This is a genomic window from Psychrobacter sp. CAL346-MNA-CIBAN-0220 (assembly GCF_040309805.1).
Classification (GTDB): Bacteria; Pseudomonadota; Gammaproteobacteria; order Pseudomonadales; family Moraxellaceae; genus Psychrobacter.
This window is the reverse complement of record NZ_JBEOPF010000007.1, coordinates 1-57671: the sequence shown is the minus strand read 5'-3', so window position 1 is coordinate 57671 and position 57671 is coordinate 1. Positions and strand designations below refer to the sequence as shown.

The window sequence follows — 57671 nt, the reverse complement described above, 5'->3', positions numbered from 1 at the left end:
CGGGTACTGGATGTCGGCGGCGGCTCAGGCTATCATGGCTGGCGTATGGCAGGGGCGGGCGCAGACACGGTGATAATTGTCGATCCCTCGTGTTTGTTTTATCATCAGTTTATGGCGATTCGGCACTTTGTAGGCAGCGCTGACGATTATCGTACTCATTATATTCCGGTAGGGCTAGAAGCGTTACCGGAGCACAGTCAGCTGTTCGACACGGTATTTAGTATGGGCGTGCTTTATCACCGGCAATCACCATTTGAGCATTTACAGCAGCTCAAAGGTCAGCTAGTAAAAGGTGGGGAATTGGTGCTGGAAACCTTAGTGGTTGATGGGGATAGCAACACGGTATTGGTACCTCATGATCGCTATGCACAGATGAATAACGTTTATTTTTTACCGTCGGTTGCTGCGCTCGTTGGCTGGCTTGAGAAGGTAGGGTTTTCTGAGGTGCGCTGTGTCGATGTGGCAGTAACCTCACGCGATGAACAGCGCCGTACAGAGTGGATGGCTTATCATTCGTTACAAGATTTCTTAGATCCAAACGATCCCAGAAAAACTTGTGAAGGGTATCCAGCGCCAAAGCGCGCGACTCTAATTGCTAAAAAGTAGCCCTATCTAACCAGTTACAGTTTTTTTAATTTAAGAGTTTCTTGATTTAAGAGCTACAGCTTAGTCAATATAAAATATGCTAAGCATTAGCAATAAGGTTTTTTAAATAAGCCATTTCTTAAAGGCAACTTCTAATAGAAGCTTGAGCAAAAAGCCCACGAAGCCCGCACCTAGAGCTAAAAATATCCAAAACGTACCTGCACGTCCGGCTTCTGATTTTTTGGAGATATCCCAAACGATAAAGAACAAAAATGTGATAAATATCGGTAATAAGACGTACAAACCCCAGCTAGTAACAGTACTAGCAGCAATGGCGAACATAGCATAATTCCATATAATATAAATCGTTATTATACCGTGGAAAAAGCGCGGTATAAACTTATACTAACCGCTAGGCAACAGGAACGCTACAATCAGTCTGACTGCCAAGTCGCTCTAGGTTTATAATAAGAAAGTTAGCAACTAAAAGAGAGCAGAAAAATAAGTATTACTATCGGTAACATGCTAACAATACGAACTAACAATATCAATTACTAATCAGACACAATTGGTTAAAGACAAAAACAATAACAACGATTTTAAGGCTATTTTTAGAGCAAATAGTGCAATGTAGCTCAAAGGTTGTTATATTTACAGGTTACTTATCTTTTCGCATTCTTGTATTCCTCTATAATGTCGGTCGTTATTATAATCGGCAGTTATCCGCTGCTCGCATTGACCGGATTTTTTGCATCATTTTTATTACCTATTTATCCGAGTTCATATCCCTATGTCACAAGCTCAAATTGATACATTATCGACCTTATTTGATCAGTCTATTCAGACTTTACAAGCTGAAGGTATACTGCCTGCTGATTGGCAAAATAACAGTCAAATTACCCGTACTAAAGATAGAAGCCATGGTGATTTCGCTAGTAATATCGCACTGACTGCTGCCAAAGCTGCCAAGACCAACCCACGGGCTTTAGCAGAAAAAATTGTCAAGGCGCTGCCGGATAATAAGGATATTCGCCAAGTAGATATTGCTGGTCCTGGTTTTATCAATGTCTTCTTAAATGCAGAAGCTAAGTTCGCTGTTTTAGATGATATTTTTGATTTGCAGGATAGTTTTGGTTTGAGTAAGCAATTCGATGGACAAAAAGTCCAAGTTGAATTTGTATCCGCCAACCCAACATCCAGTTTACATGTGGGTCATGGGCGCGGAGCTGCGTTTGGTATGAGCGTATCAAACTTGTTAGAGGCGGTTGGTTATGACGTCACGCGTGAGTACTATGTCAATGATGCGGGTCGGCAGATGGATATCTTAGCCACCAGTACTTATTTACGCTATCTTGAAGCTCATGGCGAGCCTGTTCAGTTTCCGGTTAATGGCTACCAAGGTGACTATGTTTGCGATATCGCAGAGACGCTCAAAGTGCAACATGGCGACAGTTATGTGCATGGCTTTTCCCAAGTGGCAAAAGACGTTGCAGAAGATGCACAATATGAAATAAATGCTGCTGGTGAAAAATCTCTACTATCTGGTGAAAAAGAGGCGCACATCGATGGGCTGATTGCCAATAGTAAAAAGCTACTTGGTGATGGCTATGAGCTATTTTTAAATGCCGCGCTTAGCAGTATTTTGGCTGATATTAAAGATGACTTGAACGAGTTTGGCGTGCGTTATGAATGCTGGTTCAGTGAAAAGTCTATTGATGCTGAGATTGAGCCAGTACTACAGATTTTAGATGATAAAGGCTATCTATACGAAAAAGATGGTAATATTTGGTTTAAATCGACAGAATTTGGTGACGAAAAAGACAGAGTAGTACGCCGTGCCAATGGCCAGAGTACTTATTTTGCCTCTGATATTGCTTATCATAAGAACAAGTTTGATCGCGGTTTTGATAAAGTTGTTAATGTCTGGGGCGCTGATCACCATGGTTATGTGCCGCGTGTCAGAGCTGCACTATTGGCACTTGGTATTGATGCCGAACGCTTAGATGTGGTGTTGGTACAGTTTGTGGCATTGTGGCGTGGTGACGAAAAAGTACAGATGTCATCACGTTCGGGTAAATTTGTGACCTTACGTGAACTCCGTCACGAAGTGGGCAATGATGCGGCACGTTTTTATTACGTTGCACGCAAGCCTGAAGTTCATGTTGACTTTGATTTAGAGCTTGCCAAGTCACAAAGTAAAGACAACTTAGTTTACTATATTCAATATGCGCATGCTCGAGTCTGCCGTGTATTAGAAAAATTAGCTGCTAGTGGTCTAAGTGTAGATGATGCTATTGGTGCGCAGCAGCAACACCTGCTCACTGCGCCTGCTGAAGAGGAGCTGATCAAAACGTTGGCTGCTTATCCGGCTACCTTACTGCGTTCAGCGACCGGTTATGAGCCGCATATATTGACCAATTATCTTAAAGACTTAGCCGCGCTGTTTCATGGCTGGTACGACAGCAATCGTATTTTGCCAGTGAGTCTAACTTCAGGCGAGACACCGAGTCAGGAAGAGCTTGAGTTGATGCAAGCGCGTCTGCGCTTATCAAAAGCAGTGCGGCAAGCACTAGCTAACGGGCTGGGCCTATTAGGGCTGTCAGCACCGTCTAGTATGTAGCATTAAGAATGTAAAAGTATAGTCACATAAAGGCGCAATGCGTCACGCGCTTGTTAATATAACCCTTGTTATTATAAGCATTGTTATTATAAGCATTGTTATAAAGACGGCTCATCATTATAGATAGATTCAGTAAGGAGAGCGAGATCCATGTTAGCCAAAAAACCTAAAGGCGCCACTGAAAAACGCAAATCAAGTAGCGTATCAGGTTTACTATGGATGTTTGTCGGCGCAGTATTGACCCTGATGATTGGGGTGTTTTTATACTTGTCACCACTGTTTGACTTTAGCCCCGCCAGCTCAACGGCATCTGACCCGAATCGGCAAGTACAGCCGCGCGTTGATACCGATACCGATAATAGCGATTATGAGTTTTACGATATCTTACCCAATCAAGAGATGGCGACCATTCCTGATGAAGATATTGGGGAATTGGGTAATAGTCAAAGCGGTAATATCAGTGACTTCGAACCTGATGTGGTCGTCACTCAGCCTGAAAATAATGTAAGCAATCGTGATGATGATACTGGTAATTTCGGTATCTCTGAGAGTACGACAATTGAGCCTAATCGTGGCACGCCAAATAGTAATACTGGCGATGATAATGATATTGTTATTATTGAAGAAAACACCACTTATGATGGGGCGCCTGTTACTAGTAATAGCAGTACCCCCAATAGGAAAAATAATACTGGGGCAGATAATGCCAGCGTACAAAAAGCGGCACCGGCTACCACCTATATTTTGCAGATTAACAGCTTTGGTAATGCTGATGAAGCCGATCGTCGCCGGGCACAAGTATTGATGGCTGGTATTGATGCTAAAGTGGTTAAAAACACCACTGGTAATGGTTTGCCTATTTATCAGGTCATCTCACGTCCGATGAATAACCGTCAAGCAGTTGCTAATGCACAGCAGCGTTTACAGAATAATGGCATTGATTCTATCATTGTCGAGCAACGTCGCTAGAGCCATATTTATAATACGTTATCTATCAGAAAAGGCGTCGACAGGACGCTTTTTTTATACCATTTTTTTAGTCAGTTTATGCCATTAAGATTTTTGAAGTTCGCCCCTCTATTAACCCTTATAATAAGAGTATAACGATGACGGTATCTGACTCAGCAATGACACCTGCCAGCCCTATCAAAGCATTTTTTCAAAAGTACTTTATTGATGCTTTTACAGGTATGGCGTTAGGACTATTCGTCACTCTGATTGCTGGCCTTATTATCTCGCAAATTGGGGGTTGGTTACAGCTGCCAGTATTAGTAGATATTGGTAAGTTAGCTTCGGTACTGATGGGTGCAGGGATCGGCGTGGGTATTGCGTATTATCTCAAAGCACCCACTTTGGTAATGCTCAGTTGCTTAGTCGCTGGTATGTTGGGTGCGCATTCTGAAGCACTGATGGCAAGCACACTATTTACGCCACAAGCAACTGGCCCGGCGACCTTTATTGCATTACCGGGTAATCCCATTGGTGCATATTTAACCTCAGTATTTGCTTATCGTGCAGGAACATGGGTTTCTGGCAAGACCAAACTTGATATTTTATTGGTTCCATTATTAGTCTGCGCGGTTGCTTGGGCAGTTTGTGCGCTACTTAATCCACCAGTGGTTGCTGCCGTAAACGCGATCGGTTACGGTATTCAAGCGGCAACAGCACTACAGCCTTTATTAATGGGCATTGTCATTGCGGTAGTCGTTGGTATCCTACTGACCTTACCGACGTCTAGTGCCGCTATTTGTATCTCTATTGGTCTTGGCGGTGTTGCAGGCGGGGCAGCGGTAGTTGGCTGTGCCGCACATATGATTGGCTTTGCAGTAGCAAGCTTTAAGGACAATGGCGTCAGTGGCGTGATATCGCAAGGCTTGGGCACCAGCATGCTACAGATACCCAATGTACTCAAAAAGCCATTGATTTTATTACCAGCAGTAATAGCGAGTGCTATCGTTGGGCCTATTGCGACTGCTGGGTTTGGGCTGGCATGTACGGCAACGGGCGCAGGGATGGGAACGGCAGGTTTAGTCGGCGTGTTTGGGGTCATTGAAGCTTCACAAGCAATGATGAGTAGCACCCAGTTATGGACAGCGATTATATTATTGATGTTCGTTCTTCCGGCTATGATTGCTTGGTTGGTTGCACATGTCATGCGGCGTCTTGGTTGGCTGGTCGATGGCGATATGAAATTGCCTTAGGTTTGGTTTTAAAGCTATTTTGGTTATCTCAATCAGCATCTATAAAAAAGCCCAGCTACTTTACATAGCTGGGCTTTTTTATACTATAGCGTTCTAATTATTTAGGTTTAATGCTAAATGCTATTAGCGACGTACATCTTTAGGGGCATCGCCGTTTGGCCAGTCTTTATCTTTATTGGCTTTCACAGGACGCGGCAAATGGGTAAAGTAGCTGGCAATATCAACCGCTTCTTGATCGGTCAGCGAGTTCCCTTGACCAAAGGGCATTTTACCTTTTATGAAATTGGCGGCGGTATAAGTACGCGCCATGCCCGCGCCATCATTAAATGATTTATCCCCAGCAACCGCAGGATAAACATAAGTACCGTCATCGTTATACTGGCCTTCGCCTTCAGCACCATGACAAACCGTACATTTCTCAGCAAATAGTTTTTTACCATTGTCAGAATTTGGCTCTAAGGTCTTGTCAACTTTGACAAATCCGCGACCTTCAGGTATGACACCGACAGGCATGTCTTGTGATAGCCAGGTCATATAAGTCATGATATCGTTCATCTCATCTGAACCTAAATCAAGTGCTTTACCATTCATTGAGCGCTCAAAGCAACCATTGACCCTTTCTTGTAACGAATTAACTCGTGCACCACGTGAGCGGTAAATGGGAAAAATACCAGGTAGACCATTCCAAGGTGCCGCATAAGCTTCTGAGCCGTTAGACAAATGACAGCTGGTACAGTTAAGCTGATTGCCAACGTTATCCGGTAGCTCTTTATAGGTATGATTGACAAGTTGTAAACCACGGCGTATTGCTGCACCACGTTCGTCATCTGGAATAGTCGATTCATCAGGCATTTTAATAGCAGGTTTGGCACCAGCATCACTGGAACCAACTACTGCCGCACTCATTTCAGGAACATTTTGTAAGTTACTTTTGAGCTCGTTTTCGCGTGCTTCAAGTCCTTGTACCCGAGCGATAGCTGCCGCTTCTTCAACACGATCGACCGCTTTAATGTCCTTGTCGCTGCTACAGCTTGTGAGCCCAGCAGCGCTAATGGCAACAATGGCTGCCATAAGGGCAGAAGATTTGGCTGATGAAAATTGTTTCATTGGCATATCCTTATTATAAAAAATAATATGTGAAATTATATTTATGTGCTACTTTAGAAGCCATAATGGTCACCCTATAAAAATTAATTAGGTAAACATCTAAATATAGTAAATTGGTTAAAAAAATTTGGTAGTTTTAAAACTATAAAAAGTAAAACTGGTTTTAAAGTTAATAAACAAAGCTATTCAAACGGACCTCAAAATTTTTATAATAGCGGTCTTAAATCTATATTTTATATAGAGTTGTGTGATAACTACTTTGGTTGTCAAATATGAGTATCTAAATGATAAGATTCACTATTGCTTACGGTAGCGACAGCACCAGCAACGCCGATTTATTTCTAGTAAATATCTATCTACTTAAACAATAAATCGCTACCAATTCTAAGATAAATAAACATTCTGTGACTTCTCAGTAACATGATTATACCAAATACTGGCAGAGAAGGTATTTTAAAAGTCAGGTGAAAGATTCATTCGCGCAAATAGGTATACAAAGTAGACAAAAAATAGCGCTGTTTTTGTTATTTTAAAAAAACGCTTAAGCATCCTATCTGTTTAAGCGTTTTTTTATGCTTATCTAAATATCGATATATAAATATTTAAGCTTCTTGTTTAGAAGTATTGGATTGCGGATTGCGACGTGGTTTTAACTGGTGTGATAGCTTATGAACGCGGTAAAGAACGCTACTATAATGTGCCGGAAAAATACGTTGTACCGCGTCCATAATCTTAGCATCATTGCCAATGAGGCAACGGCGTTGATCCGCTGCCGCTGCTTGCAAAATAATCCACGCTGCCTCTTTAGCATCAAATTGCAAAAACTTATTAAAGGTCTGAATGGCTTTGCTGCCCGTTCGCATACCCAGCTTGCTTAAGCTGTCATTGCCGCGCGCATTATTAGCAATATTGGTTTTAATACCGCCAGGATGTATACAAGTGGCAGAGACTCCGCAGCGCTGAATATCAAGCTCTTGACGCAGGCTTTCAGTAAACCCGCGCACCGCAAATTTGCTGGCATTATAAGCGGATTGTGACGGTTGAGCGGTGAGACCAAAGAGGCTTGAGATATTAATAATATGACCGTTCTCTCTGTATTTAGCCGACTTGCTGTCTTTCTCTAACTTGTCATTGTTAATAGCGTCAGTATTTTCAGTATCGAGCACGCTTTGTTTAACACTGTTTTTGATCAGTGGCAAAAATGCTTTGGTGCCATAGACCACACCCCAAAAGTTGATATCCATTACCCATTCAAGTTCGGCGATGCTGCTGCCTTCGACGGTAGAATACATCGCCACACCAGCATTATTAAAGATAAAGTTAACCTTACCATAGGTCGTCATTACGCTATCTGCCCACGCATCAACGGCGTCTTTGTCGGAGACATCCAGTTCAGTGGTGGTTATTTTAATAGTGTCGCCAACGAGTAATTCTTGTGTTTTTGCCAGCTGCTCCGCATTAATATCTGATAGTGCCAAATGACAGCCTAGTTTAGCTAAATGACAAGCAAGCTCTCGTCCCATACCTGAGCCGGCACCGGTAATGGCCGCAACATGGTTATGATAGTAGGGTGTGATATCGTTATCTTGAGTAGCGCTTGTAGAAAAGGGAAGGTGCTGACGAAGCGCAGCAGTCATGGCAGGTATCATGATAAACAGTCCTTTGTATGATTAGAAATGAGCAAGTAATTTGAACGACTACGATTCAATCTGTTTCTATAAAGGATCAGCGCTAATCTCATATTAAGTATGACGCTCAATCGTTATTTTAGTCGCGCTCTTAATAGGACTTTAGCATAATTTGATAGCAGCGCTGATAACCTTTGATAGACGCGGTTGTCATTTTAAAACGGTCACTTCATAGCCAATTGAACATCAGACATAAAAATGGCGTCTTAGCATAATTAATGCCAGACGCCGTTTTTATAGGACAAGTCAATTGGTGATAATCAACTTGTCTCAATAATAGTTTCTAATAGTAGCTTTCAAATAGTAGCTTTCAAATAGTAGCTTTCAAAAATAAGCTTACGATATACTAAGCAATTTTAGGGGTTTTGCCCTCATTGATGACTTGCTCATCAACGACAACCGTTTTAGCATCCTTCATAGAAGGTAGCTCATACATGGTCTCTAACAGCGCGTTTTCAACGATAGAACGCAGTCCGCGAGCACCCGTTTTACGCGCCATGGCACGTTTGGCAATGGCCTCGAGCGCCTCTTTAGTAAAGGTAATGTCAGCGCCTTCCATATCGAATAGGTACTTATACTGTTTTACTAAGGCGTTTTTAGGCTCAGTCAATATCTGAACTAACGCCTCTTCATCGAGCTCTCTTAGAGCAGCAAGCACCGGCAGACGACCGATGAGCTCGGGAATAAGACCAAACTTAATCAAATCTTCCGGCTCAACTTGTTGGAGTAAGTCTGAGCTCCGAGCATTATCATCCTTTGAGCTAACGTCAGCGTTGAAGCCAATACCTGTTTTTTCAGTACGTTGTTGGATAACCTTATCAAGTCCGCCAAAAGCACCGCCAACAATGATTAAGATATTGCTGGTATCAACTTGGATTAGTTCTTGCTGAGGATGCTTACGGCCACCATGCGGTGGAATAGCAGCAACTGTCCCTTCGATGAGTTTTAACAGTGCTTGCTGAACGCCTTCACCGGATACATCACGCGTAATAGACGGGTTATCGCCTTTTTTGCTGATTTTATCAATCTCATCAATATAGATGATACCTTGCTCAGCTTTGCTCACATCATAATCAGATGCTTGCAATAGCTTTTGGACAATGTTCTCAACGTCTTCACCAACGTAACCGGCTTCGGTCAAGGTAGTGGCATCAGCCATTGCAAACGGTACATCTAGCAAGCGCGCTAAAGTTTGTGCCAATAGCGTTTTACCAGAACCTGTGGGACCAATCAGCAAGATATTACTCTTCGCTAATTCAACCATGGCCTCATCAGCACCAATCTTAGATTTTTTGCTGTCATGGGCTAAAGTTTGGCTGACTTTTAGACGCTTGTAATGATTATAGACAGCAACGGATAAAGCTTTTTTAGCCCCGTCCTGTCCGATAACATATTCATCTAATTGAGCCCGCAGTTGCTTGGGCGTTGGCAATTTTTTATGAACCCAAGAGGTATCAAGCTCGCTATCGTCATCATCGTCACTGGTGGCGCTATCAGCAATCAGGTCAGTACACAACTCGATGCATTCATTACAGATATTGGCATCGTCAGCGGCGATCAGTTGTTTTACTTCGCTTTTGGCTTTACCACAAAACGAGCATTGTGGGGTTTTATCTTCTGCCATTATAAAGGCACTCCTAAAATTTAAAGCTTATATAATCTGCCCATAACAAAACGACTGTATAGTCAGCTCTGCTAGCCATACCGGTTTTGATAAACTAGGTATAGCTTACACGCAGCTTCTTTTTAGTCGCATTATTATGGATATGACTATAAGTGGTCTGGTAGTTACGGTCAATATTGAGCTGCATAGTGCTTATAAAGACGCAGGACGGCGCTCTAATACTTCATCAACCAAGCCATAGTCTTTAGCGGCAGCGGCACTCATAAAGTTATCGCGATCGGTATCTTTGTCTAAGCGTTCAATAGGCTGTCCAGTATGCTCAGCAAGCAGACGATTAAGCTTGGCTTTTAGCTCAATAATTTCACGTGCATGAATTTCGATATCGGACGCTTGACCACGGAAACCGCCTAGTGGTTGGTGAATCATTACCCGCGAATTGGCTAGGGCGTAGCGTTTGCCTTTGGCGCCGGCAGATAGCAAGAATGAACCCATAGAGGCCGCTTGACCGAGGCAAATAGTTGAAACGTCAGGCTTGATGAAATTCATAGTGTCATAAATAGCCATTCCCGCCGTGACCACGCCGCCTGGAGAATTGATATAGAGATGAATATCTTTATCAGGGTTTTCAGCTTCTAAGAATAGCAACTGCGCAACGATTAGATTGGCCATGTTGTCTTCAACTTCGCCAGTCAAAAAGATAACACGCTCACGCAATAGGCGCGAGAAAATATCGAACGAGCGTTCACCGCGTGATGATTGCTCAACGACCATCGGTACCAATGCATTTTGGGCATTTTGCGCACCCATCAACGTATCAAAATGGGGGTTAGCAGTGATGCGATCATAATCTGTCATAGAGATGTCCTATAAATGAATGCTTAAAATAAAGTGGTTACAATCAGCCAGCGTTTTAATGCTTATCATCGTTAATAGCGGTGCTTTTTAATAATACTAACTGAATTTGGCTAAAAATAAATGAGGTTATGATAGTTTCTTAAAATAATAACTTTTTAAGGGAGTAGATATTGAATTTATTCCCTATTTATAAGGCGTCTGCAGTCATTTATCAAGGGGCAAGCTCATAAACCAACAATAAAAATGCCCCAACAGGGTTTGTTAGGGCATTTGTCAAGCGGATTCAATAAGTGGCGCTAAAACGCTAACTTACATTGCTTGCTGCTGCTGTTGTTGCTGAGTAGCCAATAGATCTTGATAGCTGACTTCTTTATCCGTTACTTTACCTTGCTCAATTAGGTAGTCAACCACTTGGTCTTCTAAAACGACCGACTCAATGTTCGCGCGTTGTTGTTTATCATTGGTGTAATATTCGATAACTTCAGCTGGATCTTCGTAGTTTTCTGAAGATTCTTTGATGAAGGCCTCAACACGTGCTTGGTCAACTTCTAGACCTTTGGTGTCGATAACGCGAGCAACGATGATACCAAGACGAGCAGCACGCAAAGCTTGTTCTTCAAACAGCTCATTTGGCAGCATGTCTTTATCAAAGCTATCAGCGTTTGAACCAAACTGTTGCGCAAAACGTTGCATCATCATATTGCGTTGACGCTCAATTTCTTGCTCTAACATGGCGTTTGGCACGTCAAACTCGTTCTTTTCTAGCAAGGCATCAAAAGTCGCTTGTTTCACTTGGCTACGTGCTGCATTCTTGATTTCGCGTTCCATATTCTTACGAACGTCGTCTTTTAGCTTCTCAATACCGCCTTCTTTTACGCCGAACAGCTCAAGGAATGCTTCGTTGATTTCAGGAAGTTTTGATTTTTCAACTTTTTTGACATTGATTTTGAATTGCGCTTCTTTACCAGCAAGGTCTTCTGCTTGATAGTCTTCTGGGAAAGTAACGTCGATGGTTTTTTCTTCGCCAGCTTTCATGCCTTTGATACCATCTTCAAAACCTGGAATCATCTGGTTGCTACCGATAACCAATTTAAAGTCTTCAGATGAGCCGCCTTCAAATTTTTCGCCGTCGATTGAGCCTTCAAAGTCAAAAATAACCTGATTGCCCTTATCAGCTTTACCTTTTTTCTCGACAAATTCTTCACGCTGCTTTTGTAAGTTTTCGATCATAGTGTCAACGTCTTCTTCGTTAACAGTAGCAGTATGACGCTCAACTTCGATATCATTAATACCTTGCACGTCAACTTCTGGGAAAATCTCAACAGTCGCTTGATAAACCAAGAAATCATCTTCAAGTTTGACATCATCAATATTAGGCATGCCAACGGCGCGGATGTCTTCAGCTTTAATAGCTTCAAATACAGTATCACGAATCACGTCATTGATAACTTCTTGTTGAATACCAGCACCGTATTGGGCGCGGATATGCGACATAGGAACGTTCCCTTTACGGAAACCATCGATTTTAGCCGTTTTTGCCACTTGACGAATACGACCTTCAACTTTGTTTTGAATTTTTTCGACAGGTACTTTAACGGTCAGCTGGGTTTCTTTGTCAGACAGCTTGTTAGTTATGATCTGTAAATCTGTAGCCATGTTGATTACACCTTTAGGATTAAAATAGCTGGCAATCATGCGCTCAAATAGTTATGCGCGTTACAGTTGATTGCCATGGAATGAATAGGGTCTTTCAATAAAATTTTAAAAGTAGGCCAGTATAATCTATCTGTTAATTAAAGTAAAAATTATCTGTTTTAAGCGTGACAGTTACCATTAAGACCTTGGCTTTATAGCTGCGCTAATAACTGCTGGATAGCCTGCCCACGATGACTGACGCGATTTTTATCTACCGCACTTAAGCTTGCCGCCGTTGCTTGTAGGTCTGGTAACCAAAACAGCGGATCATAACCAAAACCGCCATCGCCATGTGGTTTTTCTAAAATTTCACCGTGCCATAACCCTTGGGCAATAATAGGTAATGGGTCATCGGCATGACGAACCATTGCCAGCACACAAACAAATAAACCGTCGATTGGCGTATCGGGTCGCTGCTCCCGAGTGGGCTGTAAGTCTTTGATAAGCTTTGCGTTGTTCTTCTCATCATTACCATGATCGCCAGCGTAGCGGGCAGAATATATCCCCGGCGCATTGCCTATTACCGGCACGCATAGACCTGAATCATCAGCGATAGCAGGCAAACCACTGATGCGGCTGGCATGACGCGCCTTGATAATAGCGTTTTCTACGAAACTTAAGCCATCTTCGATAGCGTCTTCAATATTCAGCTGGCCTTGTGGCACAATAGTGACGTCTAAATGGGCCTCAGCAAATAGCCTCTTAAATTCAGCCAGTTTGCCGTTATTATTACTGGCAAGCACCCATTCATTTTGAGTGTCATTTTGAGCAGATTCGGATAGCAATGCAGCAATGCTCATAGGATAAGTCCGTGATTGATAGCGTGAGTAGGAAGCATTTAATAGTGTATGATAAGGTAGCTATTTTATAGTATATGGCCGTTTTATGTCGATAGTCCGTAGGTTGCTCATTAGATAATGGTTGATGTGATACCGAATATCAGATATTTGATATGCAGTAAGCGCTGACTATAACATTCGGTAACGGACATTGTTGCTCGCTATTGCTATAATAAGGAATAAGCTACAGTTAACGACAGCTTATCAATTGTGAGTTCCAAGTTAACAATCAGCATTGCATTAATTTTAGGATTATGACAATGTGCAACCGCATATTGGTTGATAGTGTTCATTTACTAATTATAAACTCAGCTAATTTAGCCTGATGTCTTAGGTCACTATATACCTGTTTCGATAACGCAAAATAAAGACAAAAATATAGAGGCAGCCGAGCCATTCTAACGACTAAACCAGCAAGGATAAAATAACTATGTCAAAGATTACTTTACCAGATCTACCGTACGCAAAAGATGCCCTTGAGCCACATATCAGTGCCGAGACTCTAGAATTCCATCATGATAAACATCATGCAGCTTACGTCAACAAACTAAATGACTTGCTACCGGGTTCTGGTCTGGAAGATAAAACTCTGTCAGAAATCATCTTAGCCACTGTTAAAGATGACAGCAAGCAAGTAATGTTTAACCAAGCTGCTCAAGTATGGAACCACACCTTTTATTGGAACTGCATGACGCCTAAAAATGGCGGCGGCGAACCTACTGGTGATTTAAAAGGCAAAATCGAAGAAGATTTCGGTAGCTATGATAAATTCCGTGAAGAGTTCAAAAATGCAGCAACCACGCAGTTTGGTTCAGGTTGGGCATGGCTAGTTGCTGATAAAGAAAACGGCAAACTATCAGTCGCTAAAACTGGTAACGCTGATAACCCATTGGCACATGGCCAAGTAGCGGTATTGACTTGTGATGTATGGGAACATGCTTACTACATCGATTATCGCAACCGTCGTCCTGATTATGTTGATACCTTCCTAGACAAACTAGTGAACTGGGACTACGCAAACGCAAAATATAAAGGCCAAGACGCTGGTGTTGAAGCGTAAATAGCTTTTTAATAAGCACCTCTTTAGCAATTAGATTGTCTTAGCTTTATAAGTAATAAAAAAGGACGCCGTTGGGTGTCCTTTTTTTTGATTGAGATTCATGAGAACTAAATATTTAGATGGTTATAATACCTCAAACCCAAACTTACCCAAAGCTTTCCTTAGCATCGCAATATTATAATAAGCATGCGCATTCACCGTATTTTGAAAAAAGATATATAACCTATCGAAATGCTGACGCTGATTGGCTATCGCTTGCGCCCAATCCTGCATCTCCGCTTCGCTATAACGATAATCATGACGCTCACTGGCACTCATCGCATCCCACCAGTTTAGGTTATTGCCGTGCATGCGCAGATAACCCGTACGCTGAGTAAAGATCAGTCGTGACGGCGGTAAACCATTCACTTTCGGATAATCAACACTACACCAAATAATCCCTTGCTCTCTAAAGCTATCGACCACTTGCGGCGTGTGCCAACTGGCATGCCGAAACTCAATAGCTAGTGGATAGCCTTTAAACCAACTCACTAAATTTGCTAGATAAAGCCTATTGTCTCGGGTACGGTCAAAGCCATGCGGAAACTGTAATAACAATGGTGCTAAGCAGCTGGCTTCTATTAATGGCGTTAGGGCGTTTAGAAAAGCTTGCGCATGTTCAGGCGTGCCGCTACGAGCATGAGTAAAGTCTTGATGGAGCTTGACGGCAAACTGCAACTCACTTTGGGCTTGGATGTAGGCTTTATTGACCATACCAGCAAACGCTTTTTGACCAATAGGCGCATAAAAGCTGCTATTAATCTCCACCGCGCCATATTGCTTGGCATATTCGCGCAAAAAGTCAGTTTTTTTAGTGCCGACTGGATATAGCGTGCCTAATAAATCGGTGTCGCTGTAGCCGCCTGTGCCTAGATAAATGCGCGGTGTTGAATGTGATGACAGATTCATTTATCAAAACTCTGCATGAAATGTTGATGTGTACTTAAGAAACCGTTTGTGAAAATATTAAAAGTGGATTTTAAGCTATAGGCATTGCTTAAAATAGTTAATATAAAGATCATAACGCCATTACCCACAATATAAATAATAGCATTAACGATAAAAACTGAGCAGCAGAAACCATATCTTTAACGATCTTTGCTAGTGGATGTTGCTGAGTAGAAGTATGGTCGACACTGGCTTCAATTCCGGTATTAAACAGCTCTACAATCAGTGAAAAAATGAGGCCACCAGCAAGATCATTATAATTATTAATAGCAGACCGTTTAATGCGAGTATTATTACTTTTGCCTTGCCCAAAGCCATTCGATGAGGTCAAGTAGTGCATCACTGTCTCTGCTATCGCCAAGCTCACAAGTAATTGCCGTCCGTCCCTCATTAAATAGCGACTGCGCATAGTTTTTAGCGGCATCTACACCCATCAGTTTAACGTACGTCGATTTATCCAGTTTTTCATCGCTGCCGGCAGGTTTGCCCAAGGTATCGGTGCTGGTGGTAACGTCTAAAATATCATCCTGTACTTGAAAGGCCAGCCCAATATGCTGCGCACAATCTTGTAACGCCATACGTTGTGGGGCAGTTGCTTGTGCACAGATGCCACCCATTAATACCGCTGCTTCAATTAACGCACCAGTTTTATCACGATGTATGGCTTCTAAATTGGTTTGAGAGATGGAAGCGCTGGCCTCAGCGTTAATATCAAGCATTTGACCGGCCACCATGCGCCGCGCCCGTGGTGCAAATATAGCTAATAGTTGACTGGCTATCTGCGAATCAAAAGACGCAAAGGTAGGGATTTCTGCAGTTAGTACTTCAAAGGCCAGCGTCTGTAATACATCGCCTGCCAGTAGTGCGGTCGCTTCATCAAATACAATATGACAAGTCGGCTGTCCGCGACGAAGTGCATCATCGTCCATACACGGCAAGTCATCATGTACCAATGAATAGGTATGCAGCAGTTCTACTGACAAGGCCGCCCGTCGACACATGTCGTAGCGTACGTCAGCGTCTAAAAGGTTATCTAAACCATCTGTTTTAATCGTATCGTTAATAGCTTGTGTGTCAGAAAACGGATTGTCAGATGGACTACTGTCCATTTGCTTATTATTGGCATCGACACTAACAAAGGTGCTAGCAACTAACAAAGGCCGTACCAGTTTCCCTTGTCCAGTCATCACATAACGACATGCTTCCGCTAATGGGCTTGGCAAATCAGCGTAAATAAATAATGCGTCAATATCTTGCGCCAATTGTGCTCGCAATGAGTGATGAAAGGTCTCAAAAGTAGTAAAAGGAACAAAGCGCGGCACAGAAGAAACAGTCATAATCCAACCAATCATTAGGTGAATAATAAAAATATCGTTAGTGTAGCATGATAGCCGATATTGCTTATGGGCACACGCTTGCCATTATTTATTTTGGTTACGTATTGGTGATTTAACTTGTGACTTGAATGTGCTTTGATGAAGTGGCAGCTTAACTCGTCAATATTGTCAATATCTTCGAAATTAACGAATCTAGCCACTCAGCACACCCTCATAAAGCACGTCGGTAATGAGGTAAATGCTTGATAGTGACTTACGAGTCCGGTTTTAGCTTGTGACAGTGGGGGGCATAATCCCCTACACTGATTGATGTTAAAAGGGTCTAATAGGATTAATACTCCGTATTTACAGTGTATTTGACCATATTTATCCTTCTTTAGAGGCAGTTTTTGGCCATTAACATGAAAAATTAGACTTAAATTTAGGCAAATATAAAACCGTCACTATAACAACCAAGCGCCATGTCAATGAGCGCTGGATAATAAAGACATCATCACGGCACAATTTGGTAAGCTATTTATAGTGATAAGTAAGCTTGTAAATTGGCAGTGTTATTACTCGTTTTTTTCACAATAACCGGCTATTTATTTTAATTCTAAAACGTAGCTTTTGTTATATAGCAAGGAGTTCTAAATGGTATACCAAGGAAATCGCATCACGGTGACAATGCTAGAGGATGGCATTGCCAACATGCAATACAACGCCGAAAATGAGAGTGTGAACAAGTTTGATGCTGAAACCAACAAGCAGTTTGGTGAAGCCGTTAGCGCGCTAGAAAAAGCCGATGACGTAAAAGGTTTGATTGTGACATCAAGCAAAGGCGTCTTTATCGCCGGTGCTGACATTACTGAATTCGTGGCCTCTTTTAAAAAGCCGGAAAGCGAGATTAAAGAGTGGGTCATTAATATCAATAATGACTTTAATCGCTTTGAAGATTTGCCATTCCCGAAAGTTGCCGCTATTAATGGTGCTGCGCTCGGTGGCGGTTGTGAGATGACTTTGGTTTGCGAATATCGAGTCATGAGCGAAAAAGCAATTATTGGCCTACCTGAAACCCAACTGGGTATTTTCCCTGGGTTTGGAGGTACCGTTCGTAGTACCCGTATTATCGGTATTGACAATGCGCTGGAACTTATCGCCACCGGTACCCCTAAAAAAGCACTCGATGCGTTAAAATTAGGCTTGGTTGACGCGACTGTTCCTGCTGATGACTTGCAAGCTGCGGCCATTGATTTGGTCAAAAAATGTATCTCAGGTGAGCTTGATTGGCAGGCACGCCGTGAAGAAAAACTGAATCCAGTTAAGCTCGATCAACTTGAGCAAGCGATGGCATTCAGTAGCGCCAAAGCTATGATCTTTGCCAAAGCCAATCCCAAGCAATATCCTGCACCAGCAATCGCTATTGATGCTATTGAAAAACACGTCAATTTACCGCGTGATAAAGCCATTGAAGTGGAAGCGACAGCCTTTGCTAAAGTGGCCAAAACCCCACAAGCAGAAAGCTTGGTTGGTCTGTTCTTAAATGACCAACTTGTTAAGAAATTGGCTAAAAAACACAGCAAGCAAGCACATGAGATTAATGAAGCGGCAGTACTCGGCGCAGGCATCATGGGCGGTGGCATTGCTTATCAGGCAGCCAGCAAAGGCTTGCCGATCATCATGAAAGACATCAAGTCTGAGCAGTTAGATTTGGGCATGGGCGAGGCCAGTAAATTACTGGGCAAAATGGTTGACCGTGGCAAAATGACCCCAACCAAAATGGGTGAAACCTTAAGCCGTATTCGTCCAACGCTCAACTATGGCGACTTTGCTGAAACTGATATCGTCATCGAAGCAGTGGTCGAAAATCCAAAAGTTAAGCGCGCCGTATTGAAAGAAGCCGAAGGCTTGGTTAAAGACAGCTGTATCTTAGCCTCAAACACTTCAACCATTTCAATCACCTATTTAGCTGAAGTGCTTGAGCGTCCAGAAAACTTCGTCGGTATGCATTTCTTTAATCCTGTCAGTCGCATGCCATTGGTTGAAGTCATTCGCGGTGAAAAATCTTCTGAAGAAGCCATTGCTACTACGGTCGCTCTAGCAACTAAAATGGGCAAAGTGCCGGTTGTGGTTAATGATTGCCCCGGTTTCTTAGTCAACCGCGTGCTATTCCCATACTTTGGCGCGTTTGACTTGTTACTTAAGCAAGGTGCTGATTTTGTCCATGTTGATAAAGTCATGGAAAAATTCGGCTGGCCGATGGGCCCGGCGTATCTAATCGACGTGGTTGGTCTTGATACGGGTGTTCATGGCGCAGAAGTGATGGCAGAAGGCTATCCTGACCGTATGAAGCCGGATTATAAAGGCGCGATTGAGCATCTTTATGACAACAAACGCTTGGGTCAGAAAAACGGCGTTGGTTTCTATAAGTATGAAACTGACAAACGCGGTAAGCCAAAAAAAGTCGCTGATGATGCCACTTATGCCTTGCTAAAAGCCACCACAGATAGCGACATCCAAACCTTCGATGACCAAGCGATTATTGACCGTACCATGCTGGCGTTCTGTAATGAGACCGTTCGTTGTTTAGAAGATAATATCGTCTCTACCCCAAGCGAAGCAGACATGGCGATGATTATGGGCGTTGGTTTCCCACCATTCCTTGGTGGCCCTTGCCGTTATATTGACCAAATGGGTCTGGATAACTATTTGGCATTGTGTGAAAAATACGCATACCTTGGCAAAGCTTATGAAGCCCCGCAAAAAATTCGCGACATGGCAGCGGCTGGCGAGACCTTTTACGCAACCGCGTAACGGGCAGTCATTACTAGGATGAAGTGCAGTACGTTTGCTTTGTAAGATAAATAGACATTAATATATCGATATTTTTTAATGGCAGACGTACGGTTATAGTCGGTTCAATTTAACTCTAGTGCAAAGAAATCAAGCGTAGAGGTACCTATCGTACTTTAAGCGAGATTGACGATGTAATAGAATTAAAATGGACTAACTACACTGACAATAAAAAATTGAAAGGAATATAGTATGACAATTTTAAGTCCAAAAGATGTGGTCATCGTAGATGGCGTCCGCTCGGCGATGGGAAAATCTAAGAACGGTATGTTCCGTCATGTGCGCGCGGATAGCCTGTCTGCTGAATTGGTTCACGCCTTGGTTGAGCGTAACGATTTTGACCCGCGTGATGTCGAAGATATTATCTGGGGCTGTGTGAATCAGACCCTAGAACAAGCGATGAATATCGGCCGTAACATCGGTTTATTGGCTGATATTCCTACGTCAACTGGCGGTCAAACGGTCAACCGTCTATGCGGCTCATCAATGCAGGCACTACACACTGCGGCGGCGCAAATTATGACCAATCAAGGTGATACTTTTATCATTGGCGGTGTTGAGCACATGGGTCACGTAGGGATGACGCATGGTATTGACCTAAATCCTGCTGCTTCTAAGCACTATGCTAAAGCGTCAAATATGATGGGCTTGACCGCAGAAATGCTTGGTCGTATGAATAATATCAGCCGCGAAGAACAAGATGCCTTTGGTCTTGAGTCGCATCGCCGTGCATGGGAAGCCACTACTGAAGGTCGTTTTGACAATGAAATCATCGGTATCGAAGGTCATGATGCCGCTGGTCGCTTGCAACTGTGTACCGTTGACGAAGTGATTCGTCCTGATGCGACGATGGAACAAATGCAAAAGCTACGTCCCGCCTTTGACCCCAAAGGTGGCACGGTAACTGCGGCGACTTCATCAGCGTTATCGGATGGGGCATCAGCGATGCTAGTGATGAGTGCACAAAAAGCCAAAGACTTAGGTCTCAAGCCTCGTGCTCGTATCCGCAGTATGGCGATTGCTGGTTGTGACGCCGCTATTATGGGCTACGGTCCTGTTCCTGCTACCCAAAAAGCACTGAAACGCGCTGGTATGAGTATTGGTGATATGCAGACTATCGAGCTCAATGAAGCCTTTGCTGCCCAGAGCTTATCGGTACTCAAAGCACTGAATTTGACTGATAAGCAAGACATCATCAATATTAATGGTGGTGCGATTGCTCTTGGTCATCCATTGGGTTGTTCAGGTGCGCGTATCACTGTGACCTTGCTAAACGCGATGGAGCAGATGGATACTGAAGTTGGTCTGGCGACTATGTGTATCGGTCTTGGCCAAGGTATCGCTACTATTATTGAGCGAGTATAAACCTCTCGTTTTTCAATAGTTTTAAAATAGGTTTTCTCATTAATAAAGCCCCCAGTCATTACGGCTAGGGGCTTTTAGGCATGCGTGTTATTCTCAAAGCCTACCAAGAAAACCTATAAGAAGTATTAACATAAACGCTCTTCATTGACGCCCTGAACAAAATATGACTAAATAAGATGGCATATTAAAAATGAAAGGCTACAATAGAGAATAGCTTTCAGCCCCAATCTTATTCGTACAAAGGAGTGTATGTACTATGCCCACTATGATTACCGATCGTACCTACCGTATCGCTCGTGAAAACACCCAAGCAATGATTATCGACGTCCAAGAACGTCTAACCCCGCATATTTACGACCATGAAAATATCGTCCAAAAGATTGTTACCTTAGTAAAAGGTCTACAAGCGCTTGATATTCCTATCATGCTCAATGAGCAATATAAAAAAGGTTTGGGTGAGACTTTACCTGAAATCCATGAGCTATTAGAGGGCGATAACGCCAAAGGCTTTGAAAAAGTAACCTTTAGTGCTTGTGACAATGACGACTCGTGGAATCATCTTGCCCAGCAAAATCGTAGTATTGTGTTGTTATTCGGAGTTGAAACGCATGTTTGTGTCCTACAAACGGCGCTTGATTTACTGGACAATGGTATGCAACCGGTCATTATTGGTGATGCCGTCGGCTCGCGCTTTCCTTACGATAAAAAGCAAGCCATTCGTCGCATTCGCCGTGCTGGTGGCGTTATTACTACAGTGGAAACCATTCTTTTTGAATTATGCCGTAGCAGTAAAGATCCTGCCTTTAAAACCATTAGCAACTTGATTAAATAGGGTATTGATTAAACAGCTATTTATTTATAATATCAAAAAAGGGTTTGCCAGTGATGACAAACCCTTTGTTTTGTAAATGAGCAATGATCATTTACACTTCTTTATTGTCATTCGTAGAGCTATCATTTGTCTCATCAGTGTTGTCACTATCAGCATTAACCTTCATATGAGCTTTACCTAACAGCTGTCCCATTTGTACAGCTGTATTAGCGACCATATTATCTAACCAGTCTGCTTGTGCCGCTTTCGGTAATACTACAATCGCTGTTGAGCCTAAATAAAAGCGCCCCAGCTCGTCACCCTGAGCAAGGCTCATATTATGATTTTGCTCTTGAATCTCGTCAGTACGGGTAATCTTGCCTGTCGCGCAAGTTTCAATGCCAGCGACAATCATCGCACCGACCATCACTACTGCTGCCTTACCGTACTCAGTATCAAACATACATACCAAGCGCTCGTTGCGAGCAAACAAGTCGGGCACATTAGCGGCAGTGCTATTGTTAACCGAAAACAGCGTACCAGGCACATAACGGGTCTTAGTCAATACACCAGCAAATGGCATATGCACGCGATGATAATTGTTCGGCGCTAGATAAACAGTGGCAAAGCTACCATCGGCAAAATAGCTGCCGTCTTCGCTATCGGCTAACAGCTGTCCGACATCATAATGTCGACCCTTAGCCTGTAGCAGTTTATGATCGTGCAGCTGGCCGAGCTGTGATATGACCCCATCGGCAGGGCTGACAATACCTTGTGGCGTACTGTCAATAGTGCGAGCATCGTCTCTGAGCTCACGAGTAAAAAAGTCGTTAAAGCTCTCATAAGCATTAAAACTTTGACGCTCATACTCATTTAAGCTGACTCCATATGCTTTTGCAAAGCTACGAATAAAAGCACGCTTAACCAAAGGATGGCGACTTGCTGCTAAGCGGCCCGCAACTTTACTTAGCTGCTGCTGCGGGACAAACTGCTGAATAGTGGTAAATAAAGTCATAATGGGCTACCAAAATAAGAATTAAAATCAGAAAATATGGTCAAAAACAACAGTTAATGGTTATATTTTATCACGGCCAGCGCATCAGCGTATGACCATAATGTGTTAAGGAGTCATTGGGTGAAAGCACTTATTCAACGGGTAAGCAGTGCCAGTGTCATGGTTGATAATAACGGCGTCGGCGCGATTGAGCACGGGATATTGGCTTATATCGGGCTTGGCCATGATGATAATTTGCAACATGCGCAGCGAATGGTAGATAAAATCCTTACCTACCGCATTTTTGAAAACGTTAGTGATCCTGCCAAGCATGGAAAGTTAGATCAAAACGTCCAGCAAGTCGGCGGTGGCTTATTATTGGTATCGCAATTCACCTTAATGGCAAATACTAACAATGGTCGTCGGCCTGACTTTGGGGCGGCTATGGCACCTAATGCCGCCCAAGCACTATTTGCTGAGCTGATAACCTATGCTAAAACTCAGCATCCATTGGTTGCTACCGGTGAGTTTGGTGCTAATATGCAGGTGACAAGCATCAATGATGGGCCATTGAATTTTTTATTAGAAGTTTAAGGAGTATCTAATATTCAACCTTAGTAATAAAGTGTTTTGATATGGCTTTTATTTCAGATTATGGCGGATGTTCCTTTATGATTGACATTGCAACTGCACTTATTATAGATACCGAAACCGATCAAGGCCGTGACCCAAGACCTATTCAGATAGCAACTATTAATGTTGCCACAGGCTTTGAGTGGATGAAATACTTTAACAGTGGCCGTTCTATATCGCCAGTCGTTATCAAAGTTCATGGTATTACCAATGAGGATGTGGCTGGCCTTGAGCATTTTTATTTAGATAACTTTGAGTTGCCTAATTATTTAATTGGCCACAATGTGCGCTTTGATTGGCGAGTAATTGGCCGGCCATCAACTAAACTAATTTGCACAGTCAGGCTTGCCCGTGCTGCTTTTCCAGAATGGACGGCTTATGGTCAGTCCAAATGTATTGAGCAGTTATTAGGTAAAGGCGCAGCCAGTAAAATGACTATAGCCGCCCATGATGCGCTGGGCGATGCGCGAATGTGTTATTTGCTATATCAGGCCTGTTGTGAGCGCTTACAGATTAAGCCTACTGACTTTAACGCTGCACATAAAATCTCGAATACTGCCAATCCAGTGGGCAAGATGCCATTTGGTAAGTATAAAGGACGAGCAATCAAAGAGGTGCCCATTGCCTATGTTAAGTGGATGCTAGGCAATATCCATAATATGACGCCTTCATTATATTCAGCCTTGACCACCCGCCTAAATGCAGAAGACGCAGAAAAGTAAAAGCAGTTTAGTGCCGTTTAAAGTCATTCAGATTTTTGCAATAGCGGGTAGGGGTTTACTGCGCGACCGTTGATATAAATGCCATAATGCACATGCGGCGGCGTACCTTTGGCATTGCCACTATTGCCCACATAACCAATAATGTCGCCGGTATCGACCCAATCATTGGGAGTAATGTCGGCATAAGAGTCTAAATGGGCATAATAGTGCCCAGCGCCGCCAGGTCCGACGATGACAACCACCTGTCCACCCAGTCTATCATTCCCAACTTTACTGATAATACCGTGCGTGGTTGCATGAATTGGGGTGCCGCGTGGCGCAAAAATATCGATGCCTTCATGAGACCGTCCCTCGCTTCGTGCGCCGCCCCAAGTATCGGTTAGATGCCTGTCTGAAAGCGGACTTGGTAAGCTGTTCTCCTGCGGCAACGCCTGCTGTAGCAACCCCAGCCGTTGCCATGTTGCAACGACATAGGGCTGGGTGTGCTGGCCAAGCATGACTATTAGTAACTTTATTGCTAACAAGCATAGAATCACGATAATAGCTTTGACTGCTGTCTTGAATAAGGTTGCTATTAGCGTAACAATACCTTTACGAGCAGGCGGCTGCGCGTTGGTCTTCGTGAGTTTTGGTTTCGGCATAGCGCTACCTTTAAAGGCTATTTTGTTGCGGACATAGCCGTGTAAAAATGTAGTCATTGCGTAGAGATAAATGGTCGTTTCCACGCAATAGCACAGCTTATGGTAAAATAAATACTGAAAAAAATGATTCTAGTCAGTAGTTTCTAATTTTTATTATGCGCAATCAGTCTTCTGTTAACAACCATTATAGAATGAGAACAATGCCTGCCTAAGATGATTCGCGGCGCTCTGTAGATGTCGAATCAAATAATAACTGGGGTATTTATTTAAGTGACAAATTAATTATTAATTATCAATATATACCTATAAATAGCCACTTATAAGCAAATATTTGAAATGACTATATTATTACAATTTAAGGAAATTATATGCAAATGAAGATTAACAATGAGACTTATGAAGTATTAACCAGTCAAGATATTACTCATATCGAAAAAGCAGTTGATAAATCAACGTTGGCTATGCCATTAGTTGCGGTCTATTGTGGCTCGCGTTTGGGTAATAGTGACGTTTATGAGCAAGCTGCCCGGGAGCTTGGTAGTGCGTTAGCAGAAAATGGCATGGGGCTGGTCTACGGCGGCGCCAGTATCGGTCTAATGGGGGCAGTGGCAGATGAGGTCATTAAAGGCGGCGCCCAGGCGGTTGGCGTGATTCCCACCTTTATGCTAAAGCATGAAATCGCCCATCAAGAACTGACACGACTGCATTTGACCGATACCATGCATACCCGTAAAACGGTAATGGCAGAATATGCTGATGCCTTTATTACCTTACCTGGTGGACTCGGCACGCTTGAGGAAATCATGGAAATTGCTACCTGGCGCCAGCTGTATCAACACGAAAAACCGATGATTATTCTCAATATCAATGGTTTCTATGACCGTTTGATTGAGCATTTAGAACACACCGCTGAACAAGGCTTTATGAAACAGCAAGACCTTGAGCGCTTGGTAGTCTGCAATAGTATTGCTGAGGCTATTGATTTATTGCAAGTAGTCATCAAAATTGAGGATAAAGTTGATACCGATACTATGGCTGGTAACTAAGGCTAGTAACTAAAGCTAAAAAGATATACGGTTATAAAAGCGTATAAAGTCATAATAAAAAGTGGGAGCAGGTCGCTAAGTGATAGCCATCTGCTCCCATTTTTTTTGCGTCTATTACAAGTATTTTCTAAATTACATTAATGACAATGTTATCAATAATAATGCTGCGTATTAGACTGTAGACGGTATTAAGTCATTTAACGTTGTTTCACAAATACTATGATTAACGTCTGCCATAGCAATTGGAAAACCACGCTCGCTAGCCAATGCTTTGGCTACCGTATCGATGGTTGTACTGTCATTATGGACTAGATAATCCCATTCATGCGTATAACGATCACGATTGGCAGGCAAGTTGCTATCTAATATGCCAAGATCAGTCAATTGATTAACGATTTCATCAGCAGCAATCAAAGTCGATGAGGCTTTAACATTTTCGGCGCGAGCATAATGCAAATTAGGGTATAAACTTACATCAGCCACACGCAAGGTATCGTCTTCCCCAGGAATTTGCTGACCACCATATAAAGCATTGCCTACCGTGCGTGCACTATTAAACGTCGGTATAAACGCTGCCACGTAATCAATTGCTTGCTGACTGCGGGCTTGTAACGGCGCTTTATCCCAACCATCTTCGATATAATGTACATATTGTGCAGGTAATTTAGGCTGAGCGCTTTCTTTGGTTGAGGCGACTAGGCCATCATCAAATAAAGTAATGAACTTACTCATGCCATGAATCTGGAAGTAACCCCCCGGATAAGGAGTAAGCTGCGCCATCCCTTCTGGGGTACCACGCTCACCATAAATAATAATTTCTGGTATTTGACCGCCAGCCTCGCCCCAATGAGTGATATATGAGGACTTAAATTCGACCATCCGTGTCACATCAATACCGACCATGTCGTCAATAATACCGGTACGGAAGCCGCAAGCATTGACCAGATAATCGACCTCGATAGCGTCGGCTTGGGCTTTGTTGTTTTGTTGATAGTCGATGCGCCATTTAGAAACATGATGATTGGCGTTTGAGCAGTCGGTGCAATCAACGGCAACCACTTGTTTAACCTGGGTATTGGTAAAGACATGAGCATGATCATATTCTTCTAATGCCAGCTGTGCAGAGGCGGCTAAACGGAAAATATTCCAGCCATATTCTTGAACGACGATCAGTGGAAACTTCACTTTGTTTAAATCAAGGTATTTGGCAACTGGTATCATCCATTCATCAATATGAGTTGGTATCGCCACTTGCTCACGCTCAGAAAGCTCAATCAGTTGCTCCTGGCTATATAGCTGATAATAATCTTCTGGCTCTCCCAAAACCTTGTTATTGGTATCTTGGGCGATAAGATCACGATAAGCGTCCGTCAAGATATCAAGACGCGGTAGCAGATCTTCAGGTGACCCACCATCGCGTGTCGGGACAGCAAATACCGTGGGGCGTACATCGATGGTATAAGGATACAGGCGTAATATATCAATACATTGTCCAAGAAGCGTTACGCAGTCCTCATCAGGAATCTCACGGTACAAATTGCCACCGGCATGTAAATGGCACATTGGCGGGCCATCAATTAGCGAGTTTTGCTTTTCAAACACATAGGTTTCAAGTCCTAATGCTGCAAGACGAATGGCAATGGTCGCGCCTGCTGTACCGCCACCAAGAATACCAACGCGTTTCACTTGTTTATCATTTATCTGATAAAAAGTAGCCGCATCACGCTTGACGGCTTGGGATTGAACGTTCGTAGGAGATTGGGTCATTGTCGTGGTCATATCCTTGAGATCGTCAGCATAATCACATGCTCATAACTGCTATGAATTTTGTGGTTACATACTTTAATGAATATTCATTCATAGTCATTTGACACAAAATTATTTTATGTTTTTGACTATCTTTGCATTGATATGTGTACGGTAAGGGGCTAATTCAATAGAAAATAAGAAACCCCTTGCGTCACTTTTATTAGTAATTAATTGTGTAGCTTTACTTATCTTTATAGGAGGTTGTTAAAGTTAGTTTACAAAGTTTTGTCTCAAATATCTCAGCAAATACGTAAGAACATGCATTAGTTTTGTCAACAGAAAGTCATGAAATGTAGTGTATAAAGTAAATACGAGGCAAAATAATGAAAAGGTATGCTTGTTTAGGCAATGCTTACTTAAGTAATAGAAAACTTCGTGGGTTATAGGTACTATTTTAAGATCATTAATTCAACCTATACAGTTTATAACTTTTGCGCGTTTTTGTAAGTTTTCTCATCCTCCCAATCGATTATTTTAATGCATGTGCTATATTAAAGTAGCTCGAAATAAGATCTGAAAACAGAACAAACAGCACACTCTTTTTGATACAAAAACATTAAGCTTGTGATTAATTAATGATGTGTTCATCTAAATGTCATCATAAAGCTGCAAATGGATCAAAATATCTTGAATGTTGTATCCATTATTAGAATCAATAAGGGCTGTTTTTATTTCAGTTATGTGCCTTTTAGCCATTTAAGCGCGACAGTAGGTCGCATTTTAGATGAGAAATCCCAGACAAAAATTTAAACTAACTGAATACTATTTTTAATTATAAGGAAATTACTATGAAACGTATTATTATGTTGTCTGCCCTAACAGGCGTTTTAGCTTTAACAGGATGTTCGACCATGAAAGAGATGGTTGGCATGGATAATTCAGGTATGCATGACGTTCAGAGCACTACTAGCAATACAGCACCAATCGCTAGTAAAAACGGCATGCTGGTTGATTCAAAAAATAATATGACTTTGTATACTTTTGACAAAGACTCAATGAATAAATCTGAATGTGGTTCAGCCTGTCTAGTCGCTTGGCCAGCATTCATGGCTCCTAACAATGCCAAAGCTTCTGGTCAATTAGCAGCCTTCCAACGTGAAGATGGCAAATATCAATGGGCAATGAATGGCAAACCTTTATATTTCTATGCCAATGATAAAAAAGCGGGTGATAAAAATGGCGATAAAAAATTCGACGTTTGGCATGTGATTCCAGCTAAATAAAGTACATTTTTTAAGACGTTAAAGGTATAGCAGGTGATAGCACTGCCTGCATACTAGTAAATATTAAAGATAATTCGGCCTATATTTCTTATTGTATGACTGCCGTTTGTTACTAGGTGGTCTATAAGGAGAATATAGGTCGAATTTTTTGTGACACGCTTATTTTATTTCTTTCAATATTTACTCTTTAGTTGTCGCCGTAATTTAGCCTAGCATTAGCTAAGTATGTAATTGTCTGCTTAGTGCTAAAACCAAAAAACAGCAGCCATTACAAGGGGCTGCTGTCCTAAGCGAAGTAATGAGACAAGACACTTATTTATTAACAATTAAAATCAATTATTTTGCTTTCTTCTCTACTAGCTCGCCATCGATTTGAATGGGGACATTGGTAGTGATACCGTCAGCAAAGGTGGTCATACCGTAAGCAGCGCGGTCAATATTACCGGTAGCACGAAAGCCAATGACGGGTTCTTTAGTCATTGGACTATTCGCAATTTTCTTTAGGGTGACATCTAAAGTTAATGGTTTGGTTTTACCTAATAAAGTGAAATCACCAGTCACTTTTGCTTGCTGGGGGTTGATAAAGTTTACCTGTGTGGACTTGAAGGTCATGGTAGGATATTTGGCGACATTAAAGAAGTCGTCTGTCTTTAAATGCTTATCACGAGCATCCCAAGCAGTATTAATACTGTCAGTGTCAATCACGAATTTCATCTGGGTTTTGCTGGGTGCTTTTATATCGTAATTGAGCGTGCCATCAACCTTATCAAAGCGGCCCATAGTGGTAGAAAACCCTAAATGCTCAACTTCAAAGCCCACACGGGTATGTGAGTTGTCTAGCTGCCATTGAGTCGGTAGGGCGGCGCTTGCCATAGTGGTTGCAGCAAGTACTGATCCGATAAATAAGGCTTTTGTAGGTCGTATTAATACAGAGGCTAGCGTTATATGCATTATATTTTATCCTTTTTGATGATTTGTGTTTTATGCTAGGTGACATTGATCCTATAAAACAGTTTATTGTGAATATTGACTGTGGTTGGCAATATTAATTAGATACAGGGCCTAGCACTTAGCTCTTATACTAAGTGCTTATTGTTCACAATATATTAGGGTTTATAACGTAGTAGAGGCAAAAAGTCAGTAGCATTATTAAAACTATCTTAACAATGGGACTTTAAGAGTGCAATTTACAATATAATTGACAACAACGATCATTGCTCGTAATTATGTATTTAGCCTAGGGCGTGTCATCAATTAGCACATTGGCACATTTTATGGTCTTAAAATGGCTAAATTTTCGCTAAATAGCGTCATACTTCTTGTCAATATGTTCATATTCACGGCAAAGTCTTCCTTATTTATCCTCAATTTATCTCATTTTGAGCCCCATAATCTAACTGATGACACGCTCTAGTGCAAATATGGTGTAACTATTTAATTTGATGCAATGTCGGTATTGTTTGTGGCGTGACCTTATCTGTTACCCGCGCGTATAGCTGCTTGCATCAAGCGCTAAAAACCGTTAAAATCGTCGCTTGATTTTCCCGCTGGGGAAAGGCTAAGTGAGCAGAAGTGTGGTGTTGGGTGCTGGAATAAGCCAGTGATGCAGCTGCCAGACTAGTAGATGTCCTTAGTGCCTCAGTTACGTATGTCATAGTCGGACAACCAGTCCATAACACTGAGCATACATCGGACATAGAGAGTTTATTATGCGTAAAGATATCCATCCTGCTAATTACCAAGAAGTTTTGTTCCATGATACTAACGCTGACGTGTTTTTTTTGACGCGTTCAACCGTTAATACTAAAGCCACTCGTGAATATGAAGGGACAGAATACCCATACTTCCCACTTGATATCTCAAGTGCGTCGCATCCATTCTATACTGGTGAGCAGCGTAAAACGTCTACCGAAGGCCGTGTTGCTAGCTTCAACAAACGCTTTGGTGCATTTGGTGGCCGTAATAAGAAAGCCGCTGCTGATACTGATTCTGCTGAATAAGACCCCCCTATTGTGTGAGCTTATTTTACAGAGCACTAAAAAACCGCTGATAATTCAGCGGTTTTTTTTGTTAGTCTTAAGGATTAAATTGTTGAGGGTTAAATCTATTAATAATCTTTAGATGTTGGATTTAGTAACTGAGCAATCAATGCTGCCAATTGCTGTGCCCAATATCCATAAGTTATGCTACTAGGGTGAAAGCCATCACTTGCAAACATCACCGCGATATCGATTGGCGTGCCATTAGAATGCTCTTCTATCATCCGTGCAAAGTCAGTCGCCATATAGTTGACCCCATCTTGATCCGTACAGACTTGTTGTAATATCCCATCAAGACTTGAGGCTTTAGCACCAACAAAGTTATTCAACGGAGCAGGTATCGCAGGCATTTGCGCCATCGGTGGTAGACTTAAAAAAATCAATTCTCGTACGCCAAACTTACGCTGAGCGATAGCAATAATGTCTTCAATTTGCTGTTGCCATTTACTCGTAGAGACGTTAGCAGTAGTGTCATTAACACCGACACTCAGCACCATGACATCAACGGCTTGACTAGGAGCGGGCAGTACATAAAGCCTGCGCAAAATATCGAAACTGGTATGTCCGGTGGTGGCTTGCAATGACCAATTAAGCGCGTCAAACTGGGTGCCAATAGCACGCTGTTGCTGTAAGGCGGGTATTAGCTTACCTACTAATGCCTCTTGCTGAGTCTGACTACCAACGCCTGCTGCTGCTGAATCGCCAACGATCATGAGATTTAGCGTTTGCGGATTTGAAGCTGCTGGCGTTGCAGCTATATGGCTATCTACAGAGTGCAGCTCAACATGACCAAATCGTTCGCCGTCTGGCTCAGGGAGACGTACCGTATTACGTTTGATTTTGCGCCCTTGATAAAGATAAACAGGAGCAAATAAAACGTCTTTAGCTATAGTTGCCATTTTAGTAGTCGCTACCATCCCGCACGCTCCCGAATAGTAGTGAGACTGTCTTCAATTAATAATTTACCATCGATATAAACGTCGCGTAGTAGGTTGTCTGTATCGGCGCTGAGATCTTCTGCTTTGATAGTCTGCATCTGTCCACTGCTGTCTTTTATGAGTGCGAGCCTGCCTTTTTTGGAGCGTTTAGAGTGGCTGGTGACCGGATCTTTATAGATATCTTTCCAATCGCCATTGATAGAGATCGCACTGGCTTTCATCGCCCAGCTCATAGTATCGCGATTGACTTGCTGTAGTAGTCCGCCGCCCATGCCAAAGGTAATATTGTCGGCGCTAAAGCCTGCTTTCATAACCACATCAATGATTTTGCTTAAGCTTTGCGGGCCGATACCATCACCTTGGATAATACGCACATAATCAGGCAGGACTTTATAGCCCTTACTATTAAGCGTTGTACCGAACTTCACAGCCAAGCGTTCTAATGCCTCACGGACGACTTTGGTCGGCTCACCACTGTCTGGTCGGATTACCAAGGTGCCGCCCATATTTTTGACGTCGTCTTTTAACGTATCACCCCAGATATTATCAATGGCATTCCATAAGTCATAGCTGTCGGACACCACCGAAAAGGCCTTACCCTCACCACCGAACTGTTCAATCATATTGGCAAATGCTGCGGTTTCGCCTTCGCGTCCCCAAGCAGTCATAGTACTATGTTCAGCGGCAGGAATTGAGAACGCTGGCATGTCATCACCCATTTGATACCAGCGACTGGCAGCGACCAAGGCGGTCATAGAGTCCGTACCGGCAAAGTTAACTAAGTGTGCCAAGCTACCGAGTGCTACTGACTCATGACTGGAGGCACCGCGTGAACCAAAGTCATGCAGGCGAAACGGCAGCGACTCAGTATTGTCCGCAGACTTCTCTAACGCACGGCGAATAATACTTTTGCAATAGCGCGACACACTAGCGACCGTCGATGGGTACCAAATTGCTCGTAGTAGGGCGGTCTCAATATAGCTTGGCAACCAATAGAACTCTGGATCAGTATTTATAACTTGGCAGACCACATTAGAGACCGGCACAATACTGCCCTCGGGAACGGCTTCAATGTGTAGCGGCAGATAACCACCATGTTTATCAACCAAACGCTCCCAACCAGCACGGTTAAATGTCAAACCATGCGCATGAATAACCATTTCAGCTTCATCAATATCATCATGAGTGATAGGAGTGCTCAAGTATTCTTTGATAAAGGCTTGCAGACCAAAAAACACCACATCATAGTCGCCTTTTCGTGCCTCAATATAGCTGGATAGATACTCGCTACCAGCAGGATACTGCACCCAATGTGAGGTCTTATAGCTGTCACTATTAAGAATTAAATTATTAAGATTGCTAGTATACATCACAGAACTCCTCTGCTATTAACTGCCCGTTTCGTCTATCGATTTGGGAATGGGATAAGACACTGTTATAAAATTAATAAAAACGCGATTAGAAAGTTATAAATAGGGAAAAATTGTATATAAATTAAATCCTACAATCCGACCATTTTGGTAATGATGGCATAGTGATCCTCAAACATCATTTTGGCATCAAGCTCGGCTAATGGTAACCAAAATGCCTGGGCAGCATCGTCACCCCCTTTAACTTTTGGTAGCCCTTTTGGATCGTTCTTCAGCTGAAAATAAAACGCTTGGGTAATAGTGCGTCCGCGTGCGGATCGGTACGGATCATCAAAGGTATGCTGACTGTGGCGAGAGCCGCGTAGTACCGGTTCAGGGACCTTAAGGCAAGTCTCTTCGCGTAACTCACGAATACAGGCATCAAATAAAGTCTCTTTTGGATTGATAAAACCACCGGGCAGCGCCCACAGTCCGCGACCCGGCATGCTACGTCGTTCCACTAACAAAATATGACCGGATTGTACTACCAGTGCATCCGCAGTCATAAAGGTCGGCGGATAAGGCGCAGACTCCCATTGTTTTTTATACTTATCAATAAAGTCGGCCTCTTCGTGAAGCTTTTTATAATCAGCGGTCATTTTGAAATCGTTTAGTACTTTACGAGTCGATTCAGGGGTACGCTCAGGGGTAGGGGTCGCGCCCATTAAATAGCTGTCACGAATAGGTGTGGCCGATAAATTATGATAATTGGGAACGGAAATTGATGCCCAGTTGGGGAATAGTGATAAATAATAAGACGAGCTGTCTTTTGAATGTCCAATCAAACCAATACCGGTCTGCAGGGCACCGGTCACCGATCTCACCCCGGCTTGTACATATTTCAGCCAGCGCGTGTCATTATAGAGTGCATCATCGAGCGCCACGCAGTGAATACGTGCGGCCTCATCTGCCGAGTAGGCGCCCTTGACCATGGCTGTGCGCTCAGCGACCGAAAATGGATTGCGTAAGCTACGCGGCAAGTTAGCAGATCCAATCAGTACAATCACATTATCGGCACGCTTTAACGCTTCATCAATCACGGCTTTATGCCCATGATGAAACGGCTGAAAACGACCAATAAACACCAAATAACGATGATGCTTGGTATCTTGTGTAACCTGTTGCTGGGTTGTTAATTGCTCTTCGCTAAAGTTTGGGTTGGAGTCAGAACTTGAACTAGAATTAGGGTTTGATGAGGTACTCACACAATCTCCTTTGCTTTCACTATTACTATTAGTTTTTGCCATTTTTATAACGCTAAGCTGTATTGTTCTGATAAATACCAGCAGATAGTGGCGGAGATGAAGGGGTGTTGTCAATGATTAAACGTAATGATAATAAGTTGCAAAGTCATAAAAATGCTAACCATAAAAAAACTGCTGGTAGTTACAGTCAGCTACCAGCAGTTTATTATGCTCATAATCAGGTCAATCAGTAACCAAAATTAGCTTTGTTGGCTAAACTCATTAAATGCCGCGATTGCTTCAGTCGCATACATCATTGACGGCCCGCCGCCCATAGCCACGCAGACGCCGAGTGTCTCAGAAACTTCTTGTTCTGTAGCACCAAGTTGTACTAAGGCTTTGGTATGAAAGCCAATACAAGCATCACAGCGTGATCCTACGGCCAATGCTAGAGCAATTAGCTCTTTGGTTTTTTTATCTAAGACGCCATCGGTGCTGGCAGAAGCCGCAAGTTGGCCAAAGGCTTTAGAGGTCTCAGGTATATTTTTACGTAGTTTGGCCATGTTGCTAGAAACATGGTTGGTGATAGCGGTAAATGACTTACTCATGGGTTACTCCTTAAAGTAGTCGTTGGTTATCAATATAATTAATTATAATATGTAAAATAGTATATTAAAGCAAGCTGCTTTGAATAAATGTTTGTTTCAATAGCAGGATTTTCTTGGGATTAACCCATTAAAAATAGTTAAAAACCATCAGATAAAGTTGACACTTGATAATAGTAACGTCTGCCTTAAGATATAAGTCAACCCTCTATTGCTGTCATCAGAAAAACCAATAACAGCCATGAGCACTGGTCACAGTTAAATCACAGTAGCGTAGTCGGAATTATCGTTTGAGTGCGCTATAATGGAAGTTATAATTTAATAGTTATCACGGTTAGACCCGCAAAAAGCCACGCTATGATGACTGTTAATATCCCTATATCCCCGAACTCACGACACAGCAGCCCTGATAGATATGGCGTTGATGTCATAACGCCTACAAATGAATGAGGAATGATTATGAGTGAACAGACCCCAACAGATACCGCACCTACGGACTATGAATCAGCGTTAGATACTGAGCAAACTGAAACCAAAAGCAATATCACTATCACCGAAGCAGCCCAAGGTTACCTGGCAGATTTGCTCTCTAAGCAAGATACTGATGGTATTGGCGTGCGTATCTTTGTCGAACATCCGGGTACGCCGCGTGCTGAATGTTGCATGGCCTATAACCAACCGGGCGAAGAAGATAGCGCTGATTTGCAGTTCAGCTATGACGATTTCTCTGCTTTTATTGAAGCAGCTTCTGTCCCCTATTTAGAAGATGCGGTTATTGATTATAATAAGGATCGCTTTGGAGGCCAATTAACCTTCCGTGCCCCCAATTCTAAAGTGCCCAAAGTCGGTGCTGATGCCAGTGTCGAAGAGCGCATTATCTATATATTGCAATCAGAGATTAATCCTGGTTTGGCTGCCCACGGTGGTATGGTTGACTTGCTTGAGCTGATTGAAGAAGACGGTATAGGCCTCACAGCCGTATTGAAGTTTGGCGGCGGTTGCCAAGGCTGCTCTGCAGTCGATATGACTTTGCGTCAGGGTGTGGAAGTACAGCTTAAACAGCAAATACCTGAGCTGACCCAAGTTATCGATGAGACTGACCATACCAGCACTGAAAATGCCTATTATAAATAAAAATTACGACAGGTTATGACTGCTTACTACCGCTATTGATTAAAACACCAATTATCACGGTTATTAGTTAAGAAACCAGAAATTTGCTATTATTTTTATAAAAAAGCTGAGTTATGATGCACTCAGCTTTTTTTATTGCCACGGTTTAAGTGGTAGTATGGTTTAGGTGATTGTTTTTTAATTAACGTCTTTTAATTGATGCTAAGGAATAGGTTATGAGTAACGGACAACCCAATAACAGCTCAAATGAACATGCAAATAACGCGGCAGAGCGGACACCGCATTTAGAAACTCTTGCTATTCACGCCGGCTATAGCGTTGAGCCCACTACCAAAGCAGTGGCAGTACCTATTTATCACACTAGCTCGTACGCGTTTGATGATACCCAGCATGGGGCAGATTTGTTTGATTTGAAGGTGGCAGGCAATATTTATACCCGTATTATGAATCCGACTAATGCGGTACTTGAGGAACGCGTCGCAGCACTTGAAGGTGGCATCGGCGGCTTGGCAGTAGCGTCAGGAATGGCAGCGATCACTTATGCGATACAAACCATTTGTGAAATGGGGGACAATATTGTAACCACCTCAACGTTATATGGCGGTACTTATAATTTATTTGCTCATGCCTTACCGCGCCAAGGTATCGAAGTACGCTTCTTTGACCATACTAATCCAGAGTCCATCCGCGATTTAATCGATGATAAAACTAAGATGGTTTTTGCAGAAAGTATCGGTAACCCACTCGGTAACATCGTTGATATTCAAGCGCTAAGTGATATCGCTCATGAATATGGTGTGCCAGTAGTGATCGATAATACAGTGGCTACGCCAGCACTCTGCCGTCCGTTTGAGTTTGGGGCCGATATCGTCGTGCATTCATTAACCAAATATATGAGCGGAACAGGCACCTCAATTGGTGGTGCTATTGTCGATAGTGGCAAATTTGCATGGGGCGACTATCCTGAACGTTTTCCGCTGCTGAATACGCCCGATGCTAGCTATCATGGGGTGAACTTCGTTAAAGACGTCGGTGCTGCGGCCTTTATCGCGCGCGCTCGTGTGGCCCCACTGCGTAATACTGGGGCGGCGTTAAGTCCGTTAAATGCCTTTAGTATTATGCAAGGGATGGAAACGTTGAGCTTACGCATGGAGCGTCATGTACAAAACGCCCAAGCCGTTGCTGAATATCTGCGCGACCATGACAAAGTGGCTTGGGTTAAGTATGCCGGTCTGCCAGATCATCCTGATCATGAGCTTGCCCAGCGCTATATGAAAGGTACGCCATCTTCGATTTTAACCTTTGGCGTAAAAGGCGGACTCGAAGCAGGCGCGCGCTTTATTGATGCCTTGCAGCTGATTACGCGATTAGTGAATATTGGCGATGCCAAATCATTAGCTTGTCATCCAGCGACCACTACCCATCGCCAGCTGAGTGAAGAAGAATTGGAAAAGGCAGGCGTAAGTACAGATATGGTGCGACTGTCGATTGGTATTGAGCATATCGAAGATATTAAAGCGGACTTAGCACAAGCATTAGCTTCTGCTTAATTTGTAATTTACTGCTTAATTAAATGTAGAGCAGCTCGTAAAATGAAAAAGCCCATATCGTCCTGATATGGGCTTTTTGTTGTTTTGTCAGGAATTAAAAAATTTTATTAATTTAATACAAGATTAAGATATATGCGGTTATGACAATCTAATATAGAACGCTCGACTGCGTTGTTCGCACATTCTCAAAGCCACTCATTTATCTTTAGTAAATCGCATCCATTATACATAGTCTTATGTAATATCATCTACAACGCTGGCGTCTTAAACAGACAGTACCCGATGAGCGATATCTTGATAGTCTTGCGATGCTAAACGTGGACCGAACTGTTGAATCACTTGAGCGGACACTTCGCTGGCAAGTCGACCACACTCTGGCAGCGTATATTGCTGCGATAAGGCATATAAGAACGCCCCCGCATAGTTATCTCCAGCACCATTGGTATCAATGACATCGGCAACTTTTGGTGTGGCAACGTCATGAATTTTGACTTCTGTCCCATTATCAGGTTTATGCGCGATAACAGCACCCTTTGGACCATTAGTGACAACCGCAATTTGACAGTACTCAAGCAGGGCTCGTGCTGCTGCTTTGAGCTGTTTTTTATCTGTAAATAACCGAGCTTCTTCACTATTACAAAATATCACTGCAACTTTGTTGCCGAGCATATTAAGTAGGCCTTCTTTAGCAAACTTCACCACCGCTGGATCGGCAAAGCTCACCGCGATTTTAGCATTATGAATACCCGCTTGTTGGCGCAGCTTAATCATCGCTGGCTGGATACTCTCAGACATCGCCAAATAACCTTCTAGATATAGCCAATCCGCTTGCGTTAAGGCCTCAAAATCAACATTAGCTGCGGTAATATCGCTTGAGGTGCCAAGATAAGTTTGCATGGTGCGCTCGCCATCATCGGTCACCGCCACTACGCATGAGCCAGTGACACCGCCAGCATGGATTGATTGTTCTGAGGTCGCAACGCCGGCTTGGTGTAAGTCCTGTAGATAAAACTGACCTTGTTTGTCATCACCGACGCGGCAGGCATAAAACGGCTTACCACCTAAGCTGGCAAAGGTAAACATTGCATTGGCTGCTGAGCCACCACCGGCTTGTTTTGATGGCTCAATTTCTGCGAGTTGAAAATAGGCTAACAGCTGTTGCTGCTCTTCAATACCTGCCAGCGTCATATTGCCTTTGGTGAGCTCAGTTTCTTCTAACGCGGCATCGCTCAACACATATTCATGGTCAACCAACGCATTACCTATTGCCATCACGTCGTACATTACTTATTTCCCCTAACTTAATTTTGGAAAAGATAAATACTTCTCTGTAATAGTTACTACTAATAGCAGATGTATTCAATCTTATCTAAAAGTATTATGAATGCGACTTAGTAAAGAGGCTATTTATTAAAGAAATCTTTAATTCCTTTGTTTACCAGCTCTAAAAGCCGCTCGTTTGTCTTTTCCAAATTGCTATAAAAGCTGTGTGCTAATTTTAGCTTACAACTGATATCTGTTTGCTACTCAGCCTGTAGCTCAAGTAAGCGCTGATATAACGCATTCTTTTTCACACCCGTAATATCAGCAGCTAAGGCCGCTGCTTTTTTAACTGATAAATCGATTAATAAGCGCTGTAATAGCGCATCATGGATACTAATATCATCGTCGTCTTGTACGGCGTTATCACCAGCCACTACCACCACCATCTCACCGCGCTGCTGATTGTCATCAGCTTGCACAAACTCAATTAAGGCGCCAAGGGTCGATTTATGAACTGTCTCAAAAGTCTTAGTCAACTCCCGGCAAAAGGTCACGCCGCGATTGGTACCAAATACTTCTGCCATATCCTTAAGGCTCGCAACAATACGATGCGGGGCTTCATAAAAAATCAAGGTTTCAGGGCGCGTCTTTAGCGCCGTAAGTTGTTTTTGTCGACCATGAGTCTTGGCGTTTAAAAAACCAATAAAGCTAAAACGGTCGGAGGGCAACCCCGCCACTGATAGCGCAGCAATAGCGGCCGAAGCCCCAACAATAGGGGATACTGCAACGCCTGCTGCATGCGCTGCTTGTACCAATTGGTAACCGGGATCACTGACCAATGGCGTTCCGGCATCACTAATCAAGGCGACCGAATGCCCTTCCTGAATCATCTCAATAATTTTGGGCGTTTGAATCGCACTGTTATGTTCGTGATACGCCCACAGTTTGTTATGACCTTTTTTATTATCAGGGGTTATGCTGTCATCTTTGCCAACCGTCTCGTCGTCATTATTATTCTTGCTACCTTTGGTATCAATCCCAAAATGCGCCAATAGTCTACCGGAGGTGCGTGTGTCTTCACAAGCGATAATAGCGACCTGCTTTAAAGTATCAATTGCGTGCGGTGTCATGTCGCTTAAATTACCAATTGGAGTGGCAACGATATATAGGCAAGCCGGCATCAAAGTAGGGGTAGACATGAAAACCTCGGGAATGTTAAAGAGAATAAGTATGACTGAACCATTACCGATAAAATGCCGCTTATAAAAGCAGTTATTGAGATGCGGCAAACGCCCAAAAGTGGTTAGTTTAGCATGATGTGCTATGATAAAACTGAATTGCCTGATATGCCGTCTGTCATTTTTGATGACAATTAAGGTTTATTAATAAAACATAATTGTCGTTAGATTAAAATAGGGAATCGTGGGCTATGGCGAAGCATGGTGCTAATAACAGCTCTGATCAAAGTAACCGTCATCGCCCGCTGATATTGACCTCACCTAAGCAGCGCCAAGGCAGTTATTTTGAGAAGCAAGCTTTGATGTTTTTGCAGAACCAAGGTTTGATACTTATTGCCCAAAACTGGCAACAGCCTAAAGTTGGCGAGCTGGATTTAGTCATGCTAGAGACGGGGCAGGCATGGTCGACTGTTGTATTTATTGAAGTACGTCAGCGGCGGCGTTCAAGCTTTGGTGATGCAGCACTTAGTGTTACTAAAGCTAAGCAGCGCAAAATTATCAAGACTACCAAATATTTTTTACAGCACTATCCTGAGTATGCCAACTATGACTGTCGGTTCGATGTGATTGCTTATAATATTGCTAGGTCTACTGCTAGTATGGATAGCGTTGAAACCGCTGACGATACAAAACCACCTTATCGACCAGAATGGTTAGTAGGTGCCTTTATCGCAAAGGCGTGGTAGTTACACTTACAGTAAAACCAAGCTAGCTGACGGTGTTAGCTTATAAACAATGTCATACAACAAACTGCCGTTACCAAATACCTAAATATTGATGATAAAAATTAAGTAAAGTACCCAAAATAATCGCAATAATCATATTATAGATGATGTTTTAAACAACACTCTAAACAATGCTTTATGAGGTAAATAATGACTATGATGCATTCGCTCATCGCTACTTCTAGCTTGCCCCGTCGTGCCGTAATTGGCGCTATAGTAATAACTGCTATCGCCAGCACCGGCTGCGCGACTAATTATCTCACCAATAGTACTGATGGCACTTATGGGGTACCGGTGACTGAACGTACCATCCCGCAACGTTTGCTTGATCGTAGTATTGAACATACGGTAAAAATTAATGTTTATGGGCTACAAGAAAATTTGCAACAAAACAGCCGTATGAGTATTGATAGCTTTAACAGTGAAGTACTGCTTGCTGGTGAAGTGCCCACTGAGGCGCTCAAAGCGCAAATTGAGCAGGTCGTTAGCTCCATGCCAGACATACGCCGTGTCTATAATGAGCTTAATGTGAGTGTTGCTAAAGGCTATAGCTCAACCGTACATGACACTTATATCAACTCAAAGTTGATGGCGAAGGTTGCGGCTAACGATAACGTCAAAGCGTCACAGATTAGAGCAGTGACTAATGATGGTGTGGTTTATGTGATGGGACGGATGACGCCGACTCAGCAAAGCCACCTGATCGATGTTGCTAACAGTACGGTAGGTATTACTGAGCTGGTATTATTAACCACTTTATTTGATGATACAGGTGCTCCTATTAGTGATGAAGATATTATGTTTGAAAGTAATTTAGCAGATACTACCAGGCAACCCACTGCCATTATCTCCCAGCCCAGCGTTAGAAACTCTGTGGCAACAGGGGCAGAGGGCAACACCGCATCGGTAGAATTGTCAGAAGATACTGACTCAGTAGAGCAAGCGCCTTCAAGCCCTTATATTGATCGTTATCAAACTCCTTAAACAACTATTATAAATAAATGATTATAAATTCATCTGCCTCTGAATTTATCTGCCTTTGTAAATAGAGCTTTATGAGTGATTATTCGTTTTATGAGTAATTACTTATAAGCGTATGCTGCTAGTATCGACAAATTATTCGTTACCAGGTACTTACTGGCAGACGCTTTATTTTTCTATCGTTTTAAAAGTATGGTGCTCACAAGAATCCTAAACAGTCATAACATTAAAAACACGGCAAACCCTAATAAAACCAGTAAGATGATAATTGCTAAAAAATGACAGTAAATATGATAATAAAATAATCTGTAAAGCAGCTAGCCTATCGGCGACTGTTGACTATACGACAAAGGAATACTGGCTATGAAGGATTCAAATAAAGCCCCACAATATAGTGAACTCCCTGATACAAACCCGCATGAGCCTATAGCAAAAAAAATAATTCATAAACCGTTTAAACTGGCAAGTGTAGGGGTGACTGCTGTAGTAGCAATAGGAGGTATAGCCTTCGCAGCCCAGCAAGCGCAAGCTTTATCAGCCCTTGATGTGGTCAATAGTATTACCTCAAGTGGCGGTGTTGGGGTCAGTAAAAATATCTTATATGGTGATCGGCCATTACAAGATTTGGACATGTATTACCCTAAGCCATTGGCTCAAGCGATGCAGGATCAGCGTACAATAAACGAAAGCTATCCGATGATAGTGTTCGTCCATGGTGGCTCATGGGAGAGTGGTAGCAAGGAAGATTATGCCTTTATCGGGCAAAGCTTCGCGCAAGCAGGCTATGTCACAGCAGTTATTAACTATCGTAAAGCCCCCGAACACGTCTATCCGGACTATGTTGAAGACACCGCTAAGGCGATTGCATGGAGCTATGATAATGCCGCAAGTTTCCATGCCGATCCCCAACGTTTTGCAGTAGTCGGTCACTCTGCTGGTGCTTTTAATATGATGGCTGCAGTATCAAACGCAGACTTTCTAGCGCCCTATGGTGTCAGTCCAAAGAATATCAGAGCTGTAGTCGGTATTGCTGGACCTTATAGCTATGATTTTCGTCAATTTAGTAGCGCTACGGCCTTTGCAGCAGATGCAACCCCTGATGAAGTCATGCCAGATCGGCATATAAAAGGGACTCAGCCGCCTTATCTACTGTTGACCGCTGAAAACGATAAAACTGTCTATGAACAAAATACTATTAAGATGACAAAAGCCTTAAGAGCGTATGGTGCAACCGTTGAAAATGGTGAAATTAAAGGCGCCAGTCATGCGACTAGTATAGGCGCGATGGCATCGCCTCTGCGCTGGGTTAATGATGTCCGTGCGCAAGTATTAAATTATTTAGATAAAGAGCTTAAGTGATAACCGATATAATAATAGTTTTATAATTATGGTCTTATAGCTGTAGTCCTCTACAGCCGAAAGCTTTTTACCTGATGAGGCTATGGACGCTTTTCCATAGACAGTACTGTAAGATAGTCAAACTCTTGTTATAATAGTTCTATTTTGCATACTGCTATTCTAAAAAGTAACGCCATTTAAACGAAAAACAGGACATTCTATGAGCATGAACGCTGACGATTTGATCGCATTTTTACAGCAGCACTTTCCAGACGCCATTATCCAAGCCGCCAATCAAGGTAATAAATTTGATGTGCGAGTGGTCGATGCCAGCTTTGAGGGCAGACGTTCCGTACAACGCCAGCAAGCTATCTATGCGCTGGTTAATGATAAGATTGCTAGCGGCGATATTCATGCGCTAAATATCCAAGCGTTAACACCTGCTGAATGGGACGTTCAATCACAGGGTTAAATGCTATTGTTCCAAAGTCTATATAGTTATTTTGCAGACAGTGGAGCGCTTCATTTTTTAGCTCACTATCCTTGTTTTCCACACTTATATTTCCACATTAACAGTTAGGTTGTCACGTCTATGGATCAGTTTCTAATCACCGGTAGCAGTCGTATCGCAGGGGAAGTCAACATCTCGGGTGCCAAAAATGCCGCCTTGCCTTTACTTGCGGCTATGATATTAGCTGAGACCCCAACGACTTTGCATAACGTGCCTTCATTACAAGATGTACGAACCTTGATTAAGCTGATTGCAGGCATGGGCATCGATATCCAAAAGCAAGGCGATACGGTTACTTGTGATACCAAAAATATCGATAATTTTTATGCGCCTTACGACTTAGTTAAAACCATGCGGGCATCCATTCTAGTACTTGGGCCTTTGCTGGCACGTTTTGGTGAGGCAGAAGTTTCATTACCAGGCGGCTGCGCGATTGGCTCGCGTCCCGTTGATCAGCATCTTAAAGCCTTTGAGGCGATGGGTGCTGAAATTACCGTAGAAAACGGCTACGTCAAAGCCCAGGCGCCTAAAGGTGGCAAGCTGCTGGGTTGTCATTTTTCCTTTGATATGATTACGGTCGGAGGTACTGAAAACGTTATCATGGCAGCGGCATTAGCCAAAGGAACAACTGTTTTAGGTAACTGTGCGCTTGAGCCAGAAGTGGTTGATTTGGCCAATATGCTGGTCGCAATGGGCGCTAAAATTAGTGGTATTGGCACCGCGACCATGACTATTGAAGGCGTTGAGCGTCTGCACGGTTGTGAGTATTCAGTAGTGCCAGATCGTATCGAGACAGGATCCTATTTAGCAGGGGCATTGATGACTCGCGGTGATGTACTGACCAAAAATACTTCTGCTGCGCTACTGTATCCAGTGCTAGAAAAGTTTGAAGCGATGGGTGCCACGATTACTACGGGTGATGATTGGATTCGCGCCGTGATGAAAGGACGTCCAAAACCGGTCGATATTCGTACCCAACCGCATCCTGGGTTTCCTACCGACATGCAAGCGCAAGTAATGGCTATTGCTTGTCTCGCTGATGGCACCAGTACTTTTATCGAAAACATCTTTGAAAACCGCTATATGCATGTTCCTGAGCTCAATCGTTTGGGCGCCTCTATTCAAGTAGATGGGCATACTGCGGTGGTTAAAGGGGTTGAATGCTTTACCGCTGCCCCGGTGATGGCAACTGATTTGCGTGCCTCAATGTCATTAGTGATGGCCGCTGCTGCCGCTGAAGGTGAGAGCTTGATAGATCGTATTTATCATATTGATCGTGGCTATGAAGATGTGGAAAATAAGTTGCGTGCTTTAGGGGTTAATATTGAGCGTATCAATACTAACGACTAGCTGTCAGTACTCAGCGCTTAGACTTATCTATATTATGAAACTTAGCACTATAAAATTAATAATCCCTATTGTCTATAAAGGGATATGAACTGTACACGGATACCAGGCCCTTATGACTGAAATAACTGAGACTGAGCCAACTGAACGCTTGCAAAATAACGACTTATTAAACGAAGTGGATAATGAATTTAATGGTTTAACATTGGCCTTATCTAAAGGGCGTATCTTAGAAGAAACCATGCCATTATTGCAGGCCGCTGGTGTTGAGCTATTAGAGGATCCTGCCGCCTCGCGTAAACTGATTTTTCCGACTACCAACCCGCATGTGCGTGTACTGATTCTACGCGCCAGCGACGTGCCGACTTATGTCGAACATGGTGCTGCAGATTTCGGGGTAGCTGGTAAAGATGTACTGCTTGAGCATGGTGCCAATCATGTTTATGAATTATTAGATTTGCAAATTGCCCAGTGTAAGCTGATGACTGCTGGCGTAAAAGGCGCAACATTACCCAATCGTCGCCTACGTATCGCGACTAAATATGTCAATGTGGCGCGTGCTTACTTTGCCAGTCAAGGCCAGCAAGTGGATGTTATTAAACTTTATGGTTCGATGGAACTTGCTCCTTTGGTTGGCTTAGGTGATTTAATCGTTGATGTGGTTGATACCGGTAATACATTACGTGCTAATGGCCTTGAGCCCCTCGATCATATTTGTGATGTCTCCTCACGCCTAATCGTGAATCAAGTCAGTTATAAGCGTAAATTTGCGTTACTTGAACCCATTCTTGAAAGCTTTAAAAACAGTATCGCTGCGGTCTCTTAGCTCAGATACAACCTTCATATTCATCAGTGATATAAAGAGTTGTCATAGAAATTATTAAACCAGTTTAGCGCTACAAGATAGATATAGCATGCTAAACTGGTTTTGTTGTGTCTACTTGCTAGAAAATAAAAGCTTATTATAATAGCAATAAAGCATGGTTAAATAAGTTGGTACAATCAGTGATATTAAAATTTACTTAACAGTCAAAAATCGACGGTGTTGGTAGTCAAGCCTGCAAAAATTTATAGACTAATTATTATTAGCAATATGGATAGACCAACCTTTTTTAGCTTAAACATAGGAATAGGTTATGCGCCAGTTAAGTACTCAAGATGCTGATTTTGAGCAGCAGTTAAGCACGCTGCTTGCTTTTGAAACGGTAAATGATGCGACTTTGTTAAAGACGGTTGATGATATTATTGCGCAGGTACGTGATGACGGCGATAGCGTGGTATTGGCGTTAACCCAGCAGTTTGATCAGCATCCAGCAACCTCGATGGCTGAGCTGGAATTAACTCAAGAATCGCTTGCTGAAGCATTTGCTACTCTTGACGATACCGTAAAAACAGCACTAACCACTGCCGCCTCACGGGTACAAGCTTTTCATGAGCGTCAAGTACAAGAGACTTGGCAATATGAAGATGAGCTTGGCAATCGCCTGGGTCAAAAAGTCACGCCGCTTGACCGGGTTGGGATTTATGTGCCGGGCGGCTTAGCGTCTTACCCCTCTTCAGTATTGATGAATGCCATTCCTGCTAAAGTTGCAGGCGTTAAAGAAATCATTATGGTGGTACCCGCTCCAAAAGGCATACTTAATCCGCTAGTCTTAGCAGCAGCACACTTAGCAAAAGTTGATCGGGTTTTTACCATTGGTGGCGCTCAAGCAGTAGCCGCATTGGCTTATGGCACAGAGACTATTCCAGCAGTTGATAAAATTACTGGTCCGGGTAATAAATATGTCGCAGCAGCCAAACGTGCCGTATTTGGCCAAGTAGGTATCGATATGATAGCTGGGCCATCTGAGGTTTTAGTCTACGCTGAAGGCGAAGCCGATGATCGTGCCGATTGGCTAGCGATGGATTTGCTATCACAAGCGGAGCATGACCGTATCGCTCAAGCCATCTTTGTGACCACTAGTGCAGAGCAATTAGCAGCAGTAGCAGCGGAGATCGAAAAAGCATTAGAGGAATTACCAAAAGCTGATATTGCCCGTGACTCTTTAAAAAACCGTGGCGCGCTTATCTTGGTTAAAGATCGCGCTGAGGGTATGAGCGTTATTAATCGGGTCGCACCTGAACATTTGGAGCTGTCGGTTGATGATCCCGATGCACTACTTGATGATATTCGTCATGCGGGTGCGATATTTATGGGGCGTCATACGCCAGAGGCGATTGGTGATTACTGTGCAGGCCCCAACCATGTGCTGCCAACTTCAGGTACCGCGCGGTTTTCTTCGCCACTTGGCGTCTATGATTTTCAAAAGAAATCATCGCTTATTTATTGTAGTGAAAGTGGCAGCAAGCCCTTAGCTGAGACCGCTGATATTCTCGCTCAGCGTGAGGATTTAGAAGCGCATGCGCGCTCAGCTCGCTATCGTTATCAGTAGTCGTATTAATTAGCATAACTTTATCAGGATTTTTTTGGATCTGTTTTATAATTATATATTTTTTAATAGTAGGATAATTTATGAGTGAGTTAATGTCAGATACTAGAATAATAGACACTAGACTATGGTCAAACAAAGCGCGTAACTTGTCACCTTATGTTCCCGGTGAGCAGCCTCAGCACGATAACTTATGTAAATTAAATACCAATGAAAGCCCATTCCCACCATCACCAAAAGTAGGTGAGGCGATTAATGCGGTTTTAGCTGAGCAAGCTGATGAGTTGCGTCTCTATCCAGCCCCTGAATCTGATGATTTGCGTGCTGCCTTAGCGCAATTAAACGGCCTTGATAGCAAGCAAGTTTTTGTCGGTAACGGCTCAGATGAAGTATTGGCATTGGTTTTCGCTAGTTTCTTTATGAAAGAGCAGCCGATATTAGCACCAGATATTAGCTATAGCTTCTATCCAGTCTATGCACAGACCTTTGACGTGGAATTGGTACAGATTGCACTTGCAGATGACTTTAGTGTCGATGCTGATGCTTATAGTCAGCCTTGTGGCGGTATCATTATCGCTAATCCAAACGCCCCAACCGGACTATTACTGTCGCTTGCTGATATTCGTAAGCTGGCAACTGAGCATCCTGATGCGGTGATTGTGATTGATGAAGCTTATATTGATTTTGTAAATACAGATGATTCAAGTACAGATCAGGCAGTATCAGCAATCAGTTTAATCGATGAGTTTGATAACTTGCTGGTGACCCAAACCTTCTCGAAATCACGCTCACTTGCTGGATTGCGCGTAGGAATGGCCTTTGGTAATGTATCGTTGATTGAAGCCTTGACTCGCATGAAAAATAGCTTTAACAGCTATCCGTTAGATAAGTTAGCGCAAGCAGGGGCGACCGCTAGTGTCTTAGACAAGCCCTATTTTGAGCAAACTTGCCAACAGGTTATTGATTTAAGGGAGTCGTTGACCGCCCAGCTGACCACCCTTGGCTACCAAGTACTACCATCTCATGCCAACTTTATATTTGCGCGTCCCAAAGATGGTAATGCGAGTATGGTTGCTAGTGCTTTACGTGAGCAAGGTATTATTGTGCGCCATTTTGACCAACCGCGTACTCAAGAGTACTTACGTATTACTATTGGTACGGCAGCGCAGCATAAACGGCTGATTGATGCCTTGCAAGAGCTTAGTAATTGAGGTAAGCAAATATAGTCCTTATTCACTATTTATCTGCTTGAGCACCTGAAGTAGATTGCCGACCTTGTCGAGACATTCTTGATATTCGTCGTCACAGTCGGAGGCGATAGTGATACCGCCACCTGCCCACAAGTTCACTTGTTTATCACCATTCAATGAGTGCTTGGCTTGCAGCGTGCGTATTAGTACATTCCATTGACCACTCCCATCAAAGTTCATATAACCCATGGTGCCGCAATAGGCACCACGTGGAGCATCTTCTAATTCAGATATAATTTCAACCGCGCGTTTTTTGGGTGTCCCGGTAATCGATCCTGCCGGTAAACTGCCAAACAGTACCGCTAACGGATGAGTGTCTTCTTTCAGCTCAGCAGTGATGGTGCTAACCATGTGATGGACATTACTAAAGCTTTCAATAGTGAATAAATGCGGTACTTTTACGCTACCGGTTCTGGCATATTTACCTAAGTCATTACGCAGTAAGTCTACAATCATGACGTTTTCAGCGCGATCTTTATTACTGTCAGTCAGTTGTTGTTTTAAGGTCAAGTCTTGCTTAGTATTTATGCCGCGTGGCCTTGTACCTTTAATTGGTTTGGTACGGATATGGTGCGAGCCGGTCTTATCATTTTTGATAAAGGTAAAAAATAGCTCAGGTGAGCAGCTTAATAGCTCAAAACCTATACAGTCTAAGTTTTTACCTTCCAAGCTGGTTTTTTCTAAATGATTGTTCTTTAAACCATTATTTTTTAAAGTGCCCACACTAAGATAACCAGCAAACGGGGCTTGGGTGTTACGGTATAGGGCAGGCAAATAGTCCACAAGCGTCGTTACTGTTTTGGCGTTGTTACGCAAGTTATTTGAGTCAACAAGATACCCTTGCCACGCTTGAGTGAGATTGATCTGATAACAGTCCCCTTGCTGCAAATAGCATTGGGTTTGCTCAAAGGCCTGTTGGTAATCTGTTTTTTGCCACTTGGCAGTTAATATTAATGGTTCTAACCAGCATTTTTTACTATTAGTCGTGTTTGTATTGGCTAGCTCATTATCTAAAGCGTCTAAATAGGATATAAGCGCCGCTAATGTCGAGCTTGCAGTCTCATTTTCACTGTCCGTATGAGACGGCTGAACATTTAGTGTCCAATATGTTCTACTATTAATACTGCTAGATGACGGTGTTAGATAAATATCATAATGACCTAATATCGCACAAGGCTGTGATAGCTGCTGAATATTTGCCATTGGACTTAGGTCGTGGGCAGCCATATCATAACCGATAAAACCCATGAGACCGTGATGGTAGCTGAGCTTTTCATCTTTTTCGTTTGTAGAAGTTGGGGCGCTGTCGCTAGACACAAAAGTTTGGCTGTAAGTAGTTAACTCATCTTGCCAGTCTGCATAACTCATATATGCTGCTGTGACAGAATCATTGTCATCACGGCAAGTTTTAATTATCTTATAGAGAAGTGCTTGATCACTAGTTGTGTTAGAAGGAGTAAAGGTAGGATCAGATGCGTGGTGACTAGAATCGGCATCAGTATGGTCAAAATAAACCGACCAGCTAACTTTTGGCAATAAACCAATGACTGGCTTGCCATCATTATTCAGCCACACTAACTGCCATTGCACTTTATTATCTTGAGCCGTTAAATATCGCTGAAATAGCGGTATCAGTTCTGAAGCAGACAAGTCACCAAAACGCCAGCTCATTTGTTTCATGGCTGGCGTTTGAGAGCTAGACGTAGTCTGTTCAATCTTATGGTGTGGATGTTTTGACGATACCACAGATTAAGCGTCAAATTTTTTGATAATTAACGTGGCGTTCGTACCACCAAAGCCAAAGCTATTACTCATTAAGGTTTCAAGTTTGGCTGGACGGGTCTCGGTAACAATATCAAAACCTTCGGCAGCGGTGTCTAGGTGTTCAATATTAATACTCGGGGCAATAAAACCTTCTTTCATCATCAATAAACAATAAATCAGCTCTTGAGCACCGACTGCTCCCAAGCTATGACCCGTCATCGATTTGGTTGAGCTGATAGGCGGGATACTGTGTTTAGTTCCAGCATCAGTACCGGATGCAAATACTTCAGCAATCGCTTTAAGCTCGGTAATATCACCTAGTGACGTGCTGGTACCATGGCTATTAATGTAATCGACATGCTGTAACCCCGCCTGATCCAAGGCCTGCTGCATACAGCGTACAGCGCCTTCACCACTGGGCGCGACCATTTCAGCACCATCAGAGCTGGCACCATAGCCGACGATCTCAGCTAAGATATTTGCGCCGCGTGCTTGAGCGTGTTCTAAGCTCTCAACGACCACTATTGCACCACCAGCGGCAATGACAAAACCATCGCGATCTTTATCATAAGCTCGTGACGACTGCTTAGGGGTGTCATTATAATGAGTACTCATGGCGCCCATAGCGTCAAACATACAAGACTGCGTCCAATGCTCAGCTTCACTGCCACCAGCTAATACGACGTCTGCTTTACCCAACTGAATAAGCTCAGCCGCATGACCGATACAATGAGTTGAGGTCGCACAGGCAGAGGAGAGGGAGTAGGAGACGCCCTGAATTTTAAGACCAGTCGCCAGCGCTGCTGATACTGAGCTGCTCATGGTTTTTGGTATTGCCATTGCGCCGACCCCGCGCAGCCCTTTTTCACGCATCGCATCGACTGCGATGATGACCCCTTCAGTTGATGCGCCACCTGAACCGGCTACCACACCCACACGTGGGTTATTATTAATGGTTTCAAGTGACATTCCAGATTGCTCAATGGCAGCCAATGCACTCACGTAAATATAGAGGCTCGCATCGCTAAAAAAGCGTTTTAGCTTACGGTCAATACCACTAGTATCAAGCACTGATTTATCAATGCTGCCGCTAACTTGTGATTTAAATCCATGCTCAGCATAAGATTCGTTAAATGTCAGACCAGACTTCCCTTGTTTAAGGGAGGCTGTAACGGTATCTAAATCATGTCCGATACAAGAGACAATCCCTGCTCCAGTAATGACAACTCGGCGCATACTATATTCCTTATAATGACAGTGTTTGGTTCTTGCTTCTGAACGTTTTTTTAAAAATTTTATTAAAATGATTGCGTTTCTAACTAAGTTTCTAAGAGAACTATTTTAATTAGTGCTTTCTATGACCACTTTAATCATAACATTAGCAATTGTTGAGCTAATTCTTAATCATACCCTGATTCACGGTATAATAGCGCATCAACGGTACAAAATCTTTGCCTAACTGTAAAATAGTGACAAAATAATATCAATTTTTTAGTGAAGAATGATGAACACCTAACCGTCCGTTAGGATCGTAAAAGTACAGGGATGAGCACACATACAAGTAAAAAAGTAGGCATGCTTATAGCGCACATTGTTATAAACAAGTTATACTTTTAGATACAAACTTTGCGTGGCCAATAACATTGTTAGCACTGACATACACACTTTAAGTTGGCTAGTATAACAATACAAATATTAATGTATGTGTGTCTATCCTTAAGGCTATTATTGTTTTTAAGGCATATATATTGAGTCATACGTACTGAAGTGTTGTCTGCTATTATTAATTATATAATAGTTATAGAAAATAATTTTAACGAAGTAAATCTAACGATAACAAAAATCATTTTAAGGACTTTATTATGGCAAAGCGTAGTACTCTCTCACAAGGCGTTAGCACTGTTGGTCATTTTACTCGCAATAACCTTGAGCGTATAGGCTCATTGATTGATAGCGTTAATGCCAAAACTAGTAAACCGCGTCGCTATAAAGCGGTAGATTTGGGTGATGAAGATTATCAGCAGGATCTATTTCGTGAGCAAACCCTGAAAGCGACTCAGCAGTTACTGGGAACACGTTTTGCCACTTATGGTAAGTACGCTAAAAAAGTAGTCCCTAACAGTTTGTTCCAATCGGCTGTTGATGGCGCTTTTGCTCAAATCGCTAAGTTGGCTGCTAGTTGGAGTCAAATAGACTTACCAAACGAGCATCGTTTTGCTGATCTTGCTACTTTAGACGATGAGCAGCGCTATGCCCTAGCGACTGATATTGCCAATCAAAACCGAGCGCTTGCAACTCTAGGCGGGATTACTGGCTTAGCAGGTCTGCCAGGTTTGCTTGCTGACACCTTATGGTTGTTACTGGTTTCTTTACGGGCGGTTTATCAGCTGGCTGCGGTATATGACAAACCATTAACCGGCAAACAAGGCATAAAAATGGCTTATGAGCTATTAGCCAATGCTGACCTGAGCAAAATGCAAGAAAAACAAGCACTATTAGCTGGTATTGGGGTTGGTAAAGGCTTACTTGATAATGCGCAAGGCAATGGTCTGCATAGTGAGCTGAAAAACTTAGGTCTAAAAAATAAAAATGTTAATTTTTATGCAGAACAAGTTGATAAAATTGCCGGTCAAGTGGGTATTGATTTGGATCACATTAACCTATCATGGGTCCGCCGACTCTTACCAGCAACGGCCGTTATCATCGGAATGCGCTACAATAGTCATCTAATTGATGAGGTCATTGGTGTTGCACAAGCGACTTTTGCACCGGAACCCAAGCTTGCTACTCGTGCCATTACTGATGACAGCCATAATGAAGCTGAAGTCAATAAAGACATGAGTACCACTCAAGATAAGACGAAAAATGAGGCAAAAAGTAAGGCGGACAAATCTTCTGAGAATAAAGACGATAAGCAGCCAGAGAAAAAACCAAAAAAACCTGAGGCTGAACAGACGAAGCAAAATAAAGATACTAAGCAAAAGAACACAAACGGTAAGCAAAAAGTAGACGTAAAAAACAGCTAATATTTACTGTTAGCTGGCTCATTATGATGGTTGGCTAACAATTACAGTAGGCGATACTGCCTTAGAAGGGGGTATACAAAGTATATTATAAAATATGCCTTGAAAAATAATAAAGTATCGCCATTTAGCACTCATAAATACCTGAAAAATTCTGAATTCACTAAATTTATGATAGCGTGTCTCAAGCTGATTATAGCAATTAGAGATACTCAGCTATAAGATAAGCAAATAGTAGCGTATACTCGATGCATATCCACTGAATATTGTAAAGTAAAACTACCTATAAGTGGTTGAAATAGCAGCAACATATCTTTATAATACATTGTCCTAAAAATGGGTACCCCAAAAATCTGCGTCTGACGTGGTATCGATGGTGGATTAGCCCATTTTTTTGTTTTATACCAAACGGGAGAAGGATGCCTCATGGCAACAACTAACCAATTGATTCGCAAAGGTCGCAAAACCATCAAGGAAAAGTCAAAAGTTCCTGCGTTGCAAGCGTGCCCACAGCGTCGCGGTGTATGTACTCGTGTATATACCACCACGCCTAAAAAACCTAACTCGGCCATGCGTAAAGTATGTCGTGTACGTTTGACTTCAGGCTATGAAGTATCAAGCTACATCGGCGGCGAAGGTCATAACTTACAAGAGCACAGTGTTGTTCTAATCCGCGGTGGTCGTGTAAAAGATCTACCGGGTGTACGTTATCACACCGTTCGCGGTGCACTTGATTGCGCTGGCGTAAAAGACCGTAAGCAAGGTCGCTCTAAATATGGCGCGAAGAAACCTAAAGTTTAAGATTGACTTAGTGTTTATTCGTACCACCCATTAACTGTGCATGGGATTGGTGTAGGTGATATAAGTACCCTATTTTGATAGAGTACACTTATCGCATCACATACCACCATGCAGTAAGGCTGACTGACAACTCGCTGCTACGCCCCAAAATTATTGGCGGGTACGAGCTTGTGAATGTCAGACACTCCTGAAGACAAGGAAATTTATTATGCCAAGACGTCGCGTCGTTGCTACCCGTGAGATCCTACCGGATCCTAAGTTTGGTAGCCAAACCATCGCTAAATTTATTAATCACGTAATGAGTGATGGTAAAAAATCTACTGCTGAGCGTATCGTTTACGGTGCTCTTGAAACAGTAAGCCAAAAGCGTAACATCGAAGATCCCGTCTCTTTTTTCGAAGACGTTCTCGAAAATGTACGCCCAATGGTAGAAGTAAAAGCTCGCCGTGTTGGTGGTGCAACCTACCAAGTGCCAATGGAAGTACGCCCCTCCCGTCGTACTGCATTGGCTATGCGTTGGTTGGCTGAAGCTGCTGCTAAGCGTTCTGAGAAGTCAATGGCTCTGCGTCTTGCAGGCGAATTGGGTGATGCATCAGAAGGCAAAGGTAATGCTATGAAAAAGCGTGACGAAGTTCACCGCATGGCAGATGCTAACAAAGCATTCTCACATTATCGCTTCTAAGCCAGCTTAGAGATTGAAGCAGTTTTTGATTAACAGCTATTAAACTCTTAATCAAACCGAACTGCCAAAAGCGACTGACTGATTAATCAGTCAGTCGCTATATTTTTTATTTATTCTATTGATTGCCGCCATCATTGATAGTGCTATTAGACCGCTTTGGTAGTCAGATAGCTTATATGGCGGACATCTATCATTATATTGTCCCAAAACTGATGCCTCTATATTCTTAGTATCTGCTCTTTTGTAACCGTATTAGGTTCATTGATCAGTAAGACGCTAAAGCCGACTGCTTTGGTATACGTTATAAGGTAGAGACATACAATACATTTATATATACACGACTTTCCTTAGGAAAAAACTATGGCTCGTATAACTCCCCTAAAGCGCTATCGCAATATTGGTATCTCCGCGCACATCGATGCTGGTAAGACGACCACTACTGAGCGTGTTTTGTTCTATACCGGTGTCAGTCACAAAATTGGCGAAGTACATGATGGTGCAGCTACCATGGATTGGATGGAGCAAGAACAAGAGCGCGGTATCACCATTACTTCAGCCGCAACGACTTGTTTTTGGTCAGGTATGGCAAAGCAGTTTGATGAACATCGTATCAACATCATTGACACCCCAGGTCACGTTGACTTTACCATTGAAGTTGAGCGTTCTATGCGGGTACTTGATGGTGCGTGCATGGTTTACTGTGCAGTGGGCGGCGTGCAGCCACAGTCTGAGACCGTATGGCGTCAGGCAAATAAATATAAAGTACCACGTTTGGCCTTCGTAAATAAAATGGACCGCGTTGGTTCTGATTTTTACCGTGTTATTGAGCAAATCAAGACTCGTTTAGGTGGTAATCCAGTACCAGTCGTTATTCCAATTGGTAAAGAAGATGACTTTGAAGGCGTTATCGACTTAGTCACTATGAAAGCCATTTATTGGGACGAAGCATCTCAAGGCATGGAATACGAAGAGCGTGAAATCCCAGCAGAACTTCAAGAAAAAGCTGAAGAGTATCGCGAATATCTCGTAGAAGCTGCTGCTGAAGCATCAGAAGAACTCATGAATTTATACTTAGACAATGGTGTATTGTCTGACGATCAAATTCATGCTGCCATTCGTCAACGTACTATTGATAACGAAATCATTCCGTTGCTTTGTGGTACTGCCTTTAAAAACAAAGGCGTACAAAAAATGCTAGACGCGGTTATTCGTTATCTACCCGCTCCAATAGATGTACCTGCTATTAAAGGTATTCTTAACGACAAAAACGAAACTGAAGGCACTCGCGAAGCCTCAGATGATGCTCCTTTTGCAGCGCTTGCATTCAAAATTATGAATGATAAGTTCGTGGGTAACTTGACCTTCGTACGGGTTTATTCAGGCGTTATCAAGCAAGGCGGTAGCGTTTATAACCCCGTTAAAATGAAGCGTGAGCGTGTTGGCCGTATTGTACAGATGATGGCGAACACTCAAGAAGAGCTTGCAGAAATTCGTACCGGTGACATCGCTGCTTTAGTCGGCATGAAAGATGTGACTACTGGGGACACACTATGCGACGAAAGTAATGTGATTACTCTTGAGCGTATGGAATTCCCAGATCCAGTTATCAGTCTAGCGGTTGAACCTAAGACCAAAGCTGACCAAGAAAGAATGTCAATTGCTCTAGGCCGTTTGGCAAAAGAAGATCCTTCGTTCCGTGTACATACTGATGAAGAATCTGGCCAAACTATCATCAGTGGTATGGGCGAGCTGCATTTAGAAATTCTTGTTGACCGTATGAAGCGTGAATTTGGTGTTGAAGCCAACATTGGTGCGCCGCAAGTTGCTTATCGCGAAACTATTCGTGACACTATCGAACAAGAAGGCAAGTTCGTACGTCAAACGGGTGGTCGTGGTAAATTTGGTCACGTTTGGTTACGTCTTGAGCCTCTTGATCCAGCGGGCGAGACTTTATATGAGTTTAAAGAAGAAGTTGTTGGCGGTTCTGTACCAAAAGAATTCCACTCAGCGGTTGATAAAGGTATTCAAGAGCGCATGAAAAACGGCGTACTTGCTGGTTATCCAATCGTTGGCGTAAAAGCGACCTTGTATGACGGTTCTTATCATGACGTTGACTCGGATGAGTTGTCATTTAAGATGGCTGGTTCTATTGCTTTCAGAAAAGGCTTCTTAGCAGCCAATCCTTCATTACTTGAGCCGGTGATGAAAGTTGAAGTAGAAACCCCTGAAGACTACATGGGCGATATCATGGGTGATTTAAACCGCCGTCGTGGTATCGTACAAGGTATGGAAGACTTACCAGGCGGTACTAAGCAAATCCGCGCTGAAGTGCCATTAGCAGAAATGTTTGGTTATGCCACACAAATGCGCTCAATGTCACAAGGCCGTGCTACCTACTCAATGGAATTCCAAAAGTACGCTGAAATTCCAAAATCAGTTGCCGCTGAGATCATCTCTAAGTTCAACTCTAAAGATGGCGACGAGTAATTAAAATTTAATTAATCATGGCAATATAGAGCTTATCTTTGTATTGTCATTTGAGAATACGCCAATAACTTGTGAAAAGACTTGTTATTGGTGGTGATTTTCTTATAATATCTGCACATTGTATGTGCAACCCCTTAACAATTATCCCAATGTGGTCAGCATTGCCTTAATTACTGTATTAACAGCCATTAAGCGCTGAACCCCAAATAAAGAGGAAACACTCATGGCAAAGGCCAAGTTTGAACGCAAAAAGCCACACGTCAACGTCGGTACTATTGGACACGTTGACCATGGTAAAA

The 57671-nt window shown here is 42.8% G+C and carries 48 protein-coding genes and 2 pseudogenes (1 of these 50 running past the window's edge); 28 read left to right on the top strand and 22 right to left on the bottom strand.

What is annotated here, in order from left to right; translation table 11 throughout:
• Positions 1-606: the 3' portion of a tRNA 5-methoxyuridine(34)/uridine 5-oxyacetic acid(34) synthase CmoB gene (cmoB, locus tag AAEY88_RS12005; RefSeq protein WP_350562713.1), read on the top strand. 432 nt of this gene lie to the left of the window's left edge; only the last 606 of its 1038 coding nucleotides appear in the window; the start codon falls outside the window, past its left edge; the stop codon is at positions 604-606.
• Positions 607-708: 102 nt separating this feature from the next.
• Here the strand turns inward: cmoB and AAEY88_RS12000 are convergent, their stop codons facing one another.
• A complete protein-coding gene (locus AAEY88_RS12000; protein ID WP_350562711.1) occupies positions 709-927 on the bottom strand; it encodes a DUF2788 domain-containing protein in 219 nt (72 codons plus the stop codon).
• 448 nt (positions 928-1375) lie between these two features.
• On the opposite strand from AAEY88_RS12000, the gene argS reads away from it, so the two are divergent.
• The 3 genes from argS (at position 1376) to AAEY88_RS11985 (ending at position 5406) form a co-directional block, all read left to right on the top strand.
• Positions 1376-3205, top strand: coding sequence for an arginine--tRNA ligase (gene argS / locus AAEY88_RS11995; RefSeq protein WP_350562709.1), 1830 nt, complete (start codon positions 1376-1378; stop codon positions 3203-3205).
• Between the two features lie 150 nt (positions 3206-3355).
• A complete protein-coding gene (locus AAEY88_RS11990) occupies positions 3356-4174 on the top strand; it encodes an SPOR domain-containing protein (RefSeq protein ID WP_350562707.1) in 819 nt (272 codons plus the stop codon).
• A 137-nt stretch (positions 4175-4311) separates the two neighbouring features.
• Positions 4312-5406, top strand: a complete 1095-nt coding sequence (locus AAEY88_RS11985; protein WP_350562705.1) for a PTS sugar transporter subunit IIC — start codon at positions 4312-4314, stop codon at positions 5404-5406.
• 123 nt (positions 5407-5529) lie between these two features.
• Here the strand turns inward: AAEY88_RS11985 and AAEY88_RS11980 are convergent, their stop codons facing one another.
• The 6 genes from AAEY88_RS11980 to rdgB form a co-directional block, all read right to left on the bottom strand.
• A complete protein-coding gene (locus tag AAEY88_RS11980; RefSeq protein ID WP_350562703.1) occupies positions 5530-6513 on the bottom strand; it encodes a c-type cytochrome in 984 nt (327 codons plus the stop codon).
• A 602-nt stretch (positions 6514-7115) separates the two neighbouring features.
• Positions 7116-8162: an SDR family NAD(P)-dependent oxidoreductase gene (locus AAEY88_RS11975; protein ID WP_350562701.1), complete on the bottom strand. Its 1047-nt coding sequence runs from the start codon at positions 8160-8162 to the stop codon at positions 7116-7118.
• A 385-nt stretch (positions 8163-8547) separates the two neighbouring features.
• A complete protein-coding gene (clpX, locus tag AAEY88_RS11970; RefSeq protein WP_350562699.1) occupies positions 8548-9825 on the bottom strand; it encodes an ATP-dependent protease ATP-binding subunit ClpX in 1278 nt (425 codons plus the stop codon).
• Positions 9826-10017: 192 nt separating this feature from the next.
• On the bottom strand, positions 10018-10632 hold the full coding sequence (gene clpP, locus AAEY88_RS11965; protein WP_350562751.1) for an ATP-dependent Clp endopeptidase proteolytic subunit ClpP: 615 nt from the start codon (positions 10630-10632) through the stop codon (positions 10018-10020).
• A gap of 357 nt (positions 10633-10989) precedes the next feature.
• Positions 10990-12336: a trigger factor gene (gene tig, locus AAEY88_RS11960; protein WP_350562697.1), complete on the bottom strand. Its 1347-nt coding sequence runs from the start codon at positions 12334-12336 to the stop codon at positions 10990-10992.
• Positions 12337-12527: 191 nt separating this feature from the next.
• The gene (gene rdgB, locus AAEY88_RS11955) at positions 12528-13175 is read right to left on the bottom strand and encodes an RdgB/HAM1 family non-canonical purine NTP pyrophosphatase (protein ID WP_350562695.1); all 648 of its coding nucleotides are present in this window, start codon (positions 13173-13175) and stop codon (positions 12528-12530) included.
• A 469-nt stretch (positions 13176-13644) separates the two neighbouring features.
• On the opposite strand from rdgB, the gene AAEY88_RS11950 reads away from it, so the two are divergent.
• Positions 13645-14274 carry a superoxide dismutase gene (locus tag AAEY88_RS11950; protein ID WP_350562693.1) on the top strand — a complete coding sequence of 210 codons (630 nt, stop codon included), beginning with the start codon at positions 13645-13647 and terminating at the stop codon, positions 14272-14274.
• Positions 14275-14397: 123 nt separating this feature from the next.
• Here the strand turns inward: AAEY88_RS11950 and AAEY88_RS11945 are convergent, their stop codons facing one another.
• The 3 genes and pseudogenes from AAEY88_RS11945 to AAEY88_RS11935 form a co-directional block, all read right to left on the bottom strand.
• Positions 14398-15216 carry a DUF72 domain-containing protein gene (locus AAEY88_RS11945; RefSeq protein WP_350562749.1) on the bottom strand — a complete coding sequence of 273 codons (819 nt, stop codon included), beginning with the start codon at positions 15214-15216 and terminating at the stop codon, positions 14398-14400.
• A gap of 115 nt (positions 15217-15331) precedes the next feature.
• Positions 15332-15490: pseudogene (locus AAEY88_RS11940) on the bottom strand (diacylglycerol kinase); the annotation flags it as partial.
• Positions 15491-15554: 64 nt separating this feature from the next.
• On the bottom strand, positions 15555-16598 hold the full coding sequence (locus tag AAEY88_RS11935) for a polyprenyl synthetase family protein (protein ID WP_350562691.1): 1044 nt from the start codon (positions 16596-16598) through the stop codon (positions 15555-15557).
• A 633-nt stretch (positions 16599-17231) separates the two neighbouring features.
• Between AAEY88_RS11935 and fadB the strand changes: the two genes are divergently transcribed.
• The 3 genes from fadB (at position 17232) to AAEY88_RS11920 (ending at position 21627) form a co-directional block, all read left to right on the top strand.
• Positions 17232-19391 carry a fatty acid oxidation complex subunit alpha FadB gene (gene fadB / locus AAEY88_RS11930; protein WP_350562689.1) on the top strand — a complete coding sequence of 720 codons (2160 nt, stop codon included), beginning with the start codon at positions 17232-17234 and terminating at the stop codon, positions 19389-19391.
• Positions 19392-19622: 231 nt separating this feature from the next.
• A complete protein-coding gene (gene fadA, locus AAEY88_RS11925; protein WP_350562687.1) occupies positions 19623-20795 on the top strand; it encodes an acetyl-CoA C-acyltransferase FadA in 1173 nt (390 codons plus the stop codon).
• 256 nt (positions 20796-21051) lie between these two features.
• Positions 21052-21627 (top strand): isochorismatase family protein, encoded by a 576-nt coding sequence (locus AAEY88_RS11920; RefSeq protein ID WP_350562685.1) that lies wholly within the window; start codon positions 21052-21054, stop codon positions 21625-21627.
• 91 nt (positions 21628-21718) lie between these two features.
• Here the strand turns inward: AAEY88_RS11920 and asd are convergent, their stop codons facing one another.
• Positions 21719-22621, bottom strand: coding sequence for an archaetidylserine decarboxylase (asd, locus tag AAEY88_RS11915; protein ID WP_350562683.1), 903 nt, complete (start codon positions 22619-22621; stop codon positions 21719-21721).
• A gap of 120 nt (positions 22622-22741) precedes the next feature.
• Between asd and dtd the strand changes: the two genes are divergently transcribed.
• Positions 22742-23194 carry a D-aminoacyl-tRNA deacylase gene (dtd, locus tag AAEY88_RS11910; RefSeq protein ID WP_350562681.1) on the top strand — a complete coding sequence of 151 codons (453 nt, stop codon included), beginning with the start codon at positions 22742-22744 and terminating at the stop codon, positions 23192-23194.
• Between the two features lie 41 nt (positions 23195-23235).
• A complete protein-coding gene (locus tag AAEY88_RS11905) occupies positions 23236-23955 on the top strand; it encodes a putative quorum-sensing-regulated virulence factor (RefSeq protein WP_350562679.1) in 720 nt (239 codons plus the stop codon).
• Positions 23956-23978: 23 nt separating this feature from the next.
• Here AAEY88_RS11905 and AAEY88_RS11900 read toward each other — a convergent pair whose 3' ends face one another.
• Complete coding sequence (locus AAEY88_RS11900) at positions 23979-24452, bottom strand: M23 family metallopeptidase (RefSeq protein ID WP_350562747.1); 474 nt, start codon at positions 24450-24452, stop codon at positions 23979-23981.
• 512 nt (positions 24453-24964) lie between these two features.
• On the opposite strand from AAEY88_RS11900, the gene AAEY88_RS11895 reads away from it, so the two are divergent.
• On the top strand, positions 24965-25642 hold the full coding sequence (locus tag AAEY88_RS11895) for a TIGR00730 family Rossman fold protein (protein WP_350562677.1): 678 nt from the start codon (positions 24965-24967) through the stop codon (positions 25640-25642).
• A gap of 171 nt (positions 25643-25813) precedes the next feature.
• On the opposite strand, the gene AAEY88_RS11890 is transcribed toward AAEY88_RS11895, so the two are convergent.
• Positions 25814-27409: an FAD-dependent oxidoreductase gene (locus tag AAEY88_RS11890; RefSeq protein WP_350562675.1), complete on the bottom strand. Its 1596-nt coding sequence runs from the start codon at positions 27407-27409 to the stop codon at positions 25814-25816.
• An 830-nt stretch (positions 27410-28239) separates the two neighbouring features.
• Here AAEY88_RS11890 and AAEY88_RS11885 point away from each other — a divergent pair.
• Positions 28240-28674, top strand: coding sequence for a hypothetical protein (locus AAEY88_RS11885; RefSeq protein WP_350562673.1), 435 nt, complete (start codon positions 28240-28242; stop codon positions 28672-28674).
• 336 nt (positions 28675-29010) lie between these two features.
• Here the strand turns inward: AAEY88_RS11885 and AAEY88_RS11880 are convergent, their stop codons facing one another.
• Positions 29011-29625 (bottom strand): YceI family protein, encoded by a 615-nt coding sequence (locus AAEY88_RS11880; RefSeq protein WP_350562671.1) that lies wholly within the window; start codon positions 29623-29625, stop codon positions 29011-29013.
• A gap of 758 nt (positions 29626-30383) precedes the next feature.
• On the opposite strand from AAEY88_RS11880, the gene AAEY88_RS11875 reads away from it, so the two are divergent.
• Positions 30384-30674 (top strand): type B 50S ribosomal protein L31, encoded by a 291-nt coding sequence (locus AAEY88_RS11875; protein WP_350562669.1) that lies wholly within the window; start codon positions 30384-30386, stop codon positions 30672-30674.
• Positions 30675-30781: 107 nt separating this feature from the next.
• Here the strand turns inward: AAEY88_RS11875 and AAEY88_RS11870 are convergent, their stop codons facing one another.
• The 4 genes from AAEY88_RS11870 to AAEY88_RS11855 all read right to left on the bottom strand — a co-directional run bounded on the left by AAEY88_RS11870 (position 30782) and on the right by AAEY88_RS11855 (position 34852).
• Positions 30782-31630 (bottom strand): SGNH/GDSL hydrolase family protein, encoded by an 849-nt coding sequence (locus AAEY88_RS11870; RefSeq protein ID WP_350562667.1) that lies wholly within the window; start codon positions 31628-31630, stop codon positions 30782-30784.
• Positions 31624-33021: a nicotinate phosphoribosyltransferase gene (locus AAEY88_RS11865; RefSeq protein ID WP_350562665.1), complete on the bottom strand. Its 1398-nt coding sequence runs from the start codon at positions 33019-33021 to the stop codon at positions 31624-31626. The genes AAEY88_RS11870 and AAEY88_RS11865 overlap by 7 nt, the downstream gene beginning before the upstream one ends.
• A 131-nt stretch (positions 33022-33152) precedes the next feature.
• On the bottom strand, positions 33153-34265 hold the full coding sequence (locus AAEY88_RS11860; protein WP_350562663.1) for a bifunctional nicotinamide-nucleotide adenylyltransferase/Nudix hydroxylase: 1113 nt from the start codon (positions 34263-34265) through the stop codon (positions 33153-33155).
• A gap of 239 nt (positions 34266-34504) precedes the next feature.
• Positions 34505-34852, bottom strand: a complete 348-nt coding sequence (locus tag AAEY88_RS11855; protein ID WP_350562661.1) for a carboxymuconolactone decarboxylase family protein — start codon at positions 34850-34852, stop codon at positions 34505-34507.
• A gap of 456 nt (positions 34853-35308) precedes the next feature.
• Between AAEY88_RS11855 and nfuA the strand changes: the two genes are divergently transcribed.
• Positions 35309-35983, top strand: coding sequence for a Fe-S biogenesis protein NfuA (gene nfuA, locus AAEY88_RS11850; RefSeq protein WP_350562659.1), 675 nt, complete (start codon positions 35309-35311; stop codon positions 35981-35983).
• 215 nt (positions 35984-36198) lie between these two features.
• Positions 36199-37533, top strand: a complete 1335-nt coding sequence (locus tag AAEY88_RS11845) for an aminotransferase class V-fold PLP-dependent enzyme (protein ID WP_350562657.1) — start codon at positions 36199-36201, stop codon at positions 37531-37533.
• A gap of 264 nt (positions 37534-37797) precedes the next feature.
• Here AAEY88_RS11845 and AAEY88_RS11840 read toward each other — a convergent pair whose 3' ends face one another.
• Both AAEY88_RS11840 and rsmI read right to left on the bottom strand, forming a co-directional pair.
• Complete coding sequence (locus AAEY88_RS11840) at positions 37798-38817, bottom strand: adenosine kinase (RefSeq protein ID WP_350562655.1); 1020 nt, start codon at positions 38815-38817, stop codon at positions 37798-37800.
• A 239-nt stretch (positions 38818-39056) separates the two neighbouring features.
• Positions 39057-39995: a 16S rRNA (cytidine(1402)-2'-O)-methyltransferase gene (rsmI, locus tag AAEY88_RS11835; protein ID WP_350562653.1), complete on the bottom strand. Its 939-nt coding sequence runs from the start codon at positions 39993-39995 to the stop codon at positions 39057-39059.
• 230 nt (positions 39996-40225) lie between these two features.
• On the opposite strand from rsmI, the gene AAEY88_RS11830 reads away from it, so the two are divergent.
• From AAEY88_RS11830 to hisC, 8 genes are all read left to right on the top strand, one after another.
• Positions 40226-40720: a YraN family protein gene (locus tag AAEY88_RS11830; protein WP_350562651.1), complete on the top strand. Its 495-nt coding sequence runs from the start codon at positions 40226-40228 to the stop codon at positions 40718-40720.
• A 189-nt stretch (positions 40721-40909) separates the two neighbouring features.
• Positions 40910-41743, top strand: coding sequence for a BON domain-containing protein (locus AAEY88_RS11825; RefSeq protein WP_350562649.1), 834 nt, complete (start codon positions 40910-40912; stop codon positions 41741-41743).
• Positions 41744-42103: 360 nt separating this feature from the next.
• Positions 42104-43099, top strand: a complete 996-nt coding sequence (locus AAEY88_RS11820; protein WP_350562647.1) for an alpha/beta hydrolase — start codon at positions 42104-42106, stop codon at positions 43097-43099.
• A gap of 199 nt (positions 43100-43298) precedes the next feature.
• Complete coding sequence (locus tag AAEY88_RS11815) at positions 43299-43550, top strand: BolA/IbaG family iron-sulfur metabolism protein (protein ID WP_350562645.1); 252 nt, start codon at positions 43299-43301, stop codon at positions 43548-43550.
• A gap of 120 nt (positions 43551-43670) precedes the next feature.
• A complete protein-coding gene (gene murA / locus AAEY88_RS11810) occupies positions 43671-44939 on the top strand; it encodes a UDP-N-acetylglucosamine 1-carboxyvinyltransferase (protein ID WP_350562643.1) in 1269 nt (422 codons plus the stop codon).
• Between the two features lie 112 nt (positions 44940-45051).
• Positions 45052-45762, top strand: a complete 711-nt coding sequence (hisG, locus tag AAEY88_RS11805) for an ATP phosphoribosyltransferase (protein ID WP_350562641.1) — start codon at positions 45052-45054, stop codon at positions 45760-45762.
• Between the two features lie 310 nt (positions 45763-46072).
• Complete coding sequence (gene hisD, locus AAEY88_RS11800) at positions 46073-47368, top strand: histidinol dehydrogenase (protein WP_350562639.1); 1296 nt, start codon at positions 46073-46075, stop codon at positions 47366-47368.
• Between the two features lie 80 nt (positions 47369-47448).
• Positions 47449-48576, top strand: a complete 1128-nt coding sequence (hisC, locus tag AAEY88_RS11795) for a histidinol-phosphate transaminase (RefSeq protein ID WP_407074459.1) — start codon at positions 47449-47451, stop codon at positions 48574-48576.
• Between the two features lie 18 nt (positions 48577-48594).
• On the opposite strand, the gene AAEY88_RS11790 is transcribed toward hisC, so the two are convergent.
• The gene (locus AAEY88_RS11790; RefSeq protein WP_350562637.1) at positions 48595-50295 is read right to left on the bottom strand and encodes an anthranilate synthase component I family protein; all 1701 of its coding nucleotides are present in this window, start codon (positions 50293-50295) and stop codon (positions 48595-48597) included.
• Between the two features lie 69 nt (positions 50296-50364).
• A complete protein-coding gene (locus AAEY88_RS11785) occupies positions 50365-51615 on the bottom strand; it encodes a beta-ketoacyl synthase N-terminal-like domain-containing protein (RefSeq protein WP_350562635.1) in 1251 nt (416 codons plus the stop codon).
• Positions 51616-52241: 626 nt separating this feature from the next.
• On the opposite strand from AAEY88_RS11785, the gene AAEY88_RS11780 reads away from it, so the two are divergent.
• From AAEY88_RS11780 to AAEY88_RS11760, 5 genes and pseudogenes are all read left to right on the top strand, one after another.
• Positions 52242-53405, top strand: a complete 1164-nt coding sequence (locus AAEY88_RS11780; protein WP_350562633.1) for an EcsC family protein — start codon at positions 52242-52244, stop codon at positions 53403-53405.
• A 423-nt stretch (positions 53406-53828) separates the two neighbouring features.
• Entirely contained in the window at positions 53829-54203 is a 375-nt protein-coding gene (rpsL, locus tag AAEY88_RS11775) for a 30S ribosomal protein S12 (protein ID WP_201557636.1), read from the top strand.
• Between the two features lie 208 nt (positions 54204-54411).
• The gene (gene rpsG, locus AAEY88_RS11770; protein WP_350562631.1) at positions 54412-54885 is read left to right on the top strand and encodes a 30S ribosomal protein S7; all 474 of its coding nucleotides are present in this window, start codon (positions 54412-54414) and stop codon (positions 54883-54885) included.
• Between the two features lie 360 nt (positions 54886-55245).
• Complete coding sequence (gene fusA / locus AAEY88_RS11765; RefSeq protein ID WP_350562629.1) at positions 55246-57372, top strand: elongation factor G; 2127 nt, start codon at positions 55246-55248, stop codon at positions 57370-57372.
• A 223-nt stretch (positions 57373-57595) separates the two neighbouring features.
• Positions 57596-57671 (top strand): annotated as a pseudogene (locus tag AAEY88_RS11760) (elongation factor Tu); the annotation flags it as partial.

Excerpts from the sequence above, each read along its gene's own strand:
- tig (WP_350562697.1), bottom strand. The coding sequence starts at position 12,336 with ATGGCTACAGATTTACAGATCATAACTAACAAGCTGTCTGACAAAGAA.
- clpP (WP_350562751.1), bottom strand. The coding sequence starts at position 10,632 with ATGGGTGCGCAAAATGCCCAAAATGCATTGGTACCGATGGTCGTTGAG.
- AAEY88_RS11840 (WP_350562655.1), bottom strand. The coding sequence starts at position 38,817 with ATGTACGACGTGATGGCAATAGGTAATGCGTTGGTTGACCATGAATAT.
- AAEY88_RS11830 (WP_350562651.1), top strand. The coding sequence starts at position 40,226 with ATGGCGAAGCATGGTGCTAATAACAGCTCTGATCAAAGTAACCGTCAT.
- hisC (WP_407074459.1), top strand. The coding sequence starts at position 47,449 with ATGAGTGAGTTAATGTCAGATACTAGAATAATAGACACTAGACTATGG.
- rpsG (WP_350562631.1), top strand. The coding sequence starts at position 54,412 with ATGCCAAGACGTCGCGTCGTTGCTACCCGTGAGATCCTACCGGATCCT.
- hisD (WP_350562639.1), top strand. The coding sequence starts at position 46,073 with ATGCGCCAGTTAAGTACTCAAGATGCTGATTTTGAGCAGCAGTTAAGC.
- AAEY88_RS11900 (WP_350562747.1), bottom strand. The coding sequence starts at position 24,452 with ATGCTTGGCCAGCACACCCAGCCCTATGTCGTTGCAACATGGCAACGG.
- AAEY88_RS11885 (WP_350562673.1), top strand. The coding sequence starts at position 28,240 with ATGAAACGTATTATTATGTTGTCTGCCCTAACAGGCGTTTTAGCTTTA.
- asd (WP_350562683.1), bottom strand. The coding sequence starts at position 22,621 with ATGACTTTATTTACCACTATTCAGCAGTTTGTCCCGCAGCAGCAGCTA.
- clpX (WP_350562699.1), bottom strand. The coding sequence starts at position 9,825 with ATGGCAGAAGATAAAACCCCACAATGCTCGTTTTGTGGTAAAGCCAAA.
- AAEY88_RS11980 (WP_350562703.1), bottom strand. The coding sequence starts at position 6,513 with ATGAAACAATTTTCATCAGCCAAATCTTCTGCCCTTATGGCAGCCATT.
- AAEY88_RS11880 (WP_350562671.1), bottom strand. The coding sequence starts at position 29,625 with ATGCATATAACGCTAGCCTCTGTATTAATACGACCTACAAAAGCCTTA.
- AAEY88_RS11890 (WP_350562675.1), bottom strand. The coding sequence starts at position 27,409 with ATGACCCAATCTCCTACGAACGTTCAATCCCAAGCCGTCAAGCGTGAT.
- AAEY88_RS11825 (WP_350562649.1), top strand. The coding sequence starts at position 40,910 with ATGACTATGATGCATTCGCTCATCGCTACTTCTAGCTTGCCCCGTCGT.
- rpsL (WP_201557636.1), top strand. The coding sequence starts at position 53,829 with ATGGCAACAACTAACCAATTGATTCGCAAAGGTCGCAAAACCATCAAG.
- AAEY88_RS11865 (WP_350562665.1), bottom strand. The coding sequence starts at position 33,021 with ATGTATACTAGCAATCTTAATAATTTAATTCTTAATAGTGACAGCTAT.
- AAEY88_RS11815 (WP_350562645.1), top strand. The coding sequence starts at position 43,299 with ATGAGCATGAACGCTGACGATTTGATCGCATTTTTACAGCAGCACTTT.
- AAEY88_RS11905 (WP_350562679.1), top strand. The coding sequence starts at position 23,236 with ATGGCTTTTATTTCAGATTATGGCGGATGTTCCTTTATGATTGACATT.
- AAEY88_RS11920 (WP_350562685.1), top strand. The coding sequence starts at position 21,052 with ATGCCCACTATGATTACCGATCGTACCTACCGTATCGCTCGTGAAAAC.
- AAEY88_RS11935 (WP_350562691.1), bottom strand. The coding sequence starts at position 16,598 with ATGACTGTTTCTTCTGTGCCGCGCTTTGTTCCTTTTACTACTTTTGAG.
- AAEY88_RS11785 (WP_350562635.1), bottom strand. The coding sequence starts at position 51,615 with ATGCGCCGAGTTGTCATTACTGGAGCAGGGATTGTCTCTTGTATCGGA.
- AAEY88_RS11985 (WP_350562705.1), top strand. The coding sequence starts at position 4,312 with ATGACGGTATCTGACTCAGCAATGACACCTGCCAGCCCTATCAAAGCA.
- AAEY88_RS11820 (WP_350562647.1), top strand. The coding sequence starts at position 42,104 with ATGAAGGATTCAAATAAAGCCCCACAATATAGTGAACTCCCTGATACA.
- AAEY88_RS11895 (WP_350562677.1), top strand. The coding sequence starts at position 24,965 with ATGCAAATGAAGATTAACAATGAGACTTATGAAGTATTAACCAGTCAA.
- rsmI (WP_350562653.1), bottom strand. The coding sequence starts at position 39,995 with ATGTCTACCCCTACTTTGATGCCGGCTTGCCTATATATCGTTGCCACT.
- fusA (WP_350562629.1), top strand. The coding sequence starts at position 55,246 with ATGGCTCGTATAACTCCCCTAAAGCGCTATCGCAATATTGGTATCTCC.
- fadA (WP_350562687.1), top strand. The coding sequence starts at position 19,623 with ATGACAATTTTAAGTCCAAAAGATGTGGTCATCGTAGATGGCGTCCGC.
- AAEY88_RS11780 (WP_350562633.1), top strand. The coding sequence starts at position 52,242 with ATGGCAAAGCGTAGTACTCTCTCACAAGGCGTTAGCACTGTTGGTCAT.
- AAEY88_RS12000 (WP_350562711.1), bottom strand. The coding sequence starts at position 927 with ATGTTCGCCATTGCTGCTAGTACTGTTACTAGCTGGGGTTTGTACGTC.
- AAEY88_RS11875 (WP_350562669.1), top strand. The coding sequence starts at position 30,384 with ATGCGTAAAGATATCCATCCTGCTAATTACCAAGAAGTTTTGTTCCAT.
- fadB (WP_350562689.1), top strand. The coding sequence starts at position 17,232 with ATGGTATACCAAGGAAATCGCATCACGGTGACAATGCTAGAGGATGGC.
- AAEY88_RS11990 (WP_350562707.1), top strand. The coding sequence starts at position 3,356 with ATGTTAGCCAAAAAACCTAAAGGCGCCACTGAAAAACGCAAATCAAGT.
- AAEY88_RS11845 (WP_350562657.1), top strand. The coding sequence starts at position 36,199 with ATGAGTAACGGACAACCCAATAACAGCTCAAATGAACATGCAAATAAC.
- AAEY88_RS11950 (WP_350562693.1), top strand. The coding sequence starts at position 13,645 with ATGTCAAAGATTACTTTACCAGATCTACCGTACGCAAAAGATGCCCTT.
- rdgB (WP_350562695.1), bottom strand. The coding sequence starts at position 13,175 with ATGAGCATTGCTGCATTGCTATCCGAATCTGCTCAAAATGACACTCAA.
- AAEY88_RS11855 (WP_350562661.1), bottom strand. The coding sequence starts at position 34,852 with ATGAGTAAGTCATTTACCGCTATCACCAACCATGTTTCTAGCAACATG.
- hisG (WP_350562641.1), top strand. The coding sequence starts at position 45,052 with ATGACTGAAATAACTGAGACTGAGCCAACTGAACGCTTGCAAAATAAC.
- AAEY88_RS11975 (WP_350562701.1), bottom strand. The coding sequence starts at position 8,162 with ATGATACCTGCCATGACTGCTGCGCTTCGTCAGCACCTTCCCTTTTCT.
- AAEY88_RS11790 (WP_350562637.1), bottom strand. The coding sequence starts at position 50,295 with ATGAAACAAATGAGCTGGCGTTTTGGTGACTTGTCTGCTTCAGAACTG.
- argS (WP_350562709.1), top strand. The coding sequence starts at position 1,376 with ATGTCACAAGCTCAAATTGATACATTATCGACCTTATTTGATCAGTCT.
- AAEY88_RS11870 (WP_350562667.1), bottom strand. The coding sequence starts at position 31,630 with ATGGTAGCGACTACTAAAATGGCAACTATAGCTAAAGACGTTTTATTT.
- murA (WP_350562643.1), top strand. The coding sequence starts at position 43,671 with ATGGATCAGTTTCTAATCACCGGTAGCAGTCGTATCGCAGGGGAAGTC.
- nfuA (WP_350562659.1), top strand. The coding sequence starts at position 35,309 with ATGAGTGAACAGACCCCAACAGATACCGCACCTACGGACTATGAATCA.